We start from the raw sequence: 44033 nt of genomic DNA, 5'->3' as shown, positions 1-44033 counted from the left end.
GGCTTGAACGAAGAGAAAGCCAGCGTCATTAAGGCGCTGGCAGTAACAGCCCCTTCTAGGGGCAAAGCAAGCCACCCCTCTTAGGGGTGGCTTGTGACTATTTTTTATGACGAGAAAAACGAGAAACCCCAGCTTTTAAACCGGGGCTTCTTGCTTTACAGTCGCGGGCATCCCGCGCTGCATTTATCCAGCGATTCAGTGCTTAGTTATAGCTATTTCTGGCTTCGGACTGGGCCTTGAAAATCTTGTCGTATTCGTCCTTAGAGATTCTCATGTAACCCGTGACAATCTTGCCGGATTCGTCTTCACCAAATTCATAGTAGGCGGAGTCGCCTTTGACTCGCATCAAGATATCCATGTTAAGGGAGTTCTTGCCACGGAGTGCGTTGTCTTCGTATTTAGCAGTAAGGTCGCCGTTCACATTTCTGATGGTGTAGTCGATATTGTTTTCAGTGAAAACTTCAAAAATCATATCGGCTTCGCCTTTCCAGTAACCCGTGTAATTGGGCTGTTCATTGTCGCATCCGAAGAATGTAAACGTCGAAAAAAGAAGTGCGGAGAGAATAAGTTTTGTTTTCATGTCTTTAAATTAGATTATTTTGCAAGATTGGGTTAGTGAATCTGTGTAACGATGTTTTAACAAACTCTATTTACAGCACCTGAAACCAACGCTCGGGTACTGATTTTGCGGGTAGAAGCTGAATTTGCTTTCGGAGCAGCTACTTTCGTTGTTGGTGTTCCATGCGCCACCAGCAACCAGGAACTTATCCGGATGCTGCTTGCTTGTAGAGCTTGTCCATTCCCAAAGGTTGCCATTCATATCGTTCATGCCCCACCAACTGCGGCACTGCGTTTTGCGGCCGCTTCTTTTGGCCGATTTGGTGTTGGTGTTGCATTTGCTTTGCTTGTAGCTATTGCCGTAAGAGTACTTGAATCCGTCTTTGCCACGGCAGGCGGCTTGCCATTCTTCGATTGTGCAAAGGTGTTTGCCTTCGTTCTTGCAAATGCGAGCGGCTTCTTCTTGGCTTACCATGTCCTTGGGCGATGCATCCGGCTGGTTCGGGTATTCGTAGGCATCAACGCAAACTGTTTTTCCGCCGACTGGGACGGGGTAGGCGTTTTTGCCACAGACGTTATCGCTAGCCATGTCGTATTTGGCTTCTTCCCAAGCGCTGCGGTTACCGACGGAATCTTCAGCAAAGAAGAATACGGAACCCGTCTTGTTGTATTCGATGCCCTTACTTGCGTCTTGTGGTTTGAGCGTATCGCCGATAGAGACGAATGTCTTGCACTTGATCTCGTCGCACTTGACTTTGAGCTTGATGGGGGAGTAGTAGCGACCGGCGGGTGGTGTGATTTCGGCGGTAGGCGGAACTTTATCTGAATTGCGGAGGCTATCGGCTGCGCGCAATTTGTTCAAAGAATCCTGCTTTGCTTTTTCGATTTTTGCTAAGGCGTCAATGCTATCCCTGCGGGCCTTTCTTTCGGCTCGGATGCTGTCGCGCACATGCTTGAGGCTATCCTTGTTGATTGCCGGCGTTTTTGGCAAGTTGGCGAGTGAATCTGCAAGGCGGAGGCTATCGGCAAGGCGTAAACTGTCTGCGATTCGGGCGTCTTTGAGAGCTTTCAAACTGTCGGCTTTAGCTTGTTCTGCACGGAGACTGTCGAGAATTTCTTTTTGGCGCAATGCGAGTTCCGCAAGCTTTTGTTCTTCAAGAGCTTGTTGCTTCACCTTGTTGAGTTGGCATTGTACAACGAACAAGCAGACAAGTAAAAGGAACATTAAAATCAAGATGACGAGATTGCGTTTCCCGTTTTTCTTGTTTTGTTTTTTTGCAGAGTTATTGGGGGTATTGGTGTTGTTTGCCATAACTTTCCTAGATCTTAATTTTCTACAGCTTCGTTTTCAGTTTCACTTGGTTCTTCGTCGATGACTTCGTTGAAGAGGTCATGCCAGTGGCGGAATATTTCCGCCTTGAGTTCCTTCGGGGTGAGGCCGCGTCTCAGGTTGTTTCTGTAAGCGGTCGAAATTTTACCTGTTTCTTCGGAGACGATGATGATGAGGGCGTCACTTTCGGCGGCGAGTGCTTTTGCGGCGCGGTGGCGCATACCGTAACCGGCATCACCTTCGGCGTTACCGGTCGGCATCGGCAAAATGCAACCGGCGGCGACAATTTCTTTGCAGTTGAGGATCACGGCGCCATCGTGCAAAGCGGAGTTCGGGAAGAAGAGTGCGCGTAAAAGTCTGGAGCTGATGCGGGCGTTCAGGAGTTCACCTGTGTCGGCGTAGTTCTTGAGGCCAACGCGTTTTTCGAGCACGATGAGTGCGCCTGTTTTTGTCTTGGCGAGGTCTTGGACTGCGGTGCAAATTTTTTGGGAAATGTCATCGAGGCCGCTGGCGTGGAAGAGAATGTTGCGCAAGTCCACCTTGCTCACGCTCTGGCCGATTCGGGTAAGTGCGCTTCGAATTTCGGGCTGGAACAAAATCACGATGGCAATAATACCGAGCGTGGCGAGGTTACTGAGCATCCACACGAGCGTGTGGAGTTCCCACCATTGCGCAATGAGCCATGCAAGAATGAGCAAAAAGCCACCGAAAATCATCTGTGCTGCACGCGTTCCGCGGAACAGCAAAAAGATGTAGTACAGAATGACTGATATGAGGAGAACGTCCAGAATGTCAGCCATGCGGACATCAATGATGCCGAATAACTTAAACAGCGTCATGGGACTTCAAAGCCTCCAAATATAAAAGTGATTCTTTTGCTTCGCGGACATCGTGCACGCGGAGAACGCTTGCACCGCCGAGGGCGGCTACAATGCCTGCGGTCACCGTCGGGATAAGCCTATCGCTTGTTTCGAGCCCCGGCATCTTGCCAATGTAGGACTTTCTCGATGTGCCAATCAAGACGGGGTAACCGTCCTTGAGCATAACCTCAACGGACTTCATCAAGTCTATGTTGTCTTGAACCGTTTTCCCGAAACCGATTCCTGGGTCGATGCATATGCGTTCACGTTCGACTCCTGCATCCAAGAGCTTTTGTACTTGCGCCAAAAGTTCTTCTTGAACTTCGCTCACGACATTCGTGTACGGCTTGAAGTCCTGCTGCATTTTGCCAAAGCTTCCGCGCATGTGGTTCAGCACCACGCTTGCCTTGGTGCGGGCGACCGTGTCGATCATGTTCGGGTCCATCGTGCAGGCGCTAATGTCGTTGATGATATGCGCTCCAAGGCGCATACATTCTTCGGCGACTTTCGCCTTGACCGTATCGACCGAGATGTAGAATTTTCTAAAACCGGGATTGTCCAGATCTTCGGAAATCGTTGCCGTTTGCGCCAGCGCTTCGACAACCGGACACACGCGGTCGATTTCTTCTTGTTCGCTCACGGGGACGCTTCCCGGACGGCTGCTTTCGCCGCCGATATCGAGAATTACGGCACCTTGTTCGACAAGCGAAATCGCATGTTCGTAAGCGGCTTCGGGGGTATTATGCTTGCCTCCATCGAAAAAACTGTCCGGGGTAACGTTCACGATACCCATGACAAGCGGCATTCTCGAAGCTGGAATAATGTCGTTTCCAATTTTCCAAGAGATTGCACGAGTGGATTCAAGAATAGAGCTAAGCATAATGGCGGTTACTGTTGTTCGGTTTCTTTGACGGAGTTTGTTGCAGTTTCATTACCTGCGACGGGGGTGGGCTGTACGTCGGCAATCGGTGCGACCGGCGGCTGGTCACCCGGATCAGGTGGTGGAGTGTTTTCTTCTTCGCGCTTCTTTGCAAGTTCTTCCATAGCCTGGTACTGGCGGCTCTTCTTTGTTCCGGTGAGCTTTTCGCCAGCCATGACCCTGTCGATTTCTTCGCGGTCGAGCACTTCAAATTCAAACAACGCTTCGGCGAGGTCGATAAGTTTGTCCTTGTTTTCTTCAAGGAGCTTGCGAGCCGCAGCGTCCATGCGCTTGATTAGGCCGTTGATGGCGTTGTCGATTTTTTCGGCCATCATTTCGGACATTTCCTTCGGCTTGCTAATCTCTCGACCTAGGAACACTTCGCCATCGGCGCGGCTGTAGCAGACAGGTCCGATTTCTTCGTCGAAGCCCCATTCCGTGACCATCTTGCGGGCAAGCTCTGTCGCGCGCTGGATATCGTTCGAAGCACCGGTGCTCTGGTGGTTGAAGAAGATGAGTTCGGCGAGGCGGCCAGACATCATAATCATGATGCGTTCTTCGGCGTATTCGCGGCTGTAGCTCACCTGGTCGCGTTCGGGCAAACTCATGGTCACGCCGAGAGCGCGTCCGCGCGGGATAATCGTAATCTTGTGGAGCGGATCCGAATGCTTGCAAAGCAAGGTCATGAGGGCGTGGCCCGCTTCGTGATAGGCGGTGTGGCGCTTTTCTTCGTCAGTCATCAGGAGCGTGCGGCGTTCAGCACCCATGCTGAGTTTGTCGCGTGCTTCTTCGAAGTCGAGCATCGTCACTTTCTTGTTGTTGAACCTTGCGGCAAGGAGCGCTGCTTCGTTCACCAAGTTTTCGAGGTCCGCACCGGCAAGTCCAGGCGTTCCCTTGGCAACAGCCTTCACGTCAACATCCGGAGCAAGAGGCACCTTGCGTTTTTTCAAGTGCACCTTCAAAATTTCTTCGCGGCCCTTGAGGTCGGGGAGCCCCACCACAATCTGACGGTCAAAACGGCCCGGACGCAAAAGTGCCTTGTCGAGCACATCCGGACGGTTCGTGGCGGCAATCAAAATCACGCCTTCGTTAGCGGTAAAACCGTCCATTTCAACAAGCAACTGGTTCAAAGTCTGTTCGCGTTCGTCGTGACCGCCCCCGAGACCAGCACCACGCTGGCGCCCCACGGCATCGATTTCGTCGATGAACAAAATGCACGGAGCGTTTTTCTTGCCTGTTTCAAACAAGTCACGTACGCGGCTTGCGCCCACGCCAACGAACATTTCCACAAAGTCCGAACCGGACATGCTAAAGAACGGCACACCAGCTTCGCCAGCGACAGCGCGGGCGAGGAGAGTCTTACCCGTGCCCGGAGGGCCAACAAGGAGCGCACCCTTTGGAATGCGACCGCCCAAAGCATCGTATTTCTTCGGGTCCTTCAAAAATTCGACGAGTTCCTGTAAGTCCTGCTTCGCTTCGTCGCAGCCGGCAACATCGTTGAACGTCGTCTTTTTTTGCGAGTTCAGCTGACGCACCTGGCTCTTGCCAAACGAGAACGGGCTCTTACCGCCACCGCCCATCTGACGGCTCATCATGATGTAGAAGAAAGCAATCAGCAAAATAGCGGGCAAAAATGCAATGAGCGTATCAATCCAAGTAGTCGATTCGTGAATGACCTTGACCTTGACTCCTTTGAACGTTTCCCATGCCGAAATCTGTTCGTTCGAAACTTCGAGCATGTGGCTTTTGAAATGCTTGTGTTTCATGTCGCTGCTTGCGCGTGTGAATCTCGCAAGAGTGCTCTGGTTCTTTTGGGCTATGGCTATTTCATCTGGGGACATCTCGTAAGCGCCCTCGATAATCACGCCGTCAGGAGTTTTCTGAAGCGTAAGCTCCGTGATAACCTTGGTGGAATCTCCCATCAATGCTAAAAATTCGGTGCGGGTAATATCCTTGTTGGATTCTTTCCCGGTCATGGGGAACATGACGAAAAGCATGAGGAGCATGATGAGAACGATGATAAAATTCTTGTTCTTAAACGGTGCTGTTGGCTTTTGAGGTTTATTCATTATAATCCTTTTATTTCTTTTCGCAAAATACAAATTTTGCAGCGGATAGCGCGTCCTCGAACTCGCAAATCCAGACCGTATGGCGTATTTTGACGATGGAACGCCTGCGGTAAACGGCATGGACCGGAATTTTCACATGAGCAGGCTCTTTCGGGCCATAGAAAAATCCAATCGGGAACCGAAAACCCTTTTCCGAAAGCCATAACCGGAACATCTCCGAAAGGTCAGCATCGGCGTGTGCGCGGAGCACCCTGTTGAGCTTTTTCTTGTCCAGCGAGATTGTGGTATGGGGTGTGGGGTCGGTCGCTTCGCTCTCTTTGAGGTATGAGGAGTGGGCGTTGTCATCCTGGATCGCGTCATTCTCGACCGAAGGGAGGGAATCCATACGTTTATTCAAGCATGTCGCGAAAAGTATGTCGCATTTCCTCGTCACTTTTTCATACGCCTTGTCGGCAAGTTCTGCAATGCGGCAAAGCTGTTTGATTGCTCCGGGGCATTCACTTTCCAGATTCGGCAAAAACTCGTGTCTAATTTTGTTGCGAGCAAATTTCACATCCGCATTACTTTCGTCCTCGCACCAAGTTAATTTGTTCTTTCTTGCGTATTCGAGCAATTCCGTGCGAGTCACATTCAGGAATGGCCGGAAGATTCTTAGTAGGAAGTAGGAAGTAGACGGTAGACAGTTTGTTTCTGCTTTGTCATTCTCGAAGCGATGCGTGGGGGAGGTCTCCCCCTGATTGCAGCCCGTTGCACGGTCTTCCATCACCCATTCTAGCGGGGCTTCAGGCGCCAGCCCCGCAACGCCCTGGCTATTGCTTAGAATGCGAACTTCTTGAATCCCTCGTAACCCTGCAAGCGTCGTTCCGCGCTTGAGTCGCATGAACATCGTTTCCGCTTGATCGTTTGCATGGTGCGCCGTGACGATGGCGATAGAGCTGTGTGGAATGGGGTCGCTGCTTTTGTCATTCCCGCGCAGGCGGGAATCTCCAATTTCATCAACAATCTCGACCAGCGCTTTGTACCTTGCATCCCTTGCGTTTTCTTCAAGCGAACCCTCGGCCGCTTTAAGCGTGTCGCCATCCAAACGCTTCAAGAAAAACGGAATCTTGTATTTGCTTGCAAATGCTTCGACAAAAGCGGCGTCTCTGTCGGCCGTTCCGACCCGCAGCCCGTGATGCACATGGGCAATTCCCAACCATTCGATATCGAGCGCTTCGCGATTTGCAATGAAATAATGCGCGAGGCAAATGGAATCCAAACCGCCCGAAACTGCAAGCAGTAGGCGCTTGAAACCATGACGGCGAATATTTTCAATTAAGTCAAAAATCAATTTAATAAATCTAGTTTAATTGAAAACTTTTAAGACAATTTTGATACTCTTCATTGTTTGAATAGTCAAAAATGTCGGATGTTTCTCCATCAATTGTTAGTTCTTCGCAGCGTTCTTTATCTATGTTATCTGCTCTATTGAAGATTAAAGTACATTGATTGTCTTTGAACAAAACGGTTGTTCTTGCTTCGGTTCTTTCCTTATACAAGGTTATGTCGTAAGAAACTTGTATAAGGTTGTTATTTATGAATATTGTTACATCCTTGTTTGTTGTGGTTACCCAAAAATTTTCCGAGAAAAATACCGTATCAAGAACATCTTGGAAGGTATTTGTAGATTTGTTGTGGTACATGTATTTGCCATTATATTTACTCACATTGTTGTAATAATGTCTGCATTGGGAAAAAAGAGTGTCTTGAGGGTACAATATATCCAATGGTTCGCAAATATGAACATAGCCATACACCGGAGTATTATTAAAATCATAGTAATACTTATTTAAAAGGTAAGTTGGTGTTATAACTAGTTCCATTCCGAAACTGTTTTCACTGAAAATTCCATCAATATAACGACCTTTGTAATTCCACGTTCCGAATAGTGATTTTGATGAACCCGTATAAACAATCGCTTCTCCATCTCCATGGGGAGGATCCTCACATGGATCGCTATGTCCAGTGCATTCATATAGCGTATCGTTAGACAAATGGAATCCGAATGTTCCCCAGTATTTGCTACAACCATTACATGATTTGGGTGCTGTATCAAATAATTCGGGAACTGTATCAAGATCGACTAAAAGCGAATATCCTAGGTCAACCCATGAAAAAGTTTTTGTTTCTGGATTGAATTGACATGATTTTGGAACTTGAGTACTTCCAAATCGAAGATGTGTTGTGTCTAAAAAAGAAAAATAACGATATGTTTCGGTATAATTGGAATTTTGTGCGGAAAAGTTATTATTTCCACCTGATGAATCTTTATTCCCAAATGCATTTGTCGGATTTTCATCGCTGCAAGCGATAATTACCAAAGTGGCAAAAAGAAATGATAATAGTTTTTTCATAAACAAACTCCTTCTAGAGTTGAGTTTGGGGGTATATAAAATCTAAAAAATAGATCAATGCTTCGTGGCTCTGCGTCGTTCAGGTTTTCGAATTTCTTGCTTTGTTGAATCTTGCGTCGAATCGGTTTTCATTTCTACGAATATTTGTGGCGGACGGTCATTGCATTTGTGTTCTACGTTTGCAGAATCGCTGAACGGAATTAAGGCAAGTCCGAGGTTGACAATTTCCTTGGCGTTAGGGACCTCGTCATCGAAATTTGTTGCGTTCCCGAGTTCCAGTGAACGAATCGTTTTCTTTTTGAAGTCGAAAATATCGATACCGAATGTATATCCATCCAATACAAAGCTAAATGTGTATTCTCTGCTATATTTCTCTGCCAATTTTTTGAGTTGAAGCAATGTTGCTTTTTTCTCATGTGGCAATGGTTTCCACTGGCAGATATTCCGTGGCGTAGATTGTACGGATTGAGTGTCGCTGCTTGCCGAATCTTCAAAAACAAATGTTACACCGGTGCACATTCTATATTGCTTGCAATAGATAATTGAATCTTCACTGGAATCGGTCAAGTGCTTCCCACGCACAGAGACGGTGTAATGGTTATTGCCCCATGCATCGGCATGATTTAGCTTCACCTCGTAATCAAAGTTTCTGTTGCTGAGGCTGTCTGGCAAGGTTTTGTCTTTGATATAGCCGAAAGGCTCCCTCAATTCGTAATACTCAAAAGTAGTGAGTAATAAAAGGGAACAGGGGAGGAGTAGAATCGCAACGAGACAAAGGATAACTTTCTTATTGCTAAAATAGAATCCGACTGCAATTGACGCTCCGTACAAAATTGCGAGTGCGCTGCAGATTATGAAAATGTATATAAATGTAAAGGAACAGTAAATCAGCAAATAGCATAATACGATTGACGGAATTGCTGTTAAAATGATTTTCAGTTTCTTTTTGTCATTTCTGAATTTTGCCGTAAAAAATAATGCCAAAAGGCTCGGCAAAAAAATGCAGAGCCCATAAATGTTTATATCTGAAATGACTAATTTGAAAATCTCGTACATACTTTATTTTTGCTGAAGCTATTATTTTTTATAATAGCACGCCCCATCTACACTCTTTATGTCAAATAATCGATCGCGAAATTCAGTCCTTAATTTTTTTGAAAAAGGATTTTGTTCAATAATAAATCCACCTACCGGCTCACGACTATAATAGATTGTAATATTTTCTTGCGTTTCAACAATGGCTATATCTGTATTTTCTGCTATAGCTCCAACTCCATATGTCATAGGAAATTTGTATGTTGCAATATATTCTTTATTAGAGCTGTCTTCAGATAGAATATGATAAACACGATATTCATCCTTAAAACTGAAATAAGGAACGTTCGTGTCTTCACCAAATAAGAAAATTCTTTTTCCCTCTATATTACATATTGTTGTTTTCATGTTTTTCGAAGAATGTTGAAAGAAGGGAATATATCCAATACCTGGAAATGTTCCCCACCATATCCCGCATGAGGAAAAGAACAACAGAACAATAATAAAGAATATTTTAGTCATAACGGAATAATTCTATGATAGAATTAATTCTTGGCGTACTGGTTCAACAATTGCTTTGTTTCTTCGGTCGGGAGTCCTTTGGTGCATTCGTTGAATTCGTCATTGTTGTCTATGCTGAATCCTTCTACAGGTCCTTTCTTATAGTATAATTCGTCTTCGCTTTTATCACGAGCGCTCAATAAAAATTCTGCACTTTCTTCTTTGCATAATTTCTCGTTGATGAATCCAAATCTTTGCGTGTTAGTGCATGTCTTTCCTTTGCTGGATATCGTTGAAATATTGTTCATTCCTGTTGCGTCGAATTTAGGAGTAGAAACTACTTCGAAAATTTGATTGCCAATAGAGAACGTTTGCTTTAAAAATTCTTTGGACTCCTTCTGTATTGTTTTTTCAATAAGCAGTTGCTTAATGACGGCGTCGCCAATATCAAAACCAAAATTACGATATATAATTTTTCCGATGTTGATATCGTTTTGTTCTAAGTTGTCTGTATCGACGGTCGTAACGATATAAATGGAATCATTAGTAATTTTCATTGTTCTTGCGATGCCGCTTATGCCACCGATGTACTTAGTACACTTGATTTCTGTTTCGCCGAGAATCCTTTTGCAACCGGTGACTTTCCATGTTCCATAAATACCATCGTGGTCATTGCTCAACGACAAGGTTTCGTAGTTGTGGTATACGTCAAGGAACTGTTGTTCATCAGGGTCTTCAGAAACTTGTTTTTCGGCAGGCCCCATCCAAAGCGAATCGCCAACAATCTTATAAGAGCCCGGATCCAAAGATTCTGGATATTTTTCCCAAGCGAATGTTTTTGTATCGGGGTGGTAATTGCATGCGTACGTTCCCTGATAAATCCGTCCTGTAGTTTCGTCGTATTTAATCGGGATGGCGTAAGTGTAACCTTCACCGAAATCAGCTGTCGATGTTTTTGTGCTTTGAGTGTTGTCGAGACCCGATGTCGGATTGTTGTCGCTGCAAGCAGCGAACATGAACATGCCAAATAAGAACGTGTAAGCCTTTTTCATATTAAATACCTTTTTTGTTCAAGTCGAATATATTAAATTTAGGCGATAAGGAGGCTGTCATGGCTAAAAATAAAGATAAAACGTTCAGCAAGGTTGCTGAAACTGCCAAAGAAAGCGATATGATGCGCATGCGACGCATAGACGGCTCCCAAAACGGAGCCACGTTGCGGACAAGAGTTGCCCGCGACAAGACAAAGTACAACAGAAATTTGAAACACAAGAAGTCCCTCGCAGATGCGGGGGATTTCCCTTTTTTATGGGGCGGTCATCCTCGGAGCGAAGCGTAGGGGAACCATTATTTCTCGTATCTGCGTTTGGGAGGAAATCAATTATTTCTTGTATTTACAGTTGAATTTGAGCCAACAAATGGTGTAAAGCGCATTCGTGGTTCTAGTGGCTATGGAGTCAGAATCGTGTTAGAAAAATTCAGAATGGCGAAGCATCTGGTATTGTAATCCAAGAAAGCGGCTCTGGAAAAATTGTAATATAAGAAAGCCGGTAGTCTTACTTGTCGAATAAGTCTGCATGAGTGCCGGTGCGCGTTAATTCAAGTATAAGTATTTTTTCCCTTTTTTGATATATCAATAGCCAATCAGGACGGATATGGAGTTCTCTGTGTCCAGCCCAGTTTCCGTCAAGAGCGTGATCTCGGTAGTGTTCTTCTAAAGGCGCGTCATTTGCGAGCTTTAATATGACGGAATATAGCTCGTTCATATCATAATTTCTTTTTTTGGCTCGCTTGATATCCTTTTTATATTGAGATGTCCATTGGATTTTGTAAAGCGGCACTTTTTCTACCAAGATTTCATCTCCCGAATAGCTTCGTTGACTGTATAGGTTTTAACTTTTGTGGGATTTTTCAAAAGTTTCTCATAGATTTTGTCGCCTTCTTTCATGGCTTTGATTGTTTCGCGATTTGGAGTGTTTATGCCTATTTCAAAAGGAATTCTACCTTCACGTAGAACTTGTTTTGTAAAAACGTTATAAAGGCCTGAAATAGTCATTCCAACTTGTTCGCAAAAATCAGCGATGCCTTTTTTGTCTTCATCATCGAGTGTAATTGTTAGGTTTGCCATATTTTTCCTGTGGTTTTTAAATGAATTACACTATAAATATATGTAAAAATCACATAAAATGCAATGCTTGTTGCTGAGTCCTGTAAAATGAATGAGGCAAAGCATATACCATTTTGGATAAAACTCTATTTGCTTTGTTGATTTGTTTTAACAAATTCAATGTATATTAGAAAACGAATGTGAAATTTTAGATATGCCCTAGCATGGAAAAACGTAAATATGGAAGACTATAACAGATATAAGATTGCAACGGAAAAGGCTGATTGGCGTGCCATTTGTGAAATTAATGGTGTCAGTTTTGATGCTTTAGGGACGCAAAAAGAACTTGCTGTATTGCCTAATTACCTAGAACCTGGAGAAATTGTTTTTGCTCTAGCGAGTGGCTTGATGGAGCAGACGGTTACTTCAAATGCTTTTGATTTTGGAACCAATACTTGGCTTGTTGTTCTGACATCGGAGCGATTTCTTTTTCTTGATGCGGCATTGCTTACTTCATCCGTTGATACTCAAAGTATAAGACTTAAGAATGTTCAGGCGATTTCGGCATCCCAGGGATTTATTTTGGGAAAAATAATGATTGACTTGGGAAGTCGATTGGTTGTAGTTGATAATTGTACTAAAGAATCTGTTAAAGTTATGGCTGAATTGGGAAATCGATGGATTAAGGAATTAGAAAATGGCTTTGTTCCGCCTAAAGAAACCCTTGAAAATTCTATATCGAAGGATAATAAAACCGATTTGCATGAACGAGTCAATCCTCCAATTGCTGATAGATCCAAGATGAGTAGAACTTCAGCAACGCTTGTTGCTGGATTGTTTGGATTAGTGGGTTTGCATGATTTAAATTGGGGTGAAAAAGGACATGGATACGTAAAATGGGGTTTGTTTGCTTTTTCATTTCTATTGAATAAAAATGATCATTATATTATTTCTTCATTGATTTTAGCTGTGCTATGTCTTTGGGTACTTAGTGATTTAATTTCTATTTGTGATGGAAGCTTTTTTAAGGATAAGGTGTCTACTCCTGTAGCGAAAGGATTGAATGATTTTTTTGCTCTTATATATTTTGTTGTTGCGATAAAACTTCTTGTTACTGTTGGATTTGACTTTTGGGATGAACGTAAAAAGGATACCGGAAAATTAGCTAGTACACGAGAAATTGTTGATACATATAATCAAAACGAGGCTGTTGCCGATAAAACTTTTGATGGAACTAGGTTGTCTATAGTAGGTCCTGTTCGTTCCGTCGAAAAAAATTTTTGGGGTGATTACGTTGTTAAGTTTGAAGGGCTTGGTGGAATAAATATATTCAATTTAGGTAGTAAGGTTACAGAAATAGAATTGACTTTCCCTAAAAAACAAGCTGGAAAATTAGATGAGATTCGAAAAGGCGATGGTCTTATTGCAAATTGTATAGGCAGAGGTCTTTCTTTGAGTACATATTCTGCGGATAAATGTAGTGTAAAAAGTGTTTATAAAAAAGAACAATTGAGGAAATAAATTATGGGTATTATTGATGCTTTATTTTTTAAATATTTTGGTCCTGTATTCATTAAGGAAGATAGCGATGCAGAATCTTTTATTGAAAAGATGAAGTCTCTTTCTTCAAGAGCTTCTGGAAAAATCAAAGAAAGAATCGATGAGCAAATTGCTATTGCTGAAGCAGGGCTTAAGGGCGAAAATCAGATTGCTTTTGAATTGAAAAATAGTGGTATGGATATGCTTATTATGCATGACCTCTATTTGGAAAAGAACGGTCTTTCTGCTCAAATTGATTTTTTAGTGATTACAAGAAAGCATATTTTTGTTATTGAGTGTAAAAATCTTTATGGTAATATAGAAATTGATGAAAAGGGAAATTTTATTCGTCATAAGGGTCAAGGAAAATTTTACCGTAAAGAAGGATTCCCGTCTCCAGTTTCCCAAAACGAAAGGCATTTGAATATTCTCAAAGAAATTCGTCGAGAGTACAAAAATAATTTTGTAACACAGGGCTTGTTTGATAAGTTGTTCCCAAAAACATATCGGTCTATTGTTGTCTTGGCAAATCCGAAGACAATTTTGAATGACTCTAAAGCTCCTGAAGAAATTCGTAAGGTTGTTATTCGTTTGGATCAGCTTGTTGCCTATATAAGGAAAATTGAAGAAGATGATGATTCTTTAAAATCTTCTGAGAAGGATATGCATGAATTGTTAGATTCCTTCATTAAGTGTAGTAAGCCGATAAAATCAGATTATGCAAAAAAATATGAGGAAATGCTTACTGAGGTTATTGCAAATAAGGCCGAACCTCAGTGTGAAAAGTCAACTCCTAAAGTTGTTGAAAAACCTAAAGAAAAAGTAGTTTCGAAAGATGAGAATACAACTGAAAAAATTTGCCCCAAGTGTGGAAAACCTTTAGTTTTGCGAACAGCGAAAAAAGGCGAAAACGCTGGCAATCAATTCTGGGGCTGTAGTGGGTTTCCTAAATGCTGGTATAGAGAATAAAATGTCTCCAAACCCTAAATGAGGCAAAATTCTATAAAAATTTCGCATTTTGCGTAACGCATTTTGCGAAATTTTTATTTCACTTTATAGTACGCTTTGGGCGATTTTTTCATTGCGTTTTGAGCGTTGGTGCTATGTACGGCGCGGCCATTAAGATCGACGATGCGGGCGTTTTGCGCTTGCTTTTCGTGAACTTTGCTTGCGGCATTCTTGTTCCTATGTGCGATTGCTGTTGTTCCATTTTCTTCAATTAGCCCTTCAATGACTTTTGCTTTCCCGTCGAGGTTTGCTTTGTAGGGGATGGTCGCGTCTTTCAAAAGTTTGTCGCCGGTGATGGTGAGCTCAGGCGATTCACTGTCGGCAATAGAAATTCCTGAGATGGTGTAGGTTGCCTCTTCGCCGGGCAAAAGCCCCTTGAGCGTTTTTTCACTGCGCACGCCCTTCACTGTCACGTAGGCGTTGTGGTAGAGTGGTGCGATGCCTACGTTTTTCACGCGGATGGCAGCCGAAATCTTGTTGACCGCAAAACTCGTAATCTCGAATTTATAGCCCGCATAGGAACTGGCCTCAAAGACACGCGATTTTGTGGCGTACTTGCCTTCGGGCGCGTCGTTGCCGATGATGTATGTCATGTGGTATTTGCTGGCGGCATCTTCCCAGGTGATGCCATAAAGTCCAGCGGGGTTCAGGAACTCGTGCTGGTCCTTGTCTTCGTAGTAGCTGATTTCACCGCCGGCGGGCGATGTTTTCCAGCGGTCTTTGCCGATTGTTTGCCAATTCTTTTCGTTGTCTCCGTCGCCTTGCGATATATCGTGTTCTTTGTGCATGAAGGAATCGTCGAACAGCCCGAATTTGAGCCCAAGCAAAGTCTTGTTCTCGGCAATGGGCGAGTAGGTTTTGTCAGCGGCGTCAATCGAAATGTTCCAAGGTGTTTCGGTGAATAATGTATCAAGATGTGTCAGAAATTCGCTTTGGTATTCCTTGGAAGGAAAGTTCGTGCCGAGTATGAGTTTGGTGCCGTAGATGTGGTATTCGGCCCAGTGCCCGAAGCCTGCCTGCACGAATGCAATACGCGGGTCCTTGTCGTATTTCGCAGCGAAGTCAGCGTAGAATTGCTTGTAGAACCACTGGAGTGCGGTACTGCTCCAGTCGGCGTAGTAAGTGGGACCGTCGCCGCCAGGGTTTTCGGAGAATGTTTCTTGGTAATTGCTGTTTGTAACGAAGTAGTTGGGAACGGCGGTGGCGCCCTTCACGCCTTCGGTGCAATTAGGTGCATTTGTGATGGTTTCGTTCGGATACTCGATGCGGAACCGTACGATGGCTTGGTGCCCACGGCTCTTGATGTCGTCGAGCAACTTTTCAAAACTGCTCCAGTCGTAGTTGATTTTGTCGCCGGTTTTGCCTGTTACTACGGCGCAGGGGAGGCAGTACGAGAATTCAAGCGAGATGGCGCTCTGCAAATTCTTTTGGCTTTTTGCTTGGTCGGGCCAGAATACGATTCCTTTCATCGGCTCAAGCGTTTCAATGCTTTTGTTTAGCGCGACAGAACGCGCTGCAGCAAAAGCGCTTGTCGCGATAAAGCCTGTTGTTAGTGCGGCAAATGTTGCGCCAACAAGAAAAATACTTTTAGCCATACTCGCTCCTCTAGGTTTATCCTTGCACTCGAATAAAAATAATATGATTTGGTGAAAAAGAGAGCGGTAATTTACTTTTTAAAACAACACGTTTAACTGCATTCCTGCGGAACCTCCGAACAAATCAACGGCTGGAGCTACAATGACTTTAGCGCCATCCTTGAGTTCGGAGCGCCTGCGTTTGTAGATTTCGTAGGCGCGTTCGTATGAGGCGCGCTTGCTGTTTTCTCCGGTTTTTGTGAAATATGTATATAGCCCGTATGTAATACCGGTGATGCCAACGACTGATAGGCCGATACCCGTGAGTTTTAGAATGTCTCTATTCATCTCAACCAATTCGCTGCAATCGCTGTTATCGAATGCAGTTGTGATTGTAAAGATGCCGAATCCTGTTGCGAAAGTTCCGATAAGAAATCCAATGGCTGCTTTATCGATTGTTTCATTTTCGGTTTTGATCAAGTTCTCGTAGTACCCGTCAAAATCGACTTGCGTGAGTGCTGCATATTGTTCTGCATAAACAGAATCTTTTTGAAAATATGAAGGGCGTGAATCGTTTGCGGGGGCGGCATGAGCAAAGCTAAATACAGTCGCGATAAGCAATAATGCGAAAATTCGTTGGATCATATTTCCTCCTCGATTAAAATACAAAAACAGACCGCTTGAGTGTGGTCTGCCTTGTAAAGGTTGTTCGCGATATTGTCGCGTGTTCATGTAGATTCCCGCTCGGAGGCGGGAATGACAATTAAACAGCTTCGGCGGCAGCCTTCAAATCTGCAGCCTTGTCGGTCTTTTCCCACGTGAAGCGAGCGCCCGTGCGGCCGAAGTGACCGAGGGCGGCTGTTGCGACAAAGCCCGGCTTGCGGAGATCGAGCATCTTTTCGATGCCAGCCGGAGAAAGGTCGAAGTTCTTGGCGACTATTTCTTCGATCTTGCGGTCGTCGATCTTGCCTGTGCCGAAGGTGTTCACGAGAACAGAAACCGGCTTGGAGTAACCGATAGCGTAAGCGAGCTGGACTTCGCAACGGTAGGCGAGGCCTGCTGCAACAATGTTCTTTGCCACGTAGCGAGCGGCGTAAGCTGCACTGCGGTCCACCTTACTCGGGTCCTTGCCGCTGAATGCGCCACCACCGTGACGACCCATGCCACCGTAGGTATCGACGATGATCTTACGGCCAGTGAGGCCGCAGTCGCCGTGCGGGCCACCGACAACGAACTTGCCGGTCGGGTTCACGAGGTAACGGGTCTTCTTGTCCAAAAGCTTTGCCGGAATCACCTTCTTGATGAGCTTTTCGATGATTTCCTTTTCGATCACGGAATGCTTGAGTTCCTTGCCGTTTACCTTTTCGTCGTGCTGGGTTGAGATAACGACGGTGTCCACGCGGACCGGCTTGTCATTTTCGTCGTATTCGACGGTGACCTGGGACTTGGCGTCCGGACGGAGCCACTTGATCTTGCCCTTTTCGCGGAGGTTCTGGATTTCTTCCATGAGCTTGTGGGCGAGGCTGATCGGGAGCGGCATGAGTTCCTTGGTTTCCTTGACGGCGTAACCGAACATCATACCTTGGTCGCCAGCACCCTGCTTGTCGTCTTCCTTGCCGTCGGCAGCCTTGGCGTCAACGCCCTGAGCGATATCCGGAGACTGCTTGTCCATAGCGACGAGCACGGCGCAGCCCTTGTAGTCGAACTGAAGGTCCGGGTTCACGTAGCCAATGTTCTTGATGGTGTTGCGAGCAATTTCCTGGAAATCAATAACGGCCTTGGTGGTAATTTCGCCAGAGATAACGACGAGGCCTGTGTTCACGAGGGTTTCGCAAGCAACACGGCTGTTCGGGTCTTGGGCGAGGCAGGCGTCGAGGATGGAGTCGGAAATCTGGTCGGCAACCTTGTCCGGGTGGCCTTTAGAAACGGATTCAGAAGTAAAAAGATAATGTGCCATTTGGGGCTCCTATAAAAATTCTTTGAATTATCTATGCATAAATTTAACTAAATGCATAGAGCGTGTCAACGCGAAATAGCTCCGGTTAGCTTTTTTTCACTCAAAAATGGGGGGCGCTGTTGTAAATTAAAATTTTGTATTTATATTTTCTATTGCTAACGATAATATGTTAGGTGGCGGAGAGACAATTCTGGCATGGTGCCGGGATGTTTTTATCAATAAGGAGATGTATATGGATTTGTCATTTATTTCTGCATGGTTGGACGACCTGCTCGACCCGAAATCATTTAATGATTATTGCGTCAACGGTCTTTGCGTCGAAGCTAGTGACAAGGTTTCCAAGATTGTAACAGGCGTGAGCTTGCGAGACCAGTTGATTGATGCCGCCATTGCCGAGAAGGCTGACTGTATTATCGTACATCATCCGAATGGCTTTTGGAAGGGCGAACGCCTGCTTCCGGTTGGAAAGTTCGGTGAACGTATCCGCAAGCTTATGGTGCATGGCATTTCTGTGTTCGGTTTCCATTTGCCGCTTGACGGCCACCGCGAAATCGGAAACAACGCGGTCATCGCTAAAAATCTGGGATTGAACCCAGTTCATGAATTTGCTTACGAAGGCATGAGGCCTATCGGCGTGATTGCCGAATGGAACACTCCTGCGACAAGAGAAGAATTTTTGGACTGTCTTGATGCAGCTTTTGAACATGGTGTGCAGAATAAATTCTTCTATGGTTCTGAACAAATTAAGCGTGTGGCGATTTGTAGCGGTAGTTGCAGCGCATCTGCTGTACGTGAAGCTATGGAAAAGAATTGCGATGCTTATGTTACTGGTAGCATCAAGGAAGAGATCCCTATATTCTGCCAAGAAAACGGAGTAAATCTGGTCTCGTGCGGACACCATAGATCCGAAATTTTTGGTGTGAGCGCACTTGCCGAAAAGATTCAAACCGAGTTAAGTATTCCGACAAAATTTGTCGATTGCGATAATCCGGTTTAGATTTTTTTTGTGTAAATAAAAAAACTGGGAAAAAAAAGGCCTTAAACGACGCTAAATTAAGTGATATTGCGCAAAATAATGGCTTGTAATAAAAAAATAGGGATAAATCCTTTGAAATTTTCGTGCCATTTATTTACATTATCCCTTGATGAATTTCGTTAAGGCCTCCATACATTTTCAGAAGTCGTCACGGACGTTGACCGTGAAAATGCCTTCGTTCATTCTTCGCGGTTCGCTTTTTGCGCGAATCGTCGTTGTTGTAGGCTTTATCCTTTTCCTTGTCCAAATTCTTTCGACATCAGTTTATGACGGTGTCTTGAAGCATGCTTTTGCAAGTCGTCAAAAGCTGAACAAGGAACTTTCGCAAATCCAGAGCACGGTGGATTACATTTCCAATACGTCTAAGGATTTCTTCAAGGCCGAAAAAATGCTCCATGCAAAGCTCGGTCTGCCGCTGCCGGACGAAGCATCCCGTAAGCTTTCGACAGGCGGCCATATTGAACCGAATGTCCAGCTTTTGCGCAAAAGTTCCCCGGTGTTTGAACGTACCGCTACGATGCACGAAGATGTTTGGCGCATTTTTGGGCAAATCCAGAACAACGAAAATTCTTTTAATGCTCTGACTAAATATATCGACCAGAGCCGCTCCGTTTTACGCTATATTCCGTCTATTTCTCCTACAAACGGTCGTTATGCTTCTGCCTTTGGTCCGCGTGTCCATCCTGTGACCGGTGAAGTGGGCAAAATGCATCAGGGCATAGACATTTCTAACGATCGTTGGACCCCGATTTATGCGCCGGCAGACGGCGTGGTTGAAATTTCCCAGCTGAGTTCCTCTTTTGGGAATTTTGTAGTCCTGAATCATGGTAATGGCCTCAAGACCCGTTATGGGCATATGCAGATGTCTGCCGTGACTCCGGGACAGTTTGTACATCGTTATCAAATTCTTGGCTATATGGGCAATACTGGACGTTCTGTTGGTCCGCACCTCCATTATGAGGTCTGGAAAAACGGTAACCCGGTGAACCCTCTTCCTTATATTCTCCCTAACGACTATGAAGTCGACTAAATCTCGCTAGCGTTTTACGCTTGAGGGGCGCGCCCTGGGGAGGGTGTCGTGAATAAATGTGGTGTCTTGCCGGTCGCTGTGTGCGGCTTGGCTTTTTATGTATCGGCATTTTCATGTCCGATGTTTGTGGAATTTTTCCCGGATCCTAAAAATGTTTCAGACCTGGAGGGTGAGTATGTCGAAATTCGGCTTGACGAATTTCGAGGGGATTCGCTTTTTGTGCGTTTTGAAAGCAGGGAAATTTTGGCGTTTAAGTGGCCGGAGGCCGAACGTTTGGTGCTGGTGCACGATTCGTCGCTGTGTCCACCGCGAAAAAATGTAGCGTGTGGCATGCTAGGGAAGGTCTCGCTCCCGAATTCCAGGGAATCCGTTTGGAAGGTTTGGTCGGGTGTGTGCATGGATTCTGTGACGGTCCCGCAGCCTAAGCCGGGCAAGTCGATTCAGCGCGTGGGGCTTACGGACGAGTGGGTGTATGTTGCAGGGTCTATGGGCGTGGGTGACTTGGAATACGAACTTGGTGTAGAAGAGGATTCGCTATTGGCTTTGGCGGGCGAGCTAGGCAAGCAGGGGCGAACGCTCCGCATGACGGAGATCCATCATTGCCCGGAAGAACCGATGCCGGAGTGGGTGGAACTTTATAATGCGAGCGGGTATGCGCTCCCGTTGCAGGAGTTCCGCTTTTGCGATCGTGGAGGCGCTTTAGGAAATGCGCGGGATTCGATTCTGCCTTACCAGACAATGCTGGTGAGCAAGGATACGTCTGCTTTGCGTGAAGTTCTTGGAATTCCCGATATACGCATGATTCAAGTATCGTTAGGCTATTTGAATAACGTAGAAGGCTCGCTTCGCCTTTGTTTCCGTAATGATGTGATCGATAGCGTTTATTGGAACAAAGGAACTGTGGCGTGCCCGTCGGGATTCAATCCGTTGACAAGGAAACGCGAATTTACGCCGGGATTCCAGAAAAAGATGGGAATGGGCTCGAAATTTGGGAATGCTATGGGGAGTGCGTCGGGAGGTGCTGCTGTAAATGCTTCGGAAAATGCGCCGGGAAAAGCTCTATTTACGTACAAACTTTCATCGCGAGTTGTTTCGAAAAAAGGCGCTGCTCTTCGCATTCGTGTAGAATCGGAAAATGATGTAACACTAGCTCTTTTGGATTCTGCGGGGCGTCGCGTTTGGAAATCGGTCGTTTCAGCAATGTCGAATGAATGGGTGAATGTGCCTGCACAGGAATATCTTGGAATAGGCGTTGGTTATGTGGCTTTGTCTGTGGGGGTGTACGAAGATGTGGTCGGTATTCTTGTGCGCCCGTAAGCCGTGTTGGCGATGCTTTGAAAAATGCTGCTGGAGTTGCGCAAAGCTTTTGTACGCCGTGTGGAGCGTTATAGGGGTTCTCGTGGCGTTGCTGAACGTTGCTCCTTGCAATGCCGCTGAAGGGCGTGCTTCGTTTGCATCACTCCTTGCTGGTGGGCTTTCGCCTGTTGGGCTTGGCGGTTATTATTCGACTCCGGCGCGTTATGCGGAGCCGTCGTATGGCCTTTCGTATTACTGGATGGATGAAGTCGATGAATCTTCGTGGAATCTGTCGCTGGAATTTGGGAGCGACGTTTATCGCGTTGGGGCGTTTGTCGCTTACCATTCCATGGATTCGCTGTATCGGAACTTGTATTCGGAATTCTCGTATGCTCGCCCGTGGAATCGCTTTGTGTTTGGCGTGAGTTACGGGCTTGGTATGGAATGGGTGCCTGGTGAAGAATTTTGGTCGCGTCACCGCTTCAAGTTGGGGCTCGATTACAAATGGCGAGAAATCCATTTGGCTGCGATGCTGAGTGGCTTTACTGATGAGGGCGTTGCGCCTGTGCTGGGCATTCACTGGATGACGGATGAGACTATTTCTGCTTTTGCGGAATGTGATTTCGATTATCTGAATGTGGGGGCGAAATTTCGCTGGAAATTTGCGGAAATCAGCACTTCTTACCGCTTCCCTGATTTTGCAGTGGCTGTTCAACTTTCATTTAATGTAGGGCGTTATGGAGCTTCGTACGCGCGTGGTTTCAGGCACAATTCTTTAGGGTGGAATGGCGTCCATGTTACACGCTGGCTTAAAGATGAAAGGAGGAAATTTAACTAATTTTGTTATATGAAAAAAGTCGTCCTTTTGTTGCTTGCTTTGTCTGTATTTTCTGTGGCGAAACCTGCTAAAACGCAACCAAAACCGAGTGCTGAAAAAAAGGCAAAGATCGAAGTTGAAGTAAAGGACGAAACTCCGGCTGCCGAAGCAAATGCTGTAGCGCCTGAAACTCCAGCTTCGGATTCAAAGCCTCTAGAGCAAGACGAATCGTTGAAAGATTCTACGTTTGCGCTGTATATCCATCCGTTTAATTTTATGGTGCCTTATTCGCATTTTTGGGGTGGCCTCAATGTTCCGGAGGGATTTACGGACTATCCGTTGTTCAATCTGACGTTTGAGTGGAAGTTGATGGAGAAAATTTCTCTGATTTCGGCGCCGCATTATGTACGAGTGGATAGAGAAAGAAAACACGATCGCTACAAGATTCATGATATCGGTTTGCAAGAAAGTTTCCGTTTGTATGGCGTTGGTGGCAGGCGTTGGCGCTATTTCCAGGCAGGGCTTTTGGTGAACCATTTGCATATTCATTCGAACCGCGATGGTAGTTTTGATGGCTGGCTTTACGGCTTTATGTGCAGTGGCGGTTTCAAGAAAGTCTTGAACAATGGGGAAGGATTCTTGGGGCGCTTTGCGTTTTTTGTCGATGTCGGTTTAGGTTATGCCTGGACGAGCGACTTTGATGCCGAACGCAAGGGTAAATACTTTGAGATGGACAAGGGAATTGTCATCGACGTGAACGCCGCGTTCGGATTCCAGATTTAATTAGTAGACTGTAGGAAGTTAGAAGTAGGAAGGGTCTTTAGCAAACGAAAAATCCTCTCTTTCGAGAGGAACGCTTTTTGTTTGTTTCGTTACCGCTTAACAAACGAAAAGCGCTTCTCAATGAGAAGCGCTTTATCGCGGGATAGACGAGGCTTGAACTCGCAACCTCCGGCGTGACAGGCCGGTGCTCTAACCAAAATTGAGCTACCACCCCAAATCGTTTCCGATTCTTCGGTAGTGGACGATAACGGATTCGAACCGCTGACATTCTGCTTGTAAGGCAGACGCTCTGAACCAGCTGAGCTAATCGTCCGAATAATTACTTGTTTTCATCCTTGCCGTTGAAGAGAATTCCGAGAGGAATAATCACTACGTAAGCAATCGTCAAGATAATCGGTGCAACCGAGAGGCTGATTGGATTATCGGCAGGGCCTGTGGCCAAGCAAATGAACCCGATGACGAGTAGTAAAATGCCAATAGCTATAAGAACAAGATTCTTTTTATTTAACATTTTCTACAACCTCAAGATTACGTGCCAAATATACAAATATTCAGGATCTTGTCAACCGAAATTGCGCTTTTTTTTGAAAAAAATCAAAATTTTTTGAGGTGAAACCTGCTGGGCTTGGAACAAAGTACGCGCGTGCTTGCATCCTGTCGCGATGGGTGAATTTCATTTATTTCGCTATCGCAAAATAAACGAAAAATCCTCTCTTTCGAGAGGATCTTTTCGCGGGATAGACGAGGCTTGAACTCGCAACCTCCGGCGTGACAGGCCGGTGCTCTAACCAAAATTGAGCTACCACCCCAGTGGTTTGTTGGGTCTTTTAACCGAACGACCCAAATATAAAAAGAATTAATTCGTGTGTCAAGGGATAATGGTGTTTTTCTTTAAATTTTTTTCTTTTTAAAAAGGAGATGCCCTCCCCATACGCGGATCATGACTACTAAGCAGCATAGCTGCAAGTAGTCAAAGAGATCAAGTCGGGCATGACACTTTAGTCTCTCGTCTGTAGGCTCTTAGAGTCGTTCTCTCGTCTATCTCTGACCAGGGTATTTAACGCGAGTATGGTAGGTTCCGTCAAGGCTATGGAGGAATGCTTCTTCGAGCTTTGAAAGTTCCTTTACGGACAAATTGCTTTCGTTGAACTGCCCGTCCATAAATTTGTCCAAGATAGTTTTGTGGATCATGGATTCAAGTGCTTCCGAAGAGGTGTCTGCCATCGAACGGCTTGTAGCTTCGATAACGTCGGCTAGCATAAGGATTGCGGTTTCCATGCTTTGCGGGCGCGGGCCCTTGTAGCGGAAATCTTCTTCCTTAACTTCTTTACCGGTTTCCTTAGCGAGTTCTTTTGCCTTGTGGTGGAAGTACTGGATGAGCGTTGTGCCGTGGTGTTCCTGAATGCCTGTGGTGACAAGTTCCGGAATCTTGTATTCCTTGGCGAGCAAAATGCCTTGAGAGACATGGCCCGTCAGTATTTTTACGGACTGGTACGGATCAAGGTTGTTGTGCGGGTTCACGCCTTGCTTCTGGTTTTCGGTGAAGTATTCCGGGCGCATGGTTTTGCCCAAATCATGATAGAGCGCCATGACACGGACGAGGAGCGAGTTGGCTCCAATGGTCTCGGCGACGCTTTCGGCAAGGTTCGAAACCTGGATGCTGTGGTGGAATGTGCCCGGTGCGAGTTCCGAAATGCGTTTCAGGGCAGGCCTGTTGAAGTCGGACATTTCCATCAGCGTAAGGACTGTCGTAATGCTGAAGACTCGTTCGACAACGTGGATCAAAAGCACGGACGCGACTGCGGTAAAGATGATGATGTTTGCGCTTGCTGCGATAAGTGTCTGGTAGAATGTTACGAAGCTGAATCTATTGCGGAGGAGTAGCATTACGCTGATGGCTGCTGCGGCGGCAACGACGCCTGCAATCATACTCCAGGCAAACTGCACACGGTAGCGCATGCGGAAAAGCGGCGAGATGACGGCGATGTTGACGAGAAGGCTCGTGAGCGTTGCTGCAAGGTCGTAACCGTTCAAAATGCCAAAGAAACCTGCGGAGAACGTTGCAAAGGCAAGTCCCATGCGGAAGTCGTAAAGCACAACGGCGATCACTGGCGTAAATGTAATTGGGTACAGCCACATGAAGTCGATGGCGTCGGGGAGAATGCTATCGGGCCTGTTGAGCGTTCCTGAAAGGTTATGGATAATCCAGAAGGCGAGGAGCTGCAACACGGTCAAGAATACGAGGCTCCACAACTGGCGCGGTGTCTTGAACATGGTGCGCGTGGGCGTGTAGAGGCTGAACATGATGAGCAGCGTAATGATAATAACAAAGACAAGCACGTTGCCGTAAGGGGCCGTGAGCATTTTAGAATTTTCTTCGTTCTGCTGGGCTTGTTGGAGGGCGTCGATTTTTTCCAAGATTTCCTTGGTGATGGGTGCGCCTTGCGCCACGATTTCCATGCCGCGCGGAACCATGCCTTTGATTAAGGTGACCTTGTTGCTCGCGTCAAGTTTGCGTGCTTCGGTTTCTTTTTCGAGATAGAAAATGTTAGGGCTGGTAAATACATAAAGGGCTTCGTAGAAGGCGCTCTGCAACCCCTGTTCCGTGGAGAACGAACTTTGCAATTGGCCGAACGCTTCGTCGATGCGGCGCTGCATGGGCTGGATTTCGTTGATGTCCAGCGTGTTTTCTTCGTTGTCCTTGATGAGCGAAATCGTGGGCTTGTTGTAGATGAGGTTCTTGATTTGCTTGATATTGTAGCTATTGCAGAACAGCGTCACTTCGGTTTCGGTCTTGGCAAGCAGCGTGTTCGAAACGCCCTTCTGCATCATCTGGTAGAACACGGACATCAAGGAATCACGGGCAACGGCATTTGTGCTAAGCGGCTTGATGGCTGTAATGGAGAGACGTTGTTTTAGCTGGTCGTAAATGCGGGAAGTTTCTTGAACTTTCTCCTGCATCGAAACACTACCGTCATCTTTGCTGGAACTGATGACGTACTGCAATTTACCGTACTGTTCCAACTTTTTGAGGTACTGTTCCAATTCGCGCAGCAGGCGAGTCGTTTCGTCGGCGTTGAATTCGAAAATGGCATTCACCTTCTCGGCGGCACGAGCTTTCTCGTTCTGAATTTCCTGTTCGGTTTTCGGAACTTCGAACTTGAACGGCGCGACTATCGTTCTCGTACTGAGCTGCCCCAAGTGCGGGCGTTCGGCGCGGAGAGCAATGTTCTTGTCGGGAAACAAGATAATGGCAATGAGGATTAAAATAACCCAGCCGATAAACAGGTGAATTTTTTTCTCTTTCTTGTTCATTTAATACTCTTCTACTTTTTAAGCTCGTTCTGTTCGTAAGCTAGCAAAATGTCTTTGACTAAATGATGACGAAGGACGTCGGTGGCGCTAAATTCGACTTCGGCGATTCCATGGATCCCCTTGAGGATTTTCATGGCGTGTTCCAGACCGGAAACTTGCCCCTTGGCGAGGTCAATTTGGCTTGTGTCGCCGGTGATAATCGCCTTACTGTGGGGGCCGAGGCGGGTGAGGAACATCTTCATCTGGGCGGTTGTCGTGTTTTGCGCTTCGTCCAAGATGATGAACGCTCGTTTTAAGGTTCGGCCGCGCATGTACGCCAGCGGAGCAACTTCTATAGCGCCCGTCTCTTCGTAGCGGCGCAATTTTTCCGTCGATAGCAGCTCGGAGAGGCTATCATGGATGGGACGGAGGTACGGCGCAATTTTTTCTTTGAGGTCGCCGGGCAAGAATCCGAGCGATTCGCCTGCTTCGACGGCGGGGCGCACAAGGCATATGCGTTCGGCTTCGCCGCGTTCGAGGCTTGCTACGGCAAGTGTTACGGCGAGGAACGTTTTACCCGTACCGGCAGGGCCCTTCGCAAAAATGATGTCGTTGTTTTCGACTGCCTTGACCAGTTCTGCCTGTGCAGGTGTTTTGGCCGAAACGCTGATGCCGAACCTGTTCCTGAAGATTGGGCTTTCGGGAATGGCTTCGGTAAAGGGCGCTTCTTTGGGGCCGAGCATGCGTTCGAGCTGCCTAGCATCTAAAACCTCGCCGTTACGTGCGGCGATTTTAAGTTGGTCGAGGACTGCAAGAATGCCTGACATGTCGGCGTCTTCGAGCGGGACAATGTCGAGTCCCGGAAGGCGGGTGCGTATTTCAACGCAAAAACGGCTCTCCAGTAATCGGAAAACCGTTTCACGTTCGCCTGAAATAACTCGTTTCAGGTTGTCAGACAGTGAGTAATGCCTTATACTACTCTGCATCTGTGGAAGGTTGCTGAATCGGAAGACCAAGCTTGGTTCTTGCTTCGAAGATTTCCTTGCGGAGCTTGTGGTTGTCTTCGTTTGCGGCAGAAGCTTCGTCCTGAGTCTTCTTCAAAGTCTTTTCGTTGATGACTTCCTTGGGCGGTTCTTTCTTTACCGGTGCGGCCGGCTTAGCAGATTCGGACTGGTTGTCGCTGTAGCCCGTGTAAGAAGCGGATTCAGAGGAGGATTCGTTGCTTCCCGTGTAGCCGTTATCGCTGCTGCCGGAGTTAGAAGAACCTGCGCAAGCCGTGAAAAGTGCTACAGAAAGAGAGGCGAGAACTAATTTCCATTTTTTAAGAGACATTATTTAAGCTCCATTCTAGTCTTTGATGGCTAAAATATATATAGTTGTGGCAGAAAAAATGTTAAAAAAGGTAAAAATTGAGTATGCATTCACGAAAAACCGATGTTCAGACCTATTCTCAGGTCTTTTTATCGTCTAAAAACTATGATTCCAAGAAAATTTATGCGAAAAGACGACTGTCTTTGATGAAAAAACTGGATTCGTTTTGCGTTTTTGCAGGAATGCCCGTTGAACCGGGGGGCGAGGAAGCCTTTGTTCAAACTTGGACGCGCTTTGTGCAGGATCCGGCGTTTTTGTACATGACCGGCGTGAATCAGGCGGGTTGTTATTTAGTTTTGGACCCGCGTAAATCTCGTTCGACGCTTTTTGTGCCTAAAAAAGATCCGTTCAAAGAATTCTGGGTGGGAAAACGCCTTGGTTTTGTTGATGGCGAAGATGTTGTTTCTCGTTTGACGGGTATCGATGAGGTTCGACCGGCTGAGGATGTGTGGACTTTTGTAGAATCGCTAGCGGTGGAATATTCAACGGGTAAGGATGCCGTGGACCATGCTTTTGCGTTCTATTACGAAAAGTTCGAAGGCGACCACAACGAAAAGCTCAAGGTCAAGATGAAAAGCGTGCTTCGTCGCTTTAAAATGCGCGTGATGAGCTGCGCGGACATGCACTTTGAAGACCGCTTGGTGCTGGAACCGGAACGTATCGGAGATGCTCGTGTGGCGCAAAATATTACCGACGACGCATTCCGTGCGCTGTTGTCTGCGATGAAAAACATGAAGACTGAACGTGATGCGGCGCTGTTCCTCAATTACGAAATGCAGCGCCGTGGAGACGGCGACCTTGCCTTCCCGACGATTGCTGCTGGCGGTAAGAACGCTTGTTGTTTGCACTATGTGAAGAATGACGAAGCGCTCCGCGATGGCGAATTTATCCTCTTCGACTTTGGTGTGCGGTTCGGCACCTTGCATAGCGATATTTCGCGCACAATCCCGGTCAATGGCAAGTTTGATCCGCTTCAAAAAATGTTGTACGAAATCGTGCTGGAATCGGCGAAGGTGTACCAGCGTGTGGTGCGCCCAGGTGTTTCACTGAAAGAAATTGGCATGATTTGCTGGGAGTTCATCATGATGGAGCTGGATCGCCGCCTTGTAAAGGGGGCGAAGGGAAGCTTTAAGTTGCTGTATGAAAAGAGGCCGCATGGGGTGAGCCACTTTATCGGGGAACATATCCACGAAGGAGACCCTGGTTCCCGTTCCTTGGATGTGGTGCTCAAGCCGGGGATGCTCATCTCTTGCGAGCCGGGACTTTATGGCGATTTTACGGCGACTATTGAAGGCAAGCGTTATCGCGAAAGTATTGGAATACGCATCGAAGATGATTTACTTATTACAAAAAGCGGATTTGAAAATATTTCGGAGCATATTCCGCGTACCGTTGAGGATATTGAAGTGCTGATGAAGTGATTTTTCTATCTTTTAGCTGTATAACATTTTGCAAAAAATATGAGGATTTTGTAAATGTGGAAAGTTAAAGGTGCTGTAAGATTCTTCTTATCTGTCCTTGCTACAGCTTTTGTTCAGGCGGGTGTATTTATTTACGCTCAAAAGATTCTCTCCGGATCGTTCTTTGCACAAAACGGTCTTATCTGGCAGAGCTTCATGCTCCAAATCTTTTTCCTTGCACCATACGTCTTGATGGTGTTCTTTGCCGGGTTCTTCACCAATAAGTTCTCGAAGAACAAGGTGATGGCTTGGTCGTCACTCATGATGACGCTGTTTGTTATAGCGCAGTCGGTGCTTGTGACGCTCGATTTCCCGAGAATCGCATTCTGGCTCTCTATCGGGCTTAGCTGCGGTTTTGCCATCCATAGTGCGGCAAAGTATGCCATTGTCAAGGAAATGTTCGGAGTGCGTCGCTTAAGCTATGCTAACGCATTCCTCCAAATCTTTAGTATTAGCGGTATCATCGCGGCATCGTGGCTTGCGATTGTCGGCGTGAACCTCATTAACCTTGACCAGCTTGTTTCTTACGAAGCCGTGCGCCGCATTACCTCCAAATCCGTTGTGATTCCGTGGATTCTTACGGCGGTGAGCGTGCTTGGTACTGTTGCGAATTTCATGATTCCTCGCGTGAAGTATCAAGACCCGAACGTGAGCATCGACAAGGTCAAGCGCCACTTGAGTCTTGGTTTCCGCGTGCCTACGCTGCGAGCTTCGATTATTGCGCTTTCGATGTTCTGGGCTTTGGCTCAGGTGTTTGTTCTTGTGTATCAGGACGTTTCCGGTTCTTCGACCGTGGACATGATGCAGGATTACATGTCGTTTGCGATTGTGGGCCTCATGATCGGTACGATTGTCGCGGCTCATTTCTCCAAGGACTTTATTGAATCGGGCTTTGTTCCGCTGGGCATGTTTGGCGCTTCGATTTGCATGTTCCTCGTGCCGTTCCTTGTGCATCCGGTTGCTCTTGTTGTGCTTTATTCCATGACCGGTTTCTTTGGCGGTCTCATTCTCGTTCCGGTCAATGCGCTGTTGCAGTACAACACGCGCCCGAATAACTCCGGGTCCGTGATTGCTCTTGCGAACTTAATTCAGGCCCTTGTGCTTGTGGTGTTCTTATTCGTGTTTACGATGTTGGTGCGCTCTACGGATATTCGTCCGCAGAACTACTTTATCGGCCTTGCTGTTATTTCGGTCGGTGTGTTTATCTGGTCGATTTACAACTTGCCGCAGGCCATGCTCCGCACGCTTCTCCGCTTTGTGTTCAGCCGCTATAGAATTCGCGTCTTGAATGTGCAGAATATTCCGAACGAAGGTCCGATCCTCCTCGTGGGTAACCACCATAGCTTTATCGACTGGGCGATGGTGCAGATGGCGTCTCCGCGTCCGCTTTGCATTGCAAGCAACAAGGACCATTTCGACAAGTGGTATTTGCGTGCTGTTCTCAAGCGCCTTGGCATGATACGTATCGACAACCGCAACCCCAAAATTGCGATGGACAAGATTCACGAAGTGCTCCTCGCAGGTAAGGCTGTCGTGATTTTCCCGTCGGGCGAAGTGTCCAAGTCCCCGCATGTAGAACCATTTACGATTGATTATTCATCTGCTGTTGATGGTACAAAGGCTCAGATTATCCCATTCTACATTCAGGGGTTGTGGGGCAGTAACTACAGCTACAGTTCTTCCAATATGTATGGTGCTTCGGCTGAACGCTCTGTCACTGTTGCCTTTGGAGATGCTCTTCCTGCCGATACGCCTCCTAACGAAATTCGTGCCATTATTCGCCGTATTTCCATTGATGCTTGGAACTATGCCGTTTCGTTTGTCCATCCGATTGCCGATAGCTGGATTCGCACTTACAAGAAGTACGTGAAGAACGGACCTGCTATTTATAGCCCGGATGGGGCTCATTTCTCGGGTTACAAGTTGATGGGTGCAGTGATGGCGTTCCGCGGTTACCTCAAGAAGACGCTTCGCAAGCATGAACAGAATGTGGGTATCATGCTTCCGCCGAGCCCTGCCGGCGTGATTGTGAACCTTGCTCTTTGGGTGATTGGCAAGACGAACGTGAACTTGAACTACACGTCATCTGTCGATAACGTAAAGTTCTGTTGCGAACGTGCCGAATGCTCGACCGTCATTACGAGCCGCCAGTTTGTGCAGAAATTGAAGGGCCGTGGAAACGACTACTCCCAAGTGGCATCGGATAAGGTGCGTTTGCTCTATGCCGAAGATATCATGAAGGAAATCCCGAAGGCGAAAATTGCCGCGTTCCTTGTGCTTTGCATGGTCATGCCGAGTTGGCTTATCCGTCTCTTGTTTGTGAAACATCGTTCCATGGACGACAATGCGGTAATCGTGTTCAGCTCCGGTTCCGAAGGAACGCCGAAGGGCGTGGAACTCACGCAGCGCAACATGATGGGCAACATCCAGCAGCTTGCTTGCATCATGAATGTGAGCCGTGGCGATGTGATGCTTTCGGAACTCCCGCTGTTCCATAGTTTTGGCCTTACGGTGACGACGCTTTTGAACCTCACGGAAGGCTGCCCGATTGTGGCCGTGGCCGACCCGACGGACGTTAAGACGATGTCTCGCGTTTGCGCGGAATTCAAGGTGACAATCATGGTGGCGACCCCGACGTTCCTGCGTGCGTTCACGGTGAGCCGCTACGTACACCCGTTGATGTTCAAATCCGTGCGTATTATCATTGCCGGTGCCGAAGCTCTCCGCCCGGAACTGGCGACGGCCTTCCGCCTCAAGTTCGGCAAGGAAATTTACGAAGGTTACGGCTGTACGGAAACGGCTCCGGTGGCATCGGTCAATACCGAAAATACGTTGTTCGATGACTATACCACGTTGCAGGTGAACAACAAGCCGGGTACGGTGGGCCCTGCGCTTCCGGGTACGCAGTTCTTGATTGTCGACCCTGAAACAAACGAACCGCTCCCGACTGGTGAAGCGGGTATGATTCTCATTGGCGGTTGCCAGGTGATGAAGGGTTACCTCAAGGACGAAGACCGCACGAAGAGCGTGATTGTCCAGAAGGATGGCATTCGCTATTACCGCACGGGTGACAAGGGCTATCTCGATGAAGATGGCTTCCTCACGATTGTGGACCGTTACAGCCGCTTTGCTAAGCTCGGCGGTGAAATGATTAGCCTTGGCGCTGTCGAAAAGAAGATTCAGGATACGCCTGTTTTGCAGGGCTGCGATTACGTTGTTACGGCAATCCCGGATGCGACCAAGGGCGAAAAGATTGTTCTTTTGTACCAGGGCGAAAAGGATCCGAAGGATGTGCTCTCGGAATTGCGTGCAAGCGGTATGCCGCCTCTCATGCTCCCGTCTGTTGCGTTTAACGTAGATGTGATGCCGAAGCTTGGTTCTGGCAAGGCTGACTTTGTGACCGCAAAGAAGATGGCTAAGGAATTGGTGGAAAAGAAGTAGGCGGCGGAGCCGTAGTTGCTAGTTGTTGTCGGTTGTTGTTAGATTATTGTTTGGCGGCTACACCGCGATCAATAAGACTGATGACACCGGCCAGTGACCACAGACAAGAAGGAAAAAGGAGAATGTAAACAAATGAAAGGCTTCACTCCCATACGCACGGTGCGTTTCATAGCTTCGCTTATTGCGATTTTTGGCATGATTCTTTTTGCCTTTGAACGCATATTGACCATGGTTTATGGTATTGCCGCTAACGCCGTGCGGACGGGGAATGGACTTACCGATTCGTTTATGGTGCGCTTCGCATCTGAAAACTTTTCTGGGGTCAAGAAGCTTTTGGGCATTCTGGATCAAGTGAAAGATTTGCTTCCGCTTGCGAATAAAGGCTTGCTCGTCTTGTTTGTCGTAAGCGTGACCTTGATGGTGATTGCCGCATTTGGTTTGACATTCCCGCGCCAATTTGGCCATGTGCTTGTGGCGATGAAACTCCTCAAGTGGCAAGGTGGCCTGGCGTCCGTAACCTCTGTAGCTAGTGATGCTCCGCATCCTGTCATTAGCGGGAAGGGCGTTTCGAAAAAGTTTAAGAGTGTATCGAAAGGGATCAAGAGGCTGTGGGGCAAAATAGTTGCTTGGTGCAAAAAGATGGTTGCTACGCTAAAAAAACTCCAGCCGAAATACTGGATTTTTATTGGATGCGCACTGGCGTTTGTTCTGGTGCTTGTCTTTGGAGTACGTGGTTGCTCGAATGTCGGGCTTTTTACTAGCACACAGAGCTTGACGGATGAATTGACGCAACAGACGCTGTTCTACATTAAGGCTCAAAAGTCATATTTTGCAAAGAACAGTAAAATCGGCGGCCCCAAAGCGCTGCAAATGCCGGATTCGCTTACAACGAGTTACTTTACGTACAATGTAAATGGCAGCCGATTTGCGGCAACGTTGAACAAGAATTTCAAGGATTGCCCTGCTGGGAGCAAGTGGTCTGTGAGTGCATCGACTAAAGGTTTCTTTACGGTGGACTTGGTGCTGTATCGTCAGGCTCCTAAGGATACCAATTGCACCATTATCGCTCCAAATTTCAAGAATATCGGAAGGAAGTAGCAGACTGAGAGCAAAACTTAGAAGAGTGTTATCCCGAGCTGTCATCCTTGCGCAAACGAAAAATCATTGATTGATTCCATGGTGTAGCTTTCGCCGGTAAAGTCATCCTCGCGTAAGCGAGGATCCATTATTTCTTGAGTTCCATTTGGGAGTGGCTCCATTATGTTTCTTTCGAAAGATCTCGAATTTTTGGGATTACATTTTTTATATTCTATTTTGTATGATGTAAAAAGTCGTGATGAATAGATTCTTGGAGGATTATATGAAAAATTTGTTGTCTTTGGCAGCTTTGTTATTGCTTTTTACACTAAGCGCTTGCTCCGTAAGTGGCGTTAACTCAAAAAGTACAAGTAGCAATTTGTCTAATGCGTTGTCAAAAGTTTCGTATCCTAGATTATGGGACGATTTCGAAATTCCGTATATCGGGAAAAAATTAAAAATTGGTGAGCGTGAATACAGCACCCAAGAAGTTGTAGAAATTGTCAGCGGTCTCGATGCGAAGGTTTTGCAAGCTTTGCAAGCGAATATGATAAAATCTGAAAATGCGCTTTTGCTGGATTTGCCAAGCGTAAAAAAGACTTTAGATACCATGTCGATTGACGATGGTGCTGTGAATGCGCTAAAGGTGGAAGATTTTTTATCGGCGATAAATATCAGAATCGAAGCTCAAAATGATTCTGCGGCGGATGTTTTCGATGTCTTTAAAGAATCGGAGGATGTGCTGAAGCATGTTGATGTTCTTGGTAAGTCGTTGGCTATTGAATTTTATCCAAAGATTGAAAAGCAAAATGTCGATTTTGCCATAATGAATTTTGAAACGGATATCAATGCGGTTGTTTCTTTTGATGTGAAAACAACAATTGCAAAAGACAATGTTTTCTTGATGTCGAATTATGATTCATTTGTATTGGATTTGCCCGATATTACACAAGCGAAGGTCGGTAAAATTTTACCATTCCAACTGAATGAGGGTAACTTGAAAATATCTATAACATCAAGTGGTGCTCAAGATAATTTTGAATTTAATAATAAAGTAAAAGCAGTGCAATTCTCAATAGACAAGTATTTTGAAAAACTTGAAGCTATAGAGATACCTCTCTTGGATAGAAACGGATTTTTATTGGATGGAGCTGAATCTAGTGTTAAAAATATTGCTGAAATTGCTGATGATTATAGCAAGTTTACGCAGTACGGAATTGCATTGTCCATTGCTCAAGATTACGAAATCGAATTATCGAAGTTGAATAAAATAATTGAAAAGTACTTGCATAAATTTAAGTTCTTGAGCAATGTCGCTGTTTTGGGCAAAATTCTTACGGACGATAAAATTCATGAAATCAATAACGAAGAATTTGTGAATCTGAATGAATATTCAGTGCTAGATGAAAATAAAAGACTTAAATTGGTTGATGGAAAAAATGCAGTTATGTATAAACTTACTTTAAAACCATTCAAGTATGCTAGAAATGTGAGCTTAGATTTGTTTAATGCTCATGATTTTGATAGCGAAATGACTTGTTATTTCAAACTTGTTTTTTATGTTCACAAGGGAAGTAAGGCTATTGCTTTAGACCATCTTGATCTTGATAAAATGGATTTAGCGTTGTCGGCGAATGTTGAAAAAATTCAGCATGGAAAGAATGTTTTTGTATTCGGTGATGGATCGCAAAGGAATAAAGGCAAGCTTAGTTATTCTGTGAGCTTTAATCCGAAAAATGCGGAATCGGTTGATGATTTTCATCCTTTATTGAATATAGATTACGAATCTTTGAAGATTATGGATGATGGTAATGTTGTGAAAATTTTGAATAACAATAACCTTAAAGAACGCTTTAGTTATGATTTCAAAAAGAGAATGTGGAATGCTCCAAATTCTTTAGAATAAAGAATTGCTGCATTGCATTTTTTGACAACACAATGATTTCAAGGAACCTCGATAAGGGGTTCTTTTTTATTATAATTAAAGACAAGGGTTGTATAATTTGTCACGTGGGTGACAGCTTTTTGTTTGGAGGACAAATGCTAAAAAAAATCCTAATGTCAATTGCCGTACTCGGTGCGGTAAGTTTTGCGCAGGACCCGAACCTGCATATTTACCTTGCTTACGGGCAATCGAACATGTCCGGGCAGGCGACAGTAACCGATAAAGACCGTGTGCAGGACCCGCGATTCCTGGTGTTGCGAGCCGCAAATCATTCCAACCAGAAGGTAGGCGAGTTCTATCCGGCGGCACCTCCGATGGGGCATAGTCAATCCAAGGTGGGAATTGTCGATATCTTTGGACGCAAAATGGTGAAGGAACTCCCGGACAGCATCAAAATTGCCGTCGCGAACGTAGCTATTGGCGGGCAGAGCATCGACTTGTTTGACAAGGACCGCAACAAGTCTTACGTTCAAAGCGCAAAGAACAAGGGCGATACCTGGTGGATTCAGTACCTGGACGAATATGGCGGTGATTTGTACAAACGCATTGTGGAGATGGGCAAAATCGCAAAGCAGAAAGGCGTCATCAAGGGCTTCTTGTTCCATCAGGGCGAAGCGGACTACCAGATGAACGACTGGCCGAAACGCGTCAAGAAAGTTTATGACGACTTGATCAAGGAACTGGAACTGGACCCGGAAAAGACCCCGATTCTCATTGGTGAGCTTGCTCCAACGGGTGATTTGGGTTGGCGTAACGATGCCGTGAAACAGGCCGCGGACCTCATCCCGAACGGACACTTGATTTCGGCACAGGGTTGCCCGGCGCTTAAAGAGGCGAGCTATACTTTGCACTTCACTCGTGAAGGGTATGAAAAATTTGGCGAACGCTATGCCGAAAAAATGCTCGAAATCCTCAAGTCGCAGGAACCGCCTCCTGACACGAGCAAGAAAGATACTGTCGTGACGGATTCTTCGAAAACGGATACGACCGCTCAGGATAGCACAAATGCCATTCGAAACTTGCCAAGTGTACGTGCGGTAGAATCGCAGTCGCCAAGACTTTATTTTGATTATAGCGAACAAAGTCTGTTTGTCCGGTTCAAGAAAAACGGCGTTGAACGTCGTTACGGCGTGAGCGGCCAAAAACAGTAGTAGAATTCTGTAAATTGTTATATCATTGTGGCATTTTCATGGCGGACTCCTGTGCTGAGCAATGTCGAAGCATGAGCCGCCATTTTTTGTGACTAAGATTCCGGCTCAAGTCCGGAACAACGTAGGAGCTTGCTCATGCATTGGATAATTGCGGCTTATGCACGAAGAGCAATGACGCGGGAGTCGAGTGATGCAGAAACATGTTTTTTTATTACAGCATCTATTAATTTCATCATCGTCGAAATTTCGGTATTTTTCGTTGTCTCAAGACTACTTTGCATTAATTAACTCTTGCACTTGAGAGTGCGAGAGCGTATATTAATAGTACCTAGAATGTTCTAGGGTTGTTGATGGGTTGTGATATGAGACTATTTCCGCAAATTGTATGCGTTGCCGCTGTTGTCGCATTCGCAGACGTAAACTGGATTCCGCAGTGTGAAAGCAATGGCTTTACGCTGATTCGTTCTTCGGAACATTTCGAGGTTTGCAAAAAGCCGACGAGCGATGATGGCAAGGCGAATAATGTTGCCATTCCGACATCGGATGCAGAGGGCGTGCTCCAGTCGCTTGAAAAAGTCTATTCATTCTATATCGATTCGCTCGGCTGGATGCTCCCGTTCCCGAAAAGCCCGGACCGAAAACTCAAAAGCAACATTTACGTGTTCGACAACTCTGTGATGGCGGCACTTTACGGTGGCCAGGACTACGTGAAGGGATTGAACAACGAATTTGGCCCCGGCATGTGGATTGGCGTTGGTTCCCTCAAGGATTATTGGGGTACGTCGCACGAATTCGCTCACGGCTTGCAGGGCGTTGCCGGCTGGATGGGCAACAACAGCCATTCGGGGTGGTTCGCCGAGAGCCACGCGAATTGGATGGCGCACCAGTACAATCCAAATGACGCTCATTGCTCGGAATATCTGATTAACTATCCGTATTTGTATTACGGTTCGACGCGCGACCGTTATTGCAACTGGCAATTTTTGGAACACCTCAAAGAAGAATTTGGAGGTGGCTACAAGGGAGCGCACGAAGTCAACCGCATCTGGATGGAATCGATTCGCGACGGGGAAGATGGTCGCATGGAGCAGACTCCGTTTAGCGCGATGATGATGGTCTATGGCTGGTCGCTAGAACAGTTGAACGAACAGTTCGGAAAGTTCGCCATGAAAAACGCGACGCTTGAATACGCTCCGACAAAAAAGAGTTTGTACAAAAAATCCTATGGCGATTATGAATTTAAGACGCGTCGTGACGCAAGCTGGGGCGACAATTACCGTAGGCATACGCGTGTGACCATGCTGAACAAGATGGAGTGTACCGCAGACGAGGAGTGCGCGGACCGTTACGTTTCGCCCTCTTACTGGGCTCCGCAGCGTTGGGGTTATAACCTTGTGCGCATTTATCCAGAAACGGCGGGGAAGGTGACAATCAAGTTCCGCGGAATCGTGCAAGAGAAACCTACTGTTAGCGGATATAAATGCTTTGGCGACAATACCGACTACTACAAAGGAAAAACGTACAATTGGTGCAATTACGCCCCGGACAAATTGCCGAATCCAGCTTCGGGCTGGACGGTTGGCCTTGTGGCGGAAGGCAGTGACGGCACGCCGCGATACAGTGAAATGAAGCATGGAACGGGTTTCAATCTTGAAATCGAGACTAAGGCGAACGATAAGGCTTTGTGGCTTGCCGTGACGGCGACTCCGACCGAAATGCAGACGATTTTGTGGGACCAATTCTACTACAGCATTTACCGCTATCCATACATGATTGAAGTCGTAAACGGCGTTCCCGAAGGTTATAACAAGGACTTCTGGAAGCCTTCGAATGCAAGCGGCTATACTAAGCATGCAAATGGCGGCGGTCTCGTGAGCAACAAGGCGAAAGTGGCTGCAACGGCTTATGTGGGGCCCGATGCGGTCGTGAACGGCGGTACGATTTCTGGGAACGCTCGCATCGAGGATTTTGCAGTCGTGAATGGCGGAACAATTAGCGATAACGCTGTGGTACGCGGTCGAGCGCTCGTGACTGCGGGAAACATCAGCGGCGATGCCGTGCTCGAAGAGGATGCCTGGCTCGTAAGCGGAACGATTAGCGGCAAGGCTAAAGTCGGTGCGATTTCGATTATCGTGAATACGACCGTGACCGACAACGCACAGGTCTATGGCGTGATGTGGGCGGTAAATGGCAAGAAACTTTCCGGCACGGCTCAGCTTCGCGGCGACCTCGAAAACAACTTCGATAAGGAAATCTCAAAGGGAATTTTCTACGGCATGGTCGATAATGGAATGCTTGGCAATGCAAATTACGGTGCAAACCTCACGACGCCCCCGACCGATGCGACCGCAAGCATTAAAAATGCCAAGTGGTACGCCGTTGCGGATGATTCGATTGCTTCGGGCGATACGTCGAGAACCGCAATTCCGGTATTGCCACGCGAAGCCGATTTGAATTTCGTGCACGCAAGTCTTCAGGTTTTTGATCTCTCTGGCAAAAAGCTTGGTACAATTCTCTCGACGGATGATTTAAAATCTTCCCTCGGCACAGCCGGATTCAATAACGGTGTCTATATCGTCCGTAACCCGCATAGCAAGCGGTCGCTACGCATTCTCCTGAACCGCTGAAACTAAAATTTTACACCAGTCGATTATTTTAGACGCGATTTGCATTTGCTTTCGCGTCCTTTATTTTGCTATTTTATCCGTCAAGAATAAAAGTTATAAAGAAGGAATCATGAATACGACAACGCTTCTTGCACACCGCCTTTTGGGTGCGTTGGTCCTTGCACTCTGCTTTGGCAATGTGCATGCGTCCATGGCAAGACCCGATTTGGACCATTTCTATTCGTCCAGGAACCGCTATTTGTACACTCCGAAAATCGTCTGTTGCAAGAATAATGCGAAGTTCAACGATCCTTCGACAGCCTTGAAACTTGAAGTCGCCAGCGCGGATTCGAGCATTCCCCGAGTTGATGAAAATTTTGAAATTCCGCATGTCGTAAGCGGTCATTCCTTGACGTTCTCCATTTACTCTTCTTATTTTTGGGGTCCTAGTGCAAATTTGAAAGTAGGCGATTATTGGTATAGTGTTTCTGAAATAATCGGTAAGGTCGATGCCGTGAGGACAAACATCATGCTTGCCATGAAGGGCAATATGAGAGAATACAAGGACACGCTGTTGTTGGACTTGCCTGGCCTCAAAAAGACGATGGATTCCTTGAATTCGAAGATGGGTTCTCGACTGTTTTCCGATTTCTTTTCGTCTATCAATCTCAACTTGATGCATGATGCCGATTCCAAGGTGGAGTCCATTGATCTCCTGACGCTGAAAGAAGATTCTTGCATGTCGAACACGTATGCCAAATTGTCGGGCATCGATTTCAAGCTCAATACGGATAGCGTACATTTGGATTTGGGACCCCTGAAAAAAGATTCTCCCCTCAATGCTGTTGTTTCGTTCGATTTTAAAATTTCGAAATTCAAGGAGAATCCTGAACTGAATACAAATTTCAAGTCATTTGTCCTGGAAATGCCAGGATTGACGTCCGAGAATACGAAAGGCTGGCCGGCTCGGATCAAGGAAGGCAATTACAAGATTTTCCTGTCCAAGGATGGGGCGAAGGATAACCTGGAGTTGATAGATGAAATAGGGGAGGTGTATTTTTCGCTGAAGGGTTATTATTGGGCTTTGGACATTGTCGAAATCCCATTTCTTGAAAAAAAGGAATTCTCCTATGGAAAGAGTAAATACAGCATAAGGGAGATTGTCGAAAATCTCGATGAGTATCTCCACATTGTTCAATATGGAGTGGATTGTGCTATTGGAGATGACAACAAGATAAATCTCTCTGATGCGAAAAAAGTAATGGATAGCATTTTCGTGAAAAAAATCCCGTTGGGCGGAGTGTCCATATTGAACCGCACTCTACGGGATGTGCGGAAGGAATATGACGAACGTGATTTTGTGAAGTTGTATGGAGATTCTTTGCAAGCTGTTACGGGGAGTGTCCCGTTGCATGAAGGGAAGAATTATATTGTTCTTAAAATTTCGCCCCAAAAGCTGATGTATCTCCCGAAATTTGATATGAATATGAAAAATACACAGCGTTTTGAAGCCGAAGTCGATGTCTATGTTAAAATTCTGATTTATCTCGCGAAAGGGGGCACTCTAGTCTATGACGCCCTGATTCTCGATAAAGTGGATTTGTCGTTGTCCAACCATGTTTATTCCATGGGGGTCGGAATGTTTGATACCAAGTTCGGAGATGGTCATGAGGAAAATTATGGAAAGCTTCGCTATAATGCGAGTATAAATGCGAAAGATGCAGATTCTGTGATGAGGGCTCATCCGTCTATGGTCGTGGATTTTGATTCCCTCTCGTTCAAGGTTGGCTATTCTGTTGTTTTGCCCATGAAGAACAAAGGCGGCAGGGATAAGTTTACTTACGATTTTAACCGTGGCGAATGGAATGTACCCGCTCCTTTAAAACGTTTTACCTCGTTCACTGGCGAAGATTTGCTCGCCCATGTCTATGCCATCGGGAACGCCCTGCGTGAGTTGCGCAACCATGCGGATGGTTCGGCGACGGCGGATTCCATTGGCGAGGCTGTCAAAAACGTTGCGGCGGTTGTCGAGAAAATGGACCGCGTCGTCTTCGTGGATACTACGAAATACAACAGCAACGGCCTTGTGAAAAACATGGGTGCGAAGTACCGCAGGAGCTTTGGCGACGTGCAGGATTTTGCCGAAAAATTTAACAGTGCCTGGAAAAATGTCTTTGGAACCAAAGGCCTGTGCAAAATCGAATTTCTCGATGCCAAGAAAAAGGCGGTCGCTGCTGAACGGGACTTGTTCAAGGGGAAAATCGCCTATGCAAAAATCTCGTTCGACTTGGACTTCGGATTGCGACCGGATTTCGGGCAGGAGCTGGTAAAAATCCTGCGTAAACGTCTGGCGGAATTCCCGACAAAGGCTCAAGTCGCATTCTCCCGAGACGGGAAATTGACCATCGATTTACTGGTTGAATTTAAGTAAGAGACTGATGTAGAAAAGCCCCGGACTCAAATCCAGGACTTACAACAGGTATTACATTTGTGGCGACACCGCTCAAATTGAAAGGCGTGAATGGATAATAATAAATTTATGTGGTAATAAATATGCGTTATTTAGGATTATCAAAAAAGAAAAAATATTGGTATGTTGTTTTTGTGATGACTATTTTGCTAATGGTTGGCATAAACGATGCGAAAACGAACGCATCCCCCAAAAAACAAAATTTAGTTGATTGTTGCGATGAGGATCTTGATGATTATAGAATGCCGGTAGAAGGAAATCCTATTGTAAAGTTGAACGTTGATACTTTAGATTCGTTACCTGCAATAAGCGAAAATTATATAATCCCGTATGTCGGAAAAAAGCTGAAAATAGCAGGAAAAGAGTATAGTGCTTATGAAATAATTAGAATAATCGATAATGCTAGAGCGGATATTATGCGGTCTTTACACGTTCAGGCGAAACCTGGTATAATGCTTCGTGTGGATATGCAGGGGGTGAAGGCTGTTGTTGATTCGTTGAAGAAAAAAAGTATTCCATTCTCTGCAATAAATCTAAAAATGAAGAAAAACTATTATTTGGGTACGCCTATAGACACGATTAATCTTTTAAAATACGACAAAGAATATTTTTTGTGGGATTCCAAAGATTCTTTAAAAATTGAATTTATTTTAAAAACAGACCGACAGAATGTAAGTTTTGAAACTATTAAAGCAAAATCGCAAATTACGGCTACGTTTGGGGCTGATTTTGTATTTGCCAAAGAAAAAGACGGATATTCCCTTGGTGCTAAATTTGACTTTTTTACGATGGATGTTCCTGGTATAACAAGGGAGAATACGTTCTCGTTACCTGGGCCTTATTTCGTTGAAGAGGGTAATTTGAAAATTTTTATAACGAAAAAAGAGGTGAAGACTAATATTCGCGATGAATCTCTTGTAGTGGATATTGAACTTGATAAATTGAAAAATGTACAACTACCTTTTTTTGGACAACTTGCGTTTTCAAGCGGAAAGAAACCTTTATCGTTAGAAGAAATTGTTGAAAGGATAAGAATGCTCAGTGTATATACGCAATATGCTTTGGATTATGGCATTGACCTTGATAAAGATGGTAATGAAGGAACCTTAGACCTTAACACCGTGAAGAAAAATTTAGCACGGTTTTCTAGAAAAATTTCTCCTGTAGGCCATATTGCGATATTGAATGAGTCTTTGAAATACATGTTTGATAAATATGATGAAAGCAATTTTTATTATATGCAAAACTCAAAAAATTTGAGTAAAATAAATAAAGCCAAATTGCATAATCAGTCAAATACGCTTGTGTATAAAATAACTTTAGATTCTATTGTTTTTGCAAATAATGTTGATTCTAGTCTAATAAATGGAAAGGGCTTTAACGCTAGTATTGATGCCTATATTAAGCTTGCTTTTTCCATAGCTAATGGCTTTATTATTATGGAGTCTTGTGATATTGAAAAGATTGATTTGAGAATTTTATCAGATGTAAAGGATTTAAATATTCCACCGCTTAAGGCTGTATTTTATGATGGATTGTCAAAAAAATATGGCAAGTTCCGTTATTCAGTTCGTATCAATCTTGAATCCGTTTTATTGCATGATTCCGTAGAAGTTCAAAATCCCGCTATGGTTGTTGATTATGATGCTTTATCGCTAAAGTATGGCACGCTTTCTTTGAATGGAAAATTTAGAAAAGATCAAGTTGTCTATGATTTTGAAAAAGGGAATTGGGTAATTCCTCGTTCTTTAGAATCAAGTATTTTTTTCTCGGATGAACTTTTGTCTAAAACTTATTTTATTGTGAATGCATTGCGAAATTTGCGAGAGCGTACTGAAAAAGAAACAAATGGATTTTCGGCAGAAACTGCCAAAAATGTTCCTGGTTTTGTTGAAAAGTTTGAACAAGTTGTTTATGGAAATGGCACGGAACAATGCAAGTATGGTCTTATTGAACAAAATTATGATAAACAGCGTAAACAGTTTGTCTATAAAAAACGCTATAGCGATTTATTTGATTTTGTGAAAAAGTATAATGAAGCATGGAAAATTGTATTCAAAGGAGATTCACTTGAAAAACCTTGTGAAGTCAAGTATCTCGATGTAAAGAAAAATGAAATTATAGACGGATCAGCAGCCAAAGTGGCGTGTATAAAATTTGTTTTTAATTTTGGCGCAAATATTGATCCGGTTCTCGTAGAAATGCTGAACGAGCAATTGGCTGAATTTTCATCAGATGGCAAAGCCCATGTCAATGCAAATGGAAACGTATTGCTTGAATTGACGATGGATTTAAAACGATAAAATCGAAAGTCACAAGCCACCCCTAAGAGGGGTGGCTTGCTTTGCCCCTAGAAGGGGCTGTTACTGCCAGCGCCTTAATGACGCTGGCTTTCTCTTCGTTCAA

The 44033-nt window shown here is 45.6% G+C and carries 35 protein-coding genes and 3 tRNA genes; 16 read left to right on the top strand and 22 right to left on the bottom strand.

The features are described 5' to 3' along the window. Positions 1 to 202 precede the first annotated feature (202 nt). The 10 genes from HUF13_RS13165 to HUF13_RS13120 all read right to left on the bottom strand — a co-directional run bounded on the left by HUF13_RS13165 (position 203) and on the right by HUF13_RS13120 (position 10717). On the bottom strand, positions 203 to 580 hold the full coding sequence (locus HUF13_RS13165; protein ID WP_173475568.1) for a hypothetical protein: 378 nt from the start codon (positions 578 to 580) through the stop codon (positions 203 to 205). 66 nt (positions 581 to 646) lie between these two features. After that, positions 647 to 1870 (bottom strand): SUMF1/EgtB/PvdO family nonheme iron enzyme, encoded by a 1224-nt coding sequence (locus HUF13_RS13160; protein ID WP_173475567.1) that lies wholly within the window; start codon positions 1868 to 1870, stop codon positions 647 to 649. Between the two features lie 14 nt (positions 1871 to 1884). Further along, positions 1885 to 2727: a diadenylate cyclase CdaA gene (gene cdaA, locus HUF13_RS13155; protein WP_173475566.1), complete on the bottom strand. Its 843-nt coding sequence runs from the start codon at positions 2725 to 2727 to the stop codon at positions 1885 to 1887. Continuing rightward, entirely contained in the window at positions 2714 to 3628 is a 915-nt protein-coding gene (gene folP / locus HUF13_RS13150) for a dihydropteroate synthase (protein WP_173475565.1), read from the bottom strand. Before folP ends, cdaA begins: the two co-directional genes overlap by 14 nt. An 8-nt stretch (positions 3629 to 3636) precedes the next feature. Then, the gene (gene ftsH / locus HUF13_RS13145; protein ID WP_304039159.1) at positions 3637 to 5736 is read right to left on the bottom strand and encodes an ATP-dependent zinc metalloprotease FtsH; all 2100 of its coding nucleotides are present in this window, start codon (positions 5734 to 5736) and stop codon (positions 3637 to 3639) included. Positions 5737 to 5746: 10 nt separating this feature from the next. After that, positions 5747 to 7066, bottom strand: coding sequence for a tRNA lysidine(34) synthetase TilS (gene tilS / locus HUF13_RS13140; protein WP_173475564.1), 1320 nt, complete (start codon positions 7064 to 7066; stop codon positions 5747 to 5749). 10 nt (positions 7067 to 7076) lie between these two features. After that, positions 7077 to 8129 (bottom strand): hypothetical protein, encoded by a 1053-nt coding sequence (locus tag HUF13_RS13135; RefSeq protein ID WP_173475563.1) that lies wholly within the window; start codon positions 8127 to 8129, stop codon positions 7077 to 7079. A gap of 54 nt (positions 8130 to 8183) precedes the next feature. Continuing rightward, positions 8184 to 8837: a hypothetical protein gene (locus HUF13_RS13130; protein WP_173475562.1), complete on the bottom strand. Its 654-nt coding sequence runs from the start codon at positions 8835 to 8837 to the stop codon at positions 8184 to 8186. 369 nt (positions 8838 to 9206) lie between these two features. Beyond that, positions 9207 to 9686, bottom strand: a complete 480-nt coding sequence (locus HUF13_RS13125) for a hypothetical protein (RefSeq protein ID WP_173475561.1) — start codon at positions 9684 to 9686, stop codon at positions 9207 to 9209. Between the two features lie 23 nt (positions 9687 to 9709). Then, positions 9710 to 10717 carry a hypothetical protein gene (locus HUF13_RS13120; RefSeq protein WP_173475560.1) on the bottom strand — a complete coding sequence of 336 codons (1008 nt, stop codon included), beginning with the start codon at positions 10715 to 10717 and terminating at the stop codon, positions 9710 to 9712. Between the two features lie 59 nt (positions 10718 to 10776). Between HUF13_RS13120 and HUF13_RS13115 the strand changes: the two genes are divergently transcribed. Continuing rightward, positions 10777 to 11004 carry a hypothetical protein gene (locus HUF13_RS13115; protein ID WP_173475559.1) on the top strand — a complete coding sequence of 76 codons (228 nt, stop codon included), beginning with the start codon at positions 10777 to 10779 and terminating at the stop codon, positions 11002 to 11004. A gap of 217 nt (positions 11005 to 11221) precedes the next feature. On the opposite strand, the gene HUF13_RS13110 is transcribed toward HUF13_RS13115, so the two are convergent. Both HUF13_RS13110 and HUF13_RS13105 read right to left on the bottom strand, forming a co-directional pair. Then, positions 11222 to 11518, bottom strand: coding sequence for a type II toxin-antitoxin system YafQ family toxin (locus HUF13_RS13110; protein WP_173475558.1), 297 nt, complete (start codon positions 11516 to 11518; stop codon positions 11222 to 11224). Then, positions 11512 to 11793 (bottom strand): type II toxin-antitoxin system RelB/DinJ family antitoxin, encoded by a 282-nt coding sequence (locus HUF13_RS13105; protein WP_173475557.1) that lies wholly within the window; start codon positions 11791 to 11793, stop codon positions 11512 to 11514. Before HUF13_RS13105 ends, HUF13_RS13110 begins: the two co-directional genes overlap by 7 nt. Before the next feature lie 219 nt (positions 11794 to 12012). On the opposite strand from HUF13_RS13105, the gene HUF13_RS13100 reads away from it, so the two are divergent. Further along, a complete protein-coding gene (locus HUF13_RS13100; RefSeq protein ID WP_173475556.1) occupies positions 12013 to 13293 on the top strand; it encodes a PH domain-containing protein in 1281 nt (426 codons plus the stop codon). Positions 13294 to 13296: 3 nt separating this feature from the next. Continuing rightward, positions 13297 to 14280 (top strand): NERD domain-containing protein, encoded by a 984-nt coding sequence (locus HUF13_RS13095; protein ID WP_173475555.1) that lies wholly within the window; start codon positions 13297 to 13299, stop codon positions 14278 to 14280. Between the two features lie 74 nt (positions 14281 to 14354). On the opposite strand, the gene HUF13_RS13090 is transcribed toward HUF13_RS13095, so the two are convergent. From HUF13_RS13090 to metK, 3 genes are all read right to left on the bottom strand, one after another. Continuing rightward, a complete protein-coding gene (locus HUF13_RS13090; protein WP_173475554.1) occupies positions 14355 to 15914 on the bottom strand; it encodes a DUF4832 domain-containing protein in 1560 nt (519 codons plus the stop codon). Positions 15915 to 15992: 78 nt separating this feature from the next. Then, a complete protein-coding gene (locus tag HUF13_RS13085) occupies positions 15993 to 16538 on the bottom strand; it encodes a hypothetical protein (protein WP_173475553.1) in 546 nt (181 codons plus the stop codon). 118 nt (positions 16539 to 16656) lie between these two features. After that, entirely contained in the window at positions 16657 to 17850 is a 1194-nt protein-coding gene (gene metK / locus HUF13_RS13080) for a methionine adenosyltransferase (RefSeq protein WP_173475552.1), read from the bottom strand. Positions 17851 to 18082: 232 nt separating this feature from the next. Between metK and HUF13_RS13075 the strand changes: the two genes are divergently transcribed. From HUF13_RS13075 to HUF13_RS13055, 5 genes are all read left to right on the top strand, one after another. Next, positions 18083 to 18847 (top strand): Nif3-like dinuclear metal center hexameric protein, encoded by a 765-nt coding sequence (locus HUF13_RS13075; protein WP_173475551.1) that lies wholly within the window; start codon positions 18083 to 18085, stop codon positions 18845 to 18847. A gap of 148 nt (positions 18848 to 18995) precedes the next feature. Then, positions 18996 to 19916, top strand: a complete 921-nt coding sequence (locus HUF13_RS13070) for a M23 family metallopeptidase (RefSeq protein WP_173475550.1) — start codon at positions 18996 to 18998, stop codon at positions 19914 to 19916. 48 nt (positions 19917 to 19964) lie between these two features. Next, on the top strand, positions 19965 to 21233 hold the full coding sequence (locus tag HUF13_RS13065) for a lamin tail domain-containing protein (protein ID WP_173475549.1): 1269 nt from the start codon (positions 19965 to 19967) through the stop codon (positions 21231 to 21233). After that, positions 21205 to 22050: a hypothetical protein gene (locus HUF13_RS13060; RefSeq protein ID WP_304039158.1), complete on the top strand. Its 846-nt coding sequence runs from the start codon at positions 21205 to 21207 to the stop codon at positions 22048 to 22050. Before HUF13_RS13065 ends, HUF13_RS13060 begins: the two co-directional genes overlap by 29 nt. A gap of 9 nt (positions 22051 to 22059) precedes the next feature. Beyond that, positions 22060 to 22812, top strand: coding sequence for a hypothetical protein (locus HUF13_RS13055; protein ID WP_173475548.1), 753 nt, complete (start codon positions 22060 to 22062; stop codon positions 22810 to 22812). Positions 22813 to 22950: 138 nt separating this feature from the next. On the opposite strand, the gene HUF13_RS13050 is transcribed toward HUF13_RS13055, so the two are convergent. From HUF13_RS13050 to HUF13_RS13020, 7 genes are all read right to left on the bottom strand, one after another. Next, positions 22951 to 23026 (bottom strand) — tRNA-Asp (locus HUF13_RS13050). A 24-nt stretch (positions 23027 to 23050) separates the two neighbouring features. Further along, positions 23051 to 23125, bottom strand: a tRNA-Val gene (locus HUF13_RS13045). A 6-nt stretch (positions 23126 to 23131) separates the two neighbouring features. Further along, positions 23132 to 23323: a hypothetical protein gene (locus HUF13_RS13040; protein WP_173475547.1), complete on the bottom strand. Its 192-nt coding sequence runs from the start codon at positions 23321 to 23323 to the stop codon at positions 23132 to 23134. Between the two features lie 222 nt (positions 23324 to 23545). Continuing rightward, a tRNA-Asp gene (locus HUF13_RS13035) sits at positions 23546 to 23621 on the bottom strand. A gap of 229 nt (positions 23622 to 23850) precedes the next feature. Beyond that, a complete protein-coding gene (locus tag HUF13_RS13030; RefSeq protein WP_173475546.1) occupies positions 23851 to 26127 on the bottom strand; it encodes an HD family phosphohydrolase in 2277 nt (758 codons plus the stop codon). A gap of 11 nt (positions 26128 to 26138) precedes the next feature. Next, positions 26139 to 27092, bottom strand: coding sequence for a PhoH family protein (locus HUF13_RS13025; protein WP_173475545.1), 954 nt, complete (start codon positions 27090 to 27092; stop codon positions 26139 to 26141). After that, complete coding sequence (locus HUF13_RS13020; protein WP_173475544.1) at positions 27082 to 27438, bottom strand: hypothetical protein; 357 nt, start codon at positions 27436 to 27438, stop codon at positions 27082 to 27084. Before HUF13_RS13020 ends, HUF13_RS13025 begins: the two co-directional genes overlap by 11 nt. An 83-nt stretch (positions 27439 to 27521) precedes the next feature. On the opposite strand from HUF13_RS13020, the gene HUF13_RS13015 reads away from it, so the two are divergent. The 8 genes from HUF13_RS13015 to HUF13_RS12980 all read left to right on the top strand — a co-directional run bounded on the left by HUF13_RS13015 (position 27522) and on the right by HUF13_RS12980 (position 43930). Next, positions 27522 to 28898 (top strand): aminopeptidase P family protein, encoded by a 1377-nt coding sequence (locus tag HUF13_RS13015; RefSeq protein ID WP_173475543.1) that lies wholly within the window; start codon positions 27522 to 27524, stop codon positions 28896 to 28898. A gap of 54 nt (positions 28899 to 28952) precedes the next feature. Next, positions 28953 to 32378, top strand: coding sequence for an MFS transporter (locus HUF13_RS13010; RefSeq protein WP_173475542.1), 3426 nt, complete (start codon positions 28953 to 28955; stop codon positions 32376 to 32378). 132 nt (positions 32379 to 32510) lie between these two features. Beyond that, entirely contained in the window at positions 32511 to 33476 is a 966-nt protein-coding gene (locus HUF13_RS13005) for a hypothetical protein (protein WP_173475541.1), read from the top strand. A 262-nt stretch (positions 33477 to 33738) separates the two neighbouring features. Beyond that, positions 33739 to 35361 carry a hypothetical protein gene (locus HUF13_RS13000; RefSeq protein WP_173475540.1) on the top strand — a complete coding sequence of 541 codons (1623 nt, stop codon included), beginning with the start codon at positions 33739 to 33741 and terminating at the stop codon, positions 35359 to 35361. A 134-nt stretch (positions 35362 to 35495) separates the two neighbouring features. Further along, complete coding sequence (locus HUF13_RS12995; protein WP_173388102.1) at positions 35496 to 36551, top strand: sialate O-acetylesterase; 1056 nt, start codon at positions 35496 to 35498, stop codon at positions 36549 to 36551. Between the two features lie 362 nt (positions 36552 to 36913). Further along, a complete protein-coding gene (locus HUF13_RS12990) occupies positions 36914 to 39178 on the top strand; it encodes a DUF6055 domain-containing protein (RefSeq protein WP_304039157.1) in 2265 nt (754 codons plus the stop codon). A 109-nt stretch (positions 39179 to 39287) separates the two neighbouring features. Continuing rightward, positions 39288 to 41588: a hypothetical protein gene (locus HUF13_RS12985; protein ID WP_173475538.1), complete on the top strand. Its 2301-nt coding sequence runs from the start codon at positions 39288 to 39290 to the stop codon at positions 41586 to 41588. 122 nt (positions 41589 to 41710) lie between these two features. Then, complete coding sequence (locus tag HUF13_RS12980; protein WP_173475537.1) at positions 41711 to 43930, top strand: hypothetical protein; 2220 nt, start codon at positions 41711 to 41713, stop codon at positions 43928 to 43930. Positions 43931 to 44033 lie beyond the last annotated feature (103 nt).

This window comes from Fibrobacter succinogenes (genome assembly GCF_902779965.1).
In the GTDB taxonomy this organism is placed as follows: Bacteria; Fibrobacterota; Fibrobacteria; order Fibrobacterales; family Fibrobacteraceae; genus Fibrobacter; species Fibrobacter succinogenes_F.
The sequence above is the reverse complement of the archived record's forward strand: the minus strand, read 5'-3'. Positions and strand labels throughout refer to the sequence as shown.

Coding starts and splice junctions, on each gene's coding strand:
- HUF13_RS13165 (WP_173475568.1), bottom strand. CDS start 580: ATGAAAACAAAACTTATTCTCTCCGCACTTCTTTTTTCGACGTTTACA.
- HUF13_RS13160 (WP_173475567.1), bottom strand. CDS start 1,870: ATGGCAAACAACACCAATACCCCCAATAACTCTGCAAAAAAACAAAAC.
- cdaA (WP_173475566.1), bottom strand. CDS start 2,727: ATGACGCTGTTTAAGTTATTCGGCATCATTGATGTCCGCATGGCTGAC.
- folP (WP_173475565.1), bottom strand. CDS start 3,628: ATGCTTAGCTCTATTCTTGAATCCACTCGTGCAATCTCTTGGAAAATT.
- ftsH (WP_304039159.1), bottom strand. CDS start 5,736: ATGAATAAACCTCAAAAGCCAACAGCACCGTTTAAGAACAAGAATTTT.
- HUF13_RS13135 (WP_173475563.1), bottom strand. CDS start 8,129: ATGAAAAAACTATTATCATTTCTTTTTGCCACTTTGGTAATTATCGCT.
- HUF13_RS13125 (WP_173475561.1), bottom strand. CDS start 9,686: ATGACTAAAATATTCTTTATTATTGTTCTGTTGTTCTTTTCCTCATGC.
- HUF13_RS13120 (WP_173475560.1), bottom strand. CDS start 10,717: ATGAAAAAGGCTTACACGTTCTTATTTGGCATGTTCATGTTCGCTGCT.
- HUF13_RS13115 (WP_173475559.1), top strand. CDS start 10,777: ATGGCTAAAAATAAAGATAAAACGTTCAGCAAGGTTGCTGAAACTGCC.
- HUF13_RS13105 (WP_173475557.1), bottom strand. CDS start 11,793: ATGGCAAACCTAACAATTACACTCGATGATGAAGACAAAAAAGGCATC.
- HUF13_RS13100 (WP_173475556.1), top strand. CDS start 12,013: ATGGAAGACTATAACAGATATAAGATTGCAACGGAAAAGGCTGATTGG.
- HUF13_RS13095 (WP_173475555.1), top strand. CDS start 13,297: ATGGGTATTATTGATGCTTTATTTTTTAAATATTTTGGTCCTGTATTC.
- HUF13_RS13090 (WP_173475554.1), bottom strand. CDS start 15,914: ATGGCTAAAAGTATTTTTCTTGTTGGCGCAACATTTGCCGCACTAACA.
- HUF13_RS13085 (WP_173475553.1), bottom strand. CDS start 16,538: ATGATCCAACGAATTTTCGCATTATTGCTTATCGCGACTGTATTTAGC.
- metK (WP_173475552.1), bottom strand. CDS start 17,850: ATGGCACATTATCTTTTTACTTCTGAATCCGTTTCTAAAGGCCACCCG.
- HUF13_RS13075 (WP_173475551.1), top strand. CDS start 18,083: ATGGATTTGTCATTTATTTCTGCATGGTTGGACGACCTGCTCGACCCG.
- HUF13_RS13070 (WP_173475550.1), top strand. CDS start 18,996: ATGAATTTCGTTAAGGCCTCCATACATTTTCAGAAGTCGTCACGGACG.
- HUF13_RS13060 (WP_304039158.1), top strand. CDS start 21,205: ATGTGGTCGGTATTCTTGTGCGCCCGTAAGCCGTGTTGGCGATGCTTT.
- HUF13_RS13055 (WP_173475548.1), top strand. CDS start 22,060: ATGAAAAAAGTCGTCCTTTTGTTGCTTGCTTTGTCTGTATTTTCTGTG.
- HUF13_RS13040 (WP_173475547.1), bottom strand. CDS start 23,323: ATGTTAAATAAAAAGAATCTTGTTCTTATAGCTATTGGCATTTTACTA.
- HUF13_RS13030 (WP_173475546.1), bottom strand. CDS start 26,127: ATGAACAAGAAAGAGAAAAAAATTCACCTGTTTATCGGCTGGGTTATT.
- HUF13_RS13025 (WP_173475545.1), bottom strand. CDS start 27,092: ATGCAGAGTAGTATAAGGCATTACTCACTGTCTGACAACCTGAAACGA.
- HUF13_RS13020 (WP_173475544.1), bottom strand. CDS start 27,438: ATGTCTCTTAAAAAATGGAAATTAGTTCTCGCCTCTCTTTCTGTAGCA.
- HUF13_RS13015 (WP_173475543.1), top strand. CDS start 27,522: ATGCATTCACGAAAAACCGATGTTCAGACCTATTCTCAGGTCTTTTTA.
- HUF13_RS13010 (WP_173475542.1), top strand. CDS start 28,953: ATGTGGAAAGTTAAAGGTGCTGTAAGATTCTTCTTATCTGTCCTTGCT.
- HUF13_RS13005 (WP_173475541.1), top strand. CDS start 32,511: ATGAAAGGCTTCACTCCCATACGCACGGTGCGTTTCATAGCTTCGCTT.
- HUF13_RS13000 (WP_173475540.1), top strand. CDS start 33,739: ATGAAAAATTTGTTGTCTTTGGCAGCTTTGTTATTGCTTTTTACACTA.
- HUF13_RS12995 (WP_173388102.1), top strand. CDS start 35,496: ATGCTAAAAAAAATCCTAATGTCAATTGCCGTACTCGGTGCGGTAAGT.
- HUF13_RS12990 (WP_304039157.1), top strand. CDS start 36,914: ATGAGACTATTTCCGCAAATTGTATGCGTTGCCGCTGTTGTCGCATTC.
- HUF13_RS12985 (WP_173475538.1), top strand. CDS start 39,288: ATGAATACGACAACGCTTCTTGCACACCGCCTTTTGGGTGCGTTGGTC.
- HUF13_RS12980 (WP_173475537.1), top strand. CDS start 41,711: ATGCGTTATTTAGGATTATCAAAAAAGAAAAAATATTGGTATGTTGTT.